The organism is Mesorhizobium sp. M0659, from assembly GCF_040320605.1.
Lineage (GTDB): Bacteria > Pseudomonadota > Alphaproteobacteria > Rhizobiales > Rhizobiaceae > Mesorhizobium.
The window spans coordinates 57423-105373 of record NZ_JAMYPY010000020.1; the positions used below are offsets into that span (position 1 = coordinate 57423).

At 63.3% G+C, this 47951-nt stretch carries 47 protein-coding genes and 1 pseudogene (1 of these 48 only partly in view); 22 read left to right on the top strand and 26 right to left on the bottom strand.

Translation table 11 applies throughout. The annotated features are described in order from the left end of the window. Window positions 1-1433: the 5' portion of a chaperonin GroEL gene (gene groL, locus NKI31_RS25580; protein WP_023684537.1), read on the bottom strand. Its footprint begins 196 nt before the window's first position; only the first 1433 of its 1629 coding nucleotides appear in the window; its start codon is at window positions 1431-1433; its stop codon lies beyond the left edge, outside the window. Between the two features lie 64 nt (window positions 1434-1497). Then, window positions 1498-1860: a co-chaperone GroES gene (locus tag NKI31_RS25585; protein ID WP_023698577.1), complete on the bottom strand. Its 363-nt coding sequence runs from the start codon at window positions 1858-1860 to the stop codon at window positions 1498-1500. 247 nt (window positions 1861-2107) lie between these two features. On the opposite strand from NKI31_RS25585, the gene NKI31_RS25590 reads away from it, so the two are divergent. Further along, a complete protein-coding gene (locus tag NKI31_RS25590; RefSeq protein WP_023670169.1) occupies window positions 2108-2371 on the top strand; it encodes a hypothetical protein in 264 nt (87 codons plus the stop codon). Then, a complete protein-coding gene (locus NKI31_RS25595) occupies window positions 2368-2634 on the top strand; it encodes a DUF1488 family protein (RefSeq protein WP_023670170.1) in 267 nt (88 codons plus the stop codon). The genes NKI31_RS25590 and NKI31_RS25595 overlap by 4 nt, the downstream gene beginning before the upstream one ends. A 43-nt stretch (window positions 2635-2677) precedes the next feature. Here NKI31_RS25595 and NKI31_RS25600 read toward each other — a convergent pair whose 3' ends face one another. Then, window positions 2678-2869: a hypothetical protein gene (locus NKI31_RS25600; protein WP_023670171.1), complete on the bottom strand. Its 192-nt coding sequence runs from the start codon at window positions 2867-2869 to the stop codon at window positions 2678-2680. Window positions 2870-3302: 433 nt separating this feature from the next. Here NKI31_RS25600 and NKI31_RS25605 point away from each other — a divergent pair, with 433 nt between their 5' ends. Then, window positions 3303-3710 carry a DUF3168 domain-containing protein gene (locus NKI31_RS25605; RefSeq protein WP_023670173.1) on the top strand — a complete coding sequence of 136 codons (408 nt, stop codon included), beginning with the start codon at window positions 3303-3305 and terminating at the stop codon, window positions 3708-3710. A 6-nt stretch (window positions 3711-3716) separates the two neighbouring features. On the opposite strand, the gene NKI31_RS25610 is transcribed toward NKI31_RS25605, so the two are convergent. Beyond that, entirely contained in the window at window positions 3717-4103 is a 387-nt protein-coding gene (locus NKI31_RS25610; protein ID WP_352652875.1) for an ester cyclase, read from the bottom strand. 280 nt (window positions 4104-4383) lie between these two features. On the opposite strand from NKI31_RS25610, the gene NKI31_RS25615 reads away from it, so the two are divergent. The 8 genes from NKI31_RS25615 (at window position 4384) to NKI31_RS25650 (ending at window position 11548) form a co-directional block, all read left to right on the top strand. Then, a complete protein-coding gene (locus tag NKI31_RS25615; protein WP_023670174.1) occupies window positions 4384-4644 on the top strand; it encodes a hypothetical protein in 261 nt (86 codons plus the stop codon). Between the two features lie 82 nt (window positions 4645-4726). Next, window positions 4727-5392: a response regulator transcription factor gene (locus NKI31_RS25620; RefSeq protein WP_023670175.1), complete on the top strand. Its 666-nt coding sequence runs from the start codon at window positions 4727-4729 to the stop codon at window positions 5390-5392. Continuing rightward, a complete protein-coding gene (locus NKI31_RS25625) occupies window positions 5376-6794 on the top strand; it encodes an ATP-binding protein (RefSeq protein ID WP_023821067.1) in 1419 nt (472 codons plus the stop codon). Before NKI31_RS25620 ends, NKI31_RS25625 begins: the two co-directional genes overlap by 17 nt. Before the next feature lie 174 nt (window positions 6795-6968). Beyond that, the gene (locus NKI31_RS25630) at window positions 6969-7412 is read left to right on the top strand and encodes an RT0821/Lpp0805 family surface protein (protein WP_023687241.1); all 444 of its coding nucleotides are present in this window, start codon (window positions 6969-6971) and stop codon (window positions 7410-7412) included. A gap of 85 nt (window positions 7413-7497) precedes the next feature. Beyond that, the gene (ccmI, locus tag NKI31_RS25635; protein WP_352652876.1) at window positions 7498-8649 is read left to right on the top strand and encodes a c-type cytochrome biogenesis protein CcmI; all 1152 of its coding nucleotides are present in this window, start codon (window positions 7498-7500) and stop codon (window positions 8647-8649) included. A gap of 3 nt (window positions 8650-8652) precedes the next feature. Then, window positions 8653-9096: a cytochrome c maturation protein CcmE gene (ccmE, locus tag NKI31_RS25640; protein ID WP_023670179.1), complete on the top strand. Its 444-nt coding sequence runs from the start codon at window positions 8653-8655 to the stop codon at window positions 9094-9096. Continuing rightward, window positions 9096-11087 carry a heme lyase CcmF/NrfE family subunit gene (locus tag NKI31_RS25645; RefSeq protein WP_023738550.1) on the top strand — a complete coding sequence of 664 codons (1992 nt, stop codon included), beginning with the start codon at window positions 9096-9098 and terminating at the stop codon, window positions 11085-11087. Before ccmE ends, NKI31_RS25645 begins: the two co-directional genes overlap by 1 nt. Next, entirely contained in the window at window positions 11084-11548 is a 465-nt protein-coding gene (locus tag NKI31_RS25650) for a cytochrome c-type biogenesis protein (RefSeq protein ID WP_352652877.1), read from the top strand. The genes NKI31_RS25645 and NKI31_RS25650 overlap by 4 nt, the downstream gene beginning before the upstream one ends. On the opposite strand, the gene NKI31_RS25655 is transcribed toward NKI31_RS25650, so the two are convergent. Both NKI31_RS25655 and NKI31_RS25660 read right to left on the bottom strand, forming a co-directional pair. Next, the gene (locus NKI31_RS25655) at window positions 11545-11853 is read right to left on the bottom strand and encodes a type II toxin-antitoxin system RelE/ParE family toxin (protein ID WP_023670182.1); all 309 of its coding nucleotides are present in this window, start codon (window positions 11851-11853) and stop codon (window positions 11545-11547) included. The two genes, NKI31_RS25650 and NKI31_RS25655, sit on opposite strands and share 4 nt — an antisense overlap. Continuing rightward, window positions 11850-12119, bottom strand: a complete 270-nt coding sequence (locus NKI31_RS25660; RefSeq protein ID WP_023670183.1) for a CopG family ribbon-helix-helix protein — start codon at window positions 12117-12119, stop codon at window positions 11850-11852. The genes NKI31_RS25655 and NKI31_RS25660 overlap by 4 nt, the downstream gene beginning before the upstream one ends. Before the next feature lie 191 nt (window positions 12120-12310). Here NKI31_RS25660 and NKI31_RS25665 point away from each other — a divergent pair, with 191 nt between their 5' ends. The 5 genes from NKI31_RS25665 (at window position 12311) to NKI31_RS25685 (ending at window position 19880) form a co-directional block, all read left to right on the top strand. Further along, window positions 12311-13864: a Do family serine endopeptidase gene (locus NKI31_RS25665; protein WP_023670184.1), complete on the top strand. Its 1554-nt coding sequence runs from the start codon at window positions 12311-12313 to the stop codon at window positions 13862-13864. A gap of 254 nt (window positions 13865-14118) precedes the next feature. After that, window positions 14119-14793 (top strand): response regulator transcription factor, encoded by a 675-nt coding sequence (locus NKI31_RS25670; protein WP_023670185.1) that lies wholly within the window; start codon window positions 14119-14121, stop codon window positions 14791-14793. 107 nt (window positions 14794-14900) lie between these two features. Beyond that, complete coding sequence (locus NKI31_RS25675) at window positions 14901-16376, top strand: sensor histidine kinase (RefSeq protein ID WP_352652878.1); 1476 nt, start codon at window positions 14901-14903, stop codon at window positions 16374-16376. Further along, window positions 16376-19342 (top strand): bifunctional [glutamine synthetase] adenylyltransferase/[glutamine synthetase]-adenylyl-L-tyrosine phosphorylase, encoded by a 2967-nt coding sequence (locus NKI31_RS25680; protein WP_352652879.1) that lies wholly within the window; start codon window positions 16376-16378, stop codon window positions 19340-19342. The genes NKI31_RS25675 and NKI31_RS25680 overlap by 1 nt, the downstream gene beginning before the upstream one ends. 64 nt (window positions 19343-19406) lie before the next feature. After that, window positions 19407-19880 (top strand): EF-hand domain-containing protein, encoded by a 474-nt coding sequence (locus NKI31_RS25685; protein WP_023702181.1) that lies wholly within the window; start codon window positions 19407-19409, stop codon window positions 19878-19880. 104 nt (window positions 19881-19984) lie between these two features. On the opposite strand, the gene NKI31_RS25690 is transcribed toward NKI31_RS25685, so the two are convergent. Next, window positions 19985-22306: a PAS domain-containing sensor histidine kinase gene (locus NKI31_RS25690; RefSeq protein ID WP_023702180.1), complete on the bottom strand. Its 2322-nt coding sequence runs from the start codon at window positions 22304-22306 to the stop codon at window positions 19985-19987. 310 nt (window positions 22307-22616) lie between these two features. After that, entirely contained in the window at window positions 22617-25256 is a 2640-nt protein-coding gene (gene pepN / locus NKI31_RS25695) for an aminopeptidase N (protein ID WP_023709805.1), read from the bottom strand. A gap of 419 nt (window positions 25257-25675) precedes the next feature. Between pepN and NKI31_RS25700 the strand changes: the two genes are divergently transcribed. Further along, window positions 25676-26578: a DMT family transporter gene (locus NKI31_RS25700; RefSeq protein ID WP_245263951.1), complete on the top strand. Its 903-nt coding sequence runs from the start codon at window positions 25676-25678 to the stop codon at window positions 26576-26578. A gap of 18 nt (window positions 26579-26596) precedes the next feature. On the opposite strand, the gene NKI31_RS25705 is transcribed toward NKI31_RS25700, so the two are convergent. The 3 genes from NKI31_RS25705 to NKI31_RS25715 all read right to left on the bottom strand — a co-directional run bounded on the left by NKI31_RS25705 (window position 26597) and on the right by NKI31_RS25715 (window position 29208). Then, window positions 26597-27409: a helix-turn-helix domain-containing protein gene (locus NKI31_RS25705; protein ID WP_023698592.1), complete on the bottom strand. Its 813-nt coding sequence runs from the start codon at window positions 27407-27409 to the stop codon at window positions 26597-26599. A 224-nt stretch (window positions 27410-27633) separates the two neighbouring features. Beyond that, window positions 27634-28512, bottom strand: a complete 879-nt coding sequence (locus NKI31_RS25710) for a uracil-DNA glycosylase (RefSeq protein ID WP_023684518.1) — start codon at window positions 28510-28512, stop codon at window positions 27634-27636. A gap of 141 nt (window positions 28513-28653) precedes the next feature. Next, a complete protein-coding gene (locus tag NKI31_RS25715) occupies window positions 28654-29208 on the bottom strand; it encodes a hypothetical protein (protein WP_023698594.1) in 555 nt (184 codons plus the stop codon). 302 nt (window positions 29209-29510) lie between these two features. On the opposite strand from NKI31_RS25715, the gene NKI31_RS25720 reads away from it, so the two are divergent. Next, a complete protein-coding gene (locus tag NKI31_RS25720) occupies window positions 29511-31190 on the top strand; it encodes an electron transfer flavoprotein-ubiquinone oxidoreductase (protein WP_352652880.1) in 1680 nt (559 codons plus the stop codon). Between the two features lie 142 nt (window positions 31191-31332). Continuing rightward, window positions 31333-31932, top strand: coding sequence for a DUF922 domain-containing protein (locus NKI31_RS25725; protein ID WP_352652881.1), 600 nt, complete (start codon window positions 31333-31335; stop codon window positions 31930-31932). A 25-nt stretch (window positions 31933-31957) separates the two neighbouring features. On the opposite strand, the gene NKI31_RS25730 is transcribed toward NKI31_RS25725, so the two are convergent. The 5 genes from NKI31_RS25730 to NKI31_RS25750 form a co-directional block, all read right to left on the bottom strand. After that, window positions 31958-32971, bottom strand: a complete 1014-nt coding sequence (locus NKI31_RS25730; protein WP_156929813.1) for an endonuclease/exonuclease/phosphatase family protein — start codon at window positions 32969-32971, stop codon at window positions 31958-31960. Between the two features lie 140 nt (window positions 32972-33111). Beyond that, window positions 33112-34572, bottom strand: a complete 1461-nt coding sequence (locus NKI31_RS25735) for an AMP nucleosidase (RefSeq protein WP_023731828.1) — start codon at window positions 34570-34572, stop codon at window positions 33112-33114. 277 nt (window positions 34573-34849) lie between these two features. Then, on the bottom strand, window positions 34850-35044 hold the full coding sequence (locus NKI31_RS25740) for a hypothetical protein (RefSeq protein WP_023670200.1): 195 nt from the start codon (window positions 35042-35044) through the stop codon (window positions 34850-34852). 39 nt (window positions 35045-35083) lie between these two features. Next, window positions 35084-35236: a hypothetical protein gene (locus NKI31_RS25745; RefSeq protein WP_023738556.1), complete on the bottom strand. Its 153-nt coding sequence runs from the start codon at window positions 35234-35236 to the stop codon at window positions 35084-35086. 225 nt (window positions 35237-35461) lie between these two features. Further along, window positions 35462-35803, bottom strand: a complete 342-nt coding sequence (locus NKI31_RS25750) for a DUF2147 domain-containing protein (protein WP_352652883.1) — start codon at window positions 35801-35803, stop codon at window positions 35462-35464. A gap of 437 nt (window positions 35804-36240) precedes the next feature. On the opposite strand from NKI31_RS25750, the gene NKI31_RS25755 reads away from it, so the two are divergent. Continuing rightward, window positions 36241-36507, top strand: a complete 267-nt coding sequence (locus tag NKI31_RS25755; RefSeq protein WP_006199745.1) for an SEL1-like repeat protein — start codon at window positions 36241-36243, stop codon at window positions 36505-36507. Between the two features lie 386 nt (window positions 36508-36893). After that, on the top strand, window positions 36894-38015 hold the full coding sequence (locus NKI31_RS25760; RefSeq protein WP_023738557.1) for an ABC transporter substrate-binding protein: 1122 nt from the start codon (window positions 36894-36896) through the stop codon (window positions 38013-38015). Between the two features lie 49 nt (window positions 38016-38064). Here NKI31_RS25760 and NKI31_RS25765 read toward each other — a convergent pair whose 3' ends face one another. The 9 genes and pseudogenes from NKI31_RS25765 to NKI31_RS25805 form a co-directional block, all read right to left on the bottom strand. After that, window positions 38065-40041, bottom strand: a complete 1977-nt coding sequence (locus NKI31_RS25765; protein ID WP_023738558.1) for an acetyl/propionyl/methylcrotonyl-CoA carboxylase subunit alpha — start codon at window positions 40039-40041, stop codon at window positions 38065-38067. A 49-nt stretch (window positions 40042-40090) separates the two neighbouring features. Continuing rightward, window positions 40091-40468 carry a hypothetical protein gene (locus NKI31_RS25770; protein ID WP_023684512.1) on the bottom strand — a complete coding sequence of 126 codons (378 nt, stop codon included), beginning with the start codon at window positions 40466-40468 and terminating at the stop codon, window positions 40091-40093. Window positions 40469-40513: 45 nt separating this feature from the next. Further along, the gene (locus NKI31_RS25775; RefSeq protein ID WP_352652884.1) at window positions 40514-40888 is read right to left on the bottom strand and encodes a hypothetical protein; all 375 of its coding nucleotides are present in this window, start codon (window positions 40886-40888) and stop codon (window positions 40514-40516) included. A 120-nt stretch (window positions 40889-41008) separates the two neighbouring features. After that, window positions 41009-41537, bottom strand: a pseudogene (locus NKI31_RS25780) (O-acetyl-ADP-ribose deacetylase). Window position 41538: 1 nt separating this feature from the next. After that, the gene (locus tag NKI31_RS25785; protein ID WP_023684511.1) at window positions 41539-43146 is read right to left on the bottom strand and encodes a carboxyl transferase domain-containing protein; all 1608 of its coding nucleotides are present in this window, start codon (window positions 43144-43146) and stop codon (window positions 41539-41541) included. A 1-nt stretch (window position 43147) separates the two neighbouring features. Continuing rightward, a complete protein-coding gene (locus NKI31_RS25790; protein ID WP_023684510.1) occupies window positions 43148-44311 on the bottom strand; it encodes an isovaleryl-CoA dehydrogenase in 1164 nt (387 codons plus the stop codon). Beyond that, window positions 44280-44930, bottom strand: coding sequence for a TetR/AcrR family transcriptional regulator (locus tag NKI31_RS25795; protein ID WP_023684509.1), 651 nt, complete (start codon window positions 44928-44930; stop codon window positions 44280-44282). The genes NKI31_RS25790 and NKI31_RS25795 overlap by 32 nt, the downstream gene beginning before the upstream one ends. A 44-nt stretch (window positions 44931-44974) precedes the next feature. Beyond that, window positions 44975-45289, bottom strand: coding sequence for an acylphosphatase (locus tag NKI31_RS25800; RefSeq protein ID WP_155924235.1), 315 nt, complete (start codon window positions 45287-45289; stop codon window positions 44975-44977). Between the two features lie 146 nt (window positions 45290-45435). Then, window positions 45436-46548, bottom strand: a complete 1113-nt coding sequence (locus NKI31_RS25805; protein ID WP_352652885.1) for a pyridoxal phosphate-dependent aminotransferase — start codon at window positions 46546-46548, stop codon at window positions 45436-45438. Here NKI31_RS25805 and NKI31_RS25810 point away from each other — a divergent pair. Then, complete coding sequence (locus NKI31_RS25810) at window positions 46547-46708, top strand: hypothetical protein (RefSeq protein ID WP_352652886.1); 162 nt, start codon at window positions 46547-46549, stop codon at window positions 46706-46708. The two genes, NKI31_RS25805 and NKI31_RS25810, sit on opposite strands and share 2 nt — an antisense overlap. Window positions 46709-46799: 91 nt before the next feature. Here the strand turns inward: NKI31_RS25810 and NKI31_RS25815 are convergent. Next, window positions 46800-47951: porin (locus NKI31_RS25815; protein ID WP_352652887.1), on the bottom strand; the 1152-nt coding region annotated here is incomplete at its 5' end.

A 47951-nucleotide genomic window follows, 5' to 3' on the forward strand; every position in this document is an offset into this window, starting at 1 on the left:
CCCTGATTGTGGTCCTTGCTGTCGGACAGCCTGCCGACGACGATCGAGCCTTCGACACCGGAATTCTCGGCGATCTGGCGGATCGGCGCTTCGAGTGCCCTGAGCACGATCGAAATGCCTGCCGTCACATCGTCATTGGCGCCAGTCAGCCCGGCCAGCGCCGATCTGGCGCGCAGAAGCGCCACGCCACCGCCGGGCACGATGCCTTCTTCCACCGCCGCGCGCGTCGCATTCAGCGCGTCGTCGATGCGGTCCTTCTTTTCCTTCACTTCAGACTCGGTGACGCCGCCGACGCGGATCACGGCGACGCCGCCGGCGAGCTTGGCCAGCCGCTCCTGCAGCTTCTCCTTGTCGTAGTCGGACGTGGTCTCCTCGATCTGGCCCTTGATCTGCGCGATGCGCGCCTGGATGGTCGCCTTGGTGCCGGCGCCGTCGATGATCGTGGTGGTGTCCTTCTCGATCAGTACGCGCTTGGCGCGGCCAAGCATCTCGATGGTGACGTTTTCGAGCTTGATGCCGAGATCCTCGGAAATCATCTGGCCCGATGTCAGCACGGCGATGTCTTCCAGCATCGCCTTGCGGCGATCGCCGAAGCCCGGCGCCTTGACGGCCGCGACCTTGAGGCCGCCGCGCAGCTTGTTGACGACCAGCGTCGCCAGTGCTTCGCCTTCGACGTCTTCCGAGATGATCAGCAACGGCCTGCCGCTCTGCACCACTGCTTCGAGGATCGGCAGCATCGCCTGCAGATTGCCGAGCTTCTTCTCGTGGATGAGCACGTAAGGCTCTTCCAGTTCGACGCGCATCTTGTCGGCATTGGTGACGAAATAGGGTGAGAGATAGCCGCGGTCGAACTGCATGCCTTCGACGACGTCGAGTTCGGTGTCGGCGGTCTTGGCCTCCTCGACGGTGATGACGCCGTCATTGCCGACCTTGTCCATCGCCTTGGCGATCATGGCGCCGACGCTGGCATCGCCATTGGCGGCGATGGTGCCGACCTGCGCGATCTCGGCCGACGACTTGACCTTCTTGGCCTTCGCCTTGATGTCCTTGACCACGGCGGCGACAGCCTGGTCGATGCCACGCTTGAGGTCCATCGGGTTCATGCCCGCGGCAACCAGCTTGGCGCCTTCGCGCAGGATCGATGCGGCCAGCACCGTGGCGGTGGTGGTGCCGTCACCGGCGAGGTCGTTGGTCTTCGAAGCCACTTCGCGCACCATCTGCGCGCCCATGTTCTCGAACTTGTCAGCAAGCTCGATTTCCTTGGCCACCGTCACACCGTCCTTGGTGATGCGCGGCGCGCCATAGGCCTTGTCGATGATGACGTTGCGGCCCTTGGGGCCGAGCGTGACCTTCACCGCATTGGTGAGGATCTCGACGCCGCGCAGCATGCGGTCGCGCGCGTCGGTGGCGAATTTGATTTCCTTGGCAGACATTTTTTTCAATCCCGTTGGTGTGGTGAAGCAAGCGGCTCGCCGGAGCCTGGCAAAGCCAGGCCGGTCAGGCAGCCTTCTTGGCTTTGACGCTCTTCTCGGTGACGACCGTCCCGCTCTTGCCGATAGCGGCCGTCTCGCTCTTGTCGATGACGCCCATAATGTCGGCTTCCTTCATGATCAGCAGGTCCTCGCCGTCGATCTTGACCTCGGTGCCCGACCATTTGCCGAACAGGATGAAGTCGCCGGCCTTGACGTCGAGCGGAACAAGCGCGCCGTTTTCGTCGCGTGCGCCCGGCCCAACGGCGATGACTTCGCCTTCCTGCGGCTTTTCCTTGGCATTGTCGGGAATGATGATGCCGCCCTTGGATTTGACATCGCCTTCGGCGCGCCGGATGACGACGCGGTCGTGGAGTGGCCGAAACTTCATGAGAACTTCTTTCTGGGGCCGGCATAGGCGACCGCGCCGTTCTTATAGGCGTGTTGGCACTCGATAGATAGGAGTGCCAAAAATTATTCGTGGCCAAAATTAAATATTAAAAAGTATTATGATGTCTGCAGGGTTCGAAACGTCGCGAGGCGCCTAGATATTTCAAAAAATTGAATTCCGAGGCAAAAGTGACTATTTATATCGTAAGTTCGATTTCACAATTTCAGGCACGAAGGAGATTTAGGCGATGGCCGAAGGCAATCAGAGCATCATGGAAAAAGCTGAAGCCCGCTTCATGGACAAGCAGAAGAAGACGGCCGAGCGCAACAAGGCAACCTCCGACTACATGTCCGAAGCGAGGGCCAGGGAGATCAAGACGGCAAGGCTCAGGGAATTGCGCTTGGCCAAGGAAGAGGCCGACCGCGTCGCGGAAGCCTTGAACCCGACACCGAAGAAGAAGCGGGCGACAGTCAAGAAAGCCGCCGCCGCGCCGAAGGGGGGCACGTCATGAGCCTGACATTCCCCAATCCAAGTCGCTTCTATGACGAGGCCGGCAAGCGCATCCGCTTTGTCGGCCACGACGGCATGTTCCAGATTTCCTTCTCTGTCGCAGCCGATGCCCTCTCGAAGGCGCCATCAGGGACGGCGACCGCGGAAGCCACCTATCTGGCGGCTTTCGACACCGCGTCCAGCTCCATCCATGACATTGCCAGCAAGGCCTACGCCCGCACCCGCAAGAGCATATATGTGCTCACAGCCGCGGATTTCGGTTAGCGCGCGTTCGTCTTGCAATCAGAGCGGCTGAGATCAGCGTGCGTCAGGACTTGCGGTCGGCTTTTGCCCGCCGCTTGACGTCCCGGCTGTTCAGGCGGTCGGCCATCGCTTCCGCATCGCGCAAATTCATGGCCACCATTACCTGTTGCTTAAGCTCGACAGGCTGGCCGGTGAAGATGTCGAAGATAGTCCAGCTCTCGGGCTCGTCCATGCGCAACGCGTAGCGGTTTGCCATATCGGCATCAGGCCCTTGACATGAAAAATGCCGCCGCCAGGATCAGGATTGTCCAGGCCACCACCGACAGCTTCAAGGCCAGGCCGCCATGCATTGAAAGTATCTCGCGCATGCGCAGGGCCACGGTCCTCTTCGACAGGCGGGTGCTGCCGCAATCGCGACCGGGGGCTTGACGCCAAGCTTTCCAAAGGCCGGCAGCAGCGGTGGCGTTCGCATGAAATGACCTCGAATTGCCGGAGAAAACAGGGCTCCTCATAACACCCTTCTTGAAACTCCCCGCATGCCAAATAGAACCCGGTCCGTGGAAGGGCCATGCCGCCCGATTCGCCGCCTTCCATCAGGCGGATCGTCATCTGGCGCAATCCGTGCAACGCGGTTAGGTTGCGCGCGAAACTGAGGTTGTTCAAAGCGTGACAGGCGAACGGAGACGACGATGACGGCGCCCGGCGATTTGCTGCAAGCCTTGTTCATGAGATTGAAGAGCGATGCCTCGCTGACGGCGCTGCTCGGCGGCGCCGGGTTGCGCGAGCAGGCGGCCGACAGTGCCGCCTTCCCTTATGTGACCTATGGCAGGACCAGCGCATTCGATCTGGACACCGGCGCCGACAATGATGACGACCAGCTCATCACGCTGCATGTCTGGTCGAAGGCGCAAGGCGAGGCCGAGACGCGTCTGATCATGGACAGCATCCGGGCGCGCCTTGACGGCGCCGCTTTCGCCACCGGCTCGCGCGACCAGACCCGCCTGTCGCTGGAGTTCGCCGAGGCCCGCTACGACGAGGACCTGGCGCTCTACCACGGGGTGCTGCGGATACGCGCTCTCACCGAACAAAGTGATTGAAGCAACCTAGATCTGCGCCTGGATCTCGGCCTTGTCGATGACTGACCACACCTCGCGGATGCGACCCTCTCCGAATTCGTAGAAAACATTCTCAGCGAACGACACGCGCTTGCCGTTCACCGGCAGGCCGAACAGCACGCCCTTGGGATGACAGTCGAAATGCAGGCGCGCCGCCATGCGCGGCGGCTGGCAGACCAGCAGTTCGATGTTGAAGCGGAGGTCGGGAATCGCCTCGAAATCGCCTTCGAGCATACGGCGATAACCCGACAGGCCGAGCATTTCGCCATTGTGCTGCACCTCGTCGCCGACAAAGTCTCCAAGTTTCGCCCAGTCCTGGTCATTCAGGCAAGCGATATAGCCCCGGTAAAGGTCGGCAAAGTCTTTATCCGTCATGGCGCACTCCGATGATTTGGCGTTTCCCGCGCTATTTAGGGCGGCCCTTCAGAATGGTCTCGCCTTGACCTGTTCCCAATCTGGCTGCGAATTGAGAACCTGCGCGCAAAAACCATAGCCGCGCAGCCGGTTTTCCGGTTATGAATCCATTGCCCGGTCTGAGGGACTGGGCGGTAGGATCGCATTCATTCGTTGCGCGCGCAGGGGGTTTTGCGGGGATGGATTTTCACCCGTTCACCGTTCACTTCACGTTCAGCACAGTTGCGTTACAACGCCGACCATGAAAACGCTTCGCTCTCATGTCAGAACCGCGATACTGGCGCTCACAGCGGCCGGCCTGTTGGCGTCGCAAGCGACGCCGGCAGCCGCGGCGGATTGCTACGCGATCGGCCAGCAGGTTGCCGAGCAGAATGGCGGCACGCTGGCCAAGGCTTCGCAGACGACGCGTGGCGGCCAGGAGGTCTGCGTCATCGTCGTGCTTGTGCCGGGCAAGGACGGCCAGCGTCCGCGCCGCTCCGAGATCGTCGTCCCGGCGAACTGATCCAATCTTCCCTCTTGCAGGGCTCGTTTCCCAGACCACCGGAATCGGCCTATATCTGACCCATCAACAGGCCTGACCGATCATGCGCGTACTCGTCGTAGAAGATGACAAGGATCTCAACCGGCAGCTGGCCGACGCGCTGGTCGATGCCGGCTATGTCGTCGACCGCTCCTATGACGGCGAGGAGGGGCATTTCCTCGGCGACACCGAGCCCTACGATGCCGTCGTGCTCGACATAGGCCTGCCGCAGATGGACGGCATCAGCGTCGTCGAGCGCTGGCGCCGCAACGGCCGCAAGATGCCGGTGCTGATCCTGACAGCGCGCGACCGCTGGAGCGACAAGGTGTCGGGCATCGATGCCGGCGCCGACGACTATGTCACCAAGCCGTTCCACATCGAGGAGGTGCTGGCCAGGGTGAGGGCGCTGATCCGCCGCGCCGCCGGCCATGCCTCGTCCGAGCTCACTTGCGGGCCGCTGCGCCTCGACACCAAGGCCTCCAAGGCCGATGTCAACGGCGTGCCGCTGAAGCTGACCTCGCATGAGTTCCGCCTGCTGGCGTATCTGATGCACCATATGGGCGAGGTGGTGTCGCGCACCGAGCTGGTCGAGCATCTCTACGACCAGGATTTCGACCGCGATTCCAACACCATCGAGGTCTTTGTCGGCCGGCTGCGGAAGAAGATGGGCATCGACATGATCGAAACCGTGCGCGGCATGGGCTATCGCATGCGTGAGCCGGAGGCGTAAGGCGGAACCGCTCCCCATACCAGCAAGGAAGCCTTTTTCGGCGCGGCTCTGGCCGCGCTCGCTGGCCTTCCGCGTCATCGGATTTTCCACGATCTGGGCGATCCTCACCCTGATCGTCATCTTCACTCTGATCACCACGCTCTACCGCCAGGCCAGCGAGCGCGGCTTCGACAGCCTGCTGTCGGCGCATCTGTTCAATCTGATCGGCTCGGTCGGCGTTTCCGAATCCGGCCAGCTCACCGGTGCTCCCGACCTTGGCGACCTGCGCTTCTCGGAGCCGAATTCGGGCTGGTACTGGTCGGTGGAGCCGGCTTCCGAAGGCGTGCACGGCAACCTTCATTCGTCCTCGATGACCACGACGATCCCGTCGCCGACCGTTGCCGAGGTGCCTTTCAATTCCAGTTTCCAGCGCAGCTATTCCACCGACGGCATCGGTGACGAGGAACTGCAAGTGTTCGAAAGCGAATTCGTCCTCGATGCCAAGAACCGCGCCGCGCGCTTCCGCGTAATGGGCAACAAGACCGAGCTCGAGCACGAGATCGCCACCTTCCAGGGCCGCCTGTTGACCTATCTCAGCCTGTTCGGCGTCGGCATGATCGCCATCAATGCGATCGCCATCCTGCTCGGCCTGCAGCCCTTGCGCCGGGTTCGCAACGCGCTTGCCCAGGTGCGCGAAGGCACGGCGCAACGGCTCGACGGCCAGTTTCCCGCCGAGATCGAGCCGCTCGCCAACGAGACCAATGCGCTGATCGAAAACAACAAGCGCATCGTCGAGCGTTCACGCACGCAGGTCGGCAACCTCGCCCATTCGCTGAAGACGCCGCTCGCAGTTTTGATCAACGAGGGCCGGGCGCTCGGCGGCGCCAAGGGCCAGCTCATCGCCGACCAGGCCGCCTCGATGCAGAAGCAGGTCGACCATTATCTGCAGCGGGCTCGGGTCGCCGCGCAGCGCGACAGCGTCGTCTACCGCACGCCGGTGACCCCGCTGGTGCAGCGCATGGTGCGCGTGCTGCAAAAACTCAAGCCTGATGTCAGCCTGTCGCTTACGCTGCCGGCGGCCGACATCGTCTTTGCTGGCGAGCGCGAGGATTTGGAGGAACTGGTCGGCAACCTCCTCGACAATGCGATGAAATGGGCAAGGAGCACTGTTGCCGTATCCGTCACGCCGGCCGCAGCCGGCCTGTTCGAGCTATCGATCGAGGATGACGGTCCCGGCATCCCCGAGGACAAGGCCCGCGATGTCTTGAAACGCGGCCGGCGCCTCGACGAGACAAAGCCGGGAACCGGGCTCGGACTTGCCATCGTTGCCGACCTCGTCAACGAGTATGGCGGGGCGCTGGCGCTGGAACGCTCCACGATGGGCGGGCTGAAGGCGGTTGTGCGCTTGCGGAGCTTGCAATGATGTACTGCCCAGGGCCAATCGACACGGCCGAATGCCTGTGTTATGGCGGCCCCTCGATTGCGCAAAAGCCGTTAAGAACGGCCAAATTTCCGACAAATATCAATAGTATGACGTCCTGACGCCCCCGATGACGCGGCCCCCAGCGCATCCCGTTCAAGAAAACCGGTTGTTGGCATGAAGATTCGCGTTGCGCTCGTTTCCGCACTGCTCGCTCTTTCCGGCTGCGGAACGCTGGGCAAGGGCAGTGGCCCGGATATCTCCATCACCAACCCGCCCGCGTCGCCTCCTTCAGGGGCCAAAGTCGCGACGACGATCATCTCGGCCATGGCCGGCGGGCTCGTCGGCGGATCGATCGGCAGCGGCCTGAACAGCACCGAGAAGCGCAAGGCGCTCGAGGCGGAGTACAAGGCGCTCGAATATACGGCGAGCGGCCAGAAGGTGACCTGGAAGAGCGACAGTTCGGCTCATTCCGGCGAAGTCGTCGCGGCCCAGCCCTACCGCGTCGGCTCGCAGGATTGCCGCCAGTACACCCATACGGTGTTTACCGGCACGGCCGGCCAGACCGCGCGGGGCACCGCATGCCGCAACGCCGACGGCAGCTGGACGCCGCTGACCTGAACATTGGGCCGGGGTCGGAATCCCGTCAAAGCGTCGCAGCACCCTCATGTTGTGAGAGCAGGGCTCTCGCTCTATTGGAAGAACCATGCTGTTCTGGGTCATAGCCGCAATCCTCACGCTAGGCGCAAGCCTGACGGTGCTGCTGCCGCTGACCAGTGGCGGCAAGGACGCTCCGACCAGCAGCGACCACGACCTCGAAGTTTATCGCGACCAACTGGCCGAGCTTGAGCGTGACGCCGCGCGCGGGCTGATCCAGCCGGCGGAAGCCGAGGAGGCGCGCGCCGAAATCGCCCGCCGCATCCTTCGCCTGGGAGATGTTGGTCAAGCCAATGTCGGTCAAGCCGATGCGCCTGGCACGCGGCAGCCGTCAAAGGCGGCAAGGCTGGTGGCAACGGCTGCGGTACTGGCGGTCCCTCTGCTCAGCTGGGGCCTTTACAGCCAGCTCGGCTCGCCGGATCTGCCGTCGCAGCCGCTTGCCGAACGGCTGGCCAAGAATCCGGCCGATAGTTCGGTCGACGAGTTGGTGGCGCGCGCCGAGGCCCATCTTGCCGCCAACCCTGGCGATGGACGCGGCTGGGACGTGCTCGCCCCGATCTATCTGCGCCTGCAGCGCTTTCCCGATGCCGTGACCGCCTATCGCAATGCCATCCGCCTCGATGGCGACACGGCTGCCCGCGAGGCCGGTCTCGGCGAAGCGATCGCCAATGCGGCCGGCGGCATCGTTTCGGCCGATGCGCAATACGCTTTCGAACAGGCGCTAAAACTCGACCCGGGAAACGCGAAAGCCTCGTTCTATTTGGCGATGGCGCTGGCCCAGGAAGGCCGCATACCCGAGGCAACCACGGCTTGGCAGAAAATGCTCGATTCCCTGCCGCAGGATTCGCCATGGCGCGGAGCTGTCCAACAGGCACTGGCCGAGGCCGCCAACCGCAGCGTCGCGTCAGGAGAGCCCGCCAAAGGCCCCGACGCCGCAGCCGTCGATGCCGCCTCGATGGCGCCGCGGGACAGGCAGGCCATGATCGAAACCATGGTCGCCGGCCTCGACGAAAAATTGCGGCAAAATCCGCGCGACACGGAAGGATGGATGCGGCTCATTCGTTCCTATGTTGTGCTGGGCAAGGCCGACCAGGCGCGCGACGCGCTGCATCGCGGTATTGCCGTGTTTGGCGCCGACAGTGAGGAAGCGAAGAAATTCACCGCCTTTGCCGCCTCGCTCGGCCTGACGGCGACGGAGTAGGACATGACGCGCAAGCAGAAGCGATTGTCGGTGATTGTCGGAGGTCTTGCCTTCCTCGGCGCCGCCACCGGGCTGACCTTCTATGCGTTGGGCCAGAAGGCCTCCTATTTCTATATGCCCGCCGATCTGACCACCGCCAGCTTGCAGCCGGGACAGCGCATCAGGCTCGGCGGCCTCGTCGAAAAGGGCACGGTCGTGCGCGGGCAGGGCGCGACGGTTGCGTTCTCGGTCACCGACACGCACAAATCGGTCAAGGTCAGCTATACCGGCATCCTGCCCGATCTGTTCCGCGAGGAGCAGGGCGTCATCACCGAAGGCAGCTTTGGCGCCGACGGCGTTTTCGTCGCCGACAGCGTGCTGGCCAAGCATGACGAGCGCTACATGCCCAAGGAAGTCGCTGACGGGCTGAAGGCCAAGGGCGTGTGGCAAGAGAGCAAGAGCCAGTAATGGTTGAGACCGGACACTTCGCGCTCGTCCTCGCCTTTGTGCTGTCGCTGGTGCAGACGCTGGTGCCGCTGATCGGCGCCCGTACCGGCAACCAGAGGCTGATGGCTGTCGGCGGTCCCGTCACGGTCACAGGCTTCGCGCTCACGGCGCTATCGTTCGCAGCACTCGCCGGCGCCTATGCAAGTTCCGATTTCTCGGTGGCGAGCGTGTGGGAAAACTCGCATTCGCTGCAGCCGCTGATCTACAAGATCACCGGAACCTGGGGCAATCACGAAGGCTCGATGCTGCTCTGGGTGCTGATCCTGACCTTCTTCGGTGCGCTGGTCGCCGTCTTCGGCTCCAACCTTCCGGCGACGCTGCGCGCCAATGTGCTGGCCGTGCAGGGGGCTATCGGCGCCACCTTCTTCCTGTTCATCCTGGCGACATCCAATCCGTTCACCCGGCTCAATCCGGCGCCGATCGAGGGCCGCGATCTCAACCCGGTCCTGCAGGATCTTGGCCTCGCCATCCATCCGCCGCTGCTCTATCTCGGCTATGTCGGGTTCTCTATCTGCTTTTCCTTCTCGGTCGCCGCCCTCATCGAAGGCCGCATCGATGCCTCCTGGGCGCGCTGGGTGCGGCCGTGGACGCTGGTCGCCTGGATGTTCCTCACCGGCGGCATCGCGATGGGCTCCTACTGGGCCTATTACGAGCTCGGCTGGGGCGGCTTCTGGTTCTGGGATCCGGTCGAAAACGCCTCCTTTATGCCGTGGCTGGCCGGCACGGCTCTTCTGCATTCGGCGATCGTCATGGAGAAGCGTTCGGCGCTCAAGATCTGGACGCTGCTGCTTGCCATCCTCACCTTCTCGCTGTCGCTGCTCGGCACCTTCCTGGTGCGCTCCGGCGTGCTGACCTCGGTGCATGCTTTCGCCACCGATCCGACCCGCGGCATCTTCATCCTGTGCATTTTGACGCTGTTCATCGGCGGCTCGCTGGCCCTGTTTGCGCTGCGCGCCTCGCGGCTGACGGCCGGCGGCCTGTTCCACCCGATCTCGCGCGAAGGCGCGCTTGTCCTCAACAATCTGTTCCTGACCACGGCCACCGCCACCGTGCTGGTCGGCACGCTCTATCCGCTCGCGGTCGAGGCGCTTTCGGCCGGCAAGATCTCGGTCGGCGCCCCCTTCTTCAACCTGACATTCGGCCCGCTGATGGTGCCGCTGCTGGTCGTGGTTCCGTTCGGGCCGCTGCTAGCCTGGAAGCGCGGCGACCTCTATGCCGTCGCTCAGCGCCTGATGGCGGCTTTCGGCGCCGCTCTCCTGGCGATGCTGGTCACGGGGCTGTTTATCGACGGCGCGTCGGTGTTCGCCGCCCTTGGTGTCGGCCTCGCCTGCTGGCTGGTCTGCGGCGCGCTCACCGACCTCGCCGTCAAGTCCGGCTTTGGCAATGTGTCGCCCGCCATCATGCTGCGCCGTTTCGCCGGCCTGCCGCGTTCGGTGTTCGGCACTGCACTTGCCCATCTCGGCCTCGGGCTGACGACGCTCGGCATTGTCGGCACGCTGTGCTTCGGCACCGAAAGGATACTGTCGATGCATGCCGGCGAGAGCGTCGAACTCTCCGGCCACACGCTGCGTTTCGACGGCCTCTTCCCGGCGCAGGGTCCGAATTACAGCGAGCAGCGCGGCCGCTTTTCCGTGATCGGCGCCGGTGGCGGCGTTTCAGCCGAGATCACCTCGGCCAAGCGCTTCTTTCCGGTGCGGCAGACGACGACGACCGAATCCGGCATCGAGACGATCGGCTTCAGCCAACTCTATCTGTCGCTGGGCGATGAGGGCACCGATGGGTCGGTCGTGGTGCGCCTGTGGTGGAAGCCGCTGGTGACGCTGATCTGGGGCGGAGCTCTGGTGATGATGGCGGGAGCCGCAATGTCGCTGCTCGACCGGCGCCTGCGGGTTGGCGCACCCTCGCGCCGCCGCAAGCAGGCAGCCTCCATGCCGTCGGCAGGCGCGCCGTGAGCACCAGGTTCTCGTTGGCCTCGCTCACCCTGCTTCTGGCGCTGCTGTTTGCCGGCGCGGCGCAAGCGGTGAAACCGGACGAGGTTCTCACCGATCCGGCGCTCGAGGCGAGGGCGCGGCTACTGTCGGAAGGCCTGCGCTGCATGGTCTGCCAGAACCAGTCCATCGACGAATCCGATGCAGACCTCGCCCGCGACCTGCGCATCCTGGTGCGCCAGCGCCTGGTTGCCGGCGATACCGACCAGCAGGTGATGGACTATATCGTGTCGCGCTACGGCGAGTTCGTGCTGTTGAAGCCGCGCTTCAGCCCGCGCAACGCCTTGCTTTGGGGCACGCCGGTGCTTCTGCTTCTGGCCGGCGGCATTTTCATTGTGCTGACCACACGCTCCCGCCGCTCGTTGGCAACCAAGGCGCTGAGCGCCGAGGAACAGGCGGCGCTGGACAAGATGCTGAGCGACTAGCTCGGCCATTCCTCCAAAGGCCAGTCCCGCGACGTGTGGATGGCGCGCAGGATAACAATGCTCTGACGGCCGGCGATCAGGCGCAATTCATAGGCAATGATGTAGGGCAGGCGGCCGATGGGCTTCTCATAAGTGCCTGTTACCCGGCCAGGTCGGCCCGTCGCCATATCACCAAGGCCCCGGCCCATTTCACGGATACGGTCCGCGAGGCGTCGGGCGGCGGCAGGATTGTCCTGAGCGATAAAGGCAACTTGCTGCGTGAGATCGTCCAGCGCCTCTCGCGACCAGGTGACGAACCGCTTCACGCCTTGCCTGCGCGCCTGGCTTTCGCTGCTTCGATCACCGCGTCGACCTCCGCCATGGCGTCGTCGTGGGGCACGACGCGGCCAGCCTCTGCGTCGGCCATGCCACGTTTTATGCCTTCGATGATATCCAGCTCGCGATCGACATAGGCTGAGACCGCCTCGGCGGCGAGGAATGATTTACTACGCCTGGTATCGGTAGCGATCTGCTCCAGCTTCAGCTTGGTCTCGGACGAGACTCGAATGGTCATGGTGGTGCTTGCTGTCATTGTGAAAGCCTTGTGCTGAGTTGTGTACACCATAGCGCAGCAGGCGAGCGCAACCAAGCGATTTGTGCGTCCGCCCAACATTACAAAACTTTCATGCTTCGGAAATGGCGCGGTAATGTGCGCCTCTCTATTTCTCTTGTCCGAGGATGCTCTGCCTGAGCCGCATCCAGTGAAAAGAGGATATGAGACCCATGACTATCGCCCCCAACCCATATTCCCGGACCCGCAAGCGCCTGTTGGCCGCCGCCGCTTCGCTGGCCATTGCCGGCGGCATCGGTTTCGGCGCCGTTGCCACTGGTACAGCTCCCGTTCTGGCCGATGCCGTGCGGGTCGAAGCGCCGCAGGTACCGGGCTTTGCCGACGTCGTCGAGCGCGTTTCGCCGGCCGTGGTCAGCGTCAAGGTCAAGGCCAAGATCGAGCCTGCCGCCGATGACGGCTCCGACCAGTCCGACGATCCGGACGGCATGAACAACCTGCCCGACAATCCGCAGCTGCGCCAGTTCTTCAAGCAATTCCGGGGCTTTGGCGATCAGAACGGCCAGGGCGGCGGCAATCGTCGCTTCAGCCACCGCGACCATAACAACGACCAGCCGCGTCCGGTAGCCCAGGGTTCGGGCTTCTTCATCTCCGATGACGGTTATCTCGTCACCAACAACCATGTCGTCGAGGAAGGCTCCGCCTTCACAGTGGTAATGAATGACGGCAAGGAGCTTGACGCCAAGCTGATCGGCACCGATCCGCGCACCGATCTGGCGGTGCTCAAGGTCGATGGCGTCGGCAAGTTCACCTATGTCGATTTCGCCGACGATTCCAAGGTTCGCGTCGGCGACTGGGTGGTGGCCGTCGGCAATCCGTTCGGCCTCGGCGGCACCGTCACCGCGGGCATCGTCTCGGCCCGTGGCCGTGATATCGGCGCCGGTCCCTACGACGACTTCATCCAGATCGACGCCTCGGTCAACCGCGGCAATTCGGGCGGCCCGACCTTCAACCTCAACGGCCAGGTCGTCGGCATCAACACCGCGATCTTCTCGCCGTCGGGCGGAAGCGTCGGCATCGCCTTCGACATTCCGGCCTCGACCGCCAAGCAGGTGGTGCAGGATCTGATGAAGAGCGGCTCGGTGCAGCGTGGCTGGCTCGGCGTCGAAATCCAGCCGGTTACATCGGACATCGCCGAATCGCTGGGCCTGAAGTCGCAGAACGGGGCTCTGGTTTCGGGCGCCCAGGACGGTGGCCCCGGCAAGAAGGCCGGCATCACCGCCGGTGACGTGATCACCCAGGTCGAAGGCAAGGACGTCGCATCGCCGAAGGAACTGGCTCGTCTGATCGGCGCCTACCCACCCGGCAAGTCGGTCGACGTCACGGTGTGGCGCGACGGCAAGAGCCAGACCATCAAGGTCGATCTCGGCACGCTGCCATCCACTGACAAGCAGGCCTCGGCCGACCCGCAGCAGCCCGCGGCACCGGCAAAGCCCGCCGCGCTGGCCGATCTCGGCCTCACCGTCACCAAGTCGGAAAACGGCAAGGGCCTGGTGGTGACCGATGTCGATCCCGACAGCGATGCCGCCGACCGCGGCATCCAGCCCGGCGATGTCATCACCTCGGTCAATTCGACGGAGGTGAACGGCACCGAAGACGTCGCCAAGGCGATGGCCGATGCGGTCAAGTCCGGCCGCAAGGCGGTGCTGATGCAGATCACCCGCGACGATTCAAACCGCTTCGTCGCGCTGCCAGTCGCCAAAGGCTGACATCACACAGTTTCCAGTGCGGCGGTTTCAACACCCCCGAGCCGCCGCACGGGAAGCAAGGGGCCGAACGCGTTAGTCAGTCATCGTGTTCTGCCCCCGGCGGCAGCGGGCCCCCATCGCCCGCTGCCGCTCTAACATCGAAGCATGTCGCCCAAAAGTGCACGGCGGTTTTGGCATAACGACATGCTTGAACGAAAGCTTTTGCGCTCATGGCCGCCCCTCAATCTTCCGGCGAAATCGCGTATAACGGCTCAATGAAGATTCTCGTCATAGAAGACGATCGCGAGGCGGCCGACTATATGCAGAAGGCCTTTGCCGAGGCTGGGCACACCGCCCATGTCGCCGGCGACGGCGAAACCGGCTTTGCGCTGGCCGATGCCGGCGACTATGACGTGATGGTCGTCGACCGCATGATGCCACGCCGCGACGGGCTCTCCGTCATTGCCGGCCTGCGCTCGCGCGGCAACACCACGCCGGTGCTGATCCTGTCGGCGCTGGGCGAAGTCGATGACCGCGTTACCGGTCTGCGCGCCGGCGGGGACGACTATCTGACCAAGCCCTATGCCTTTTCCGAATTGCTCGCCCGCGTCGAGGTGCTGAACCGCCGCGCCAGCGCCAGGGAGGCCGAAACCGTCTACCGGGTCGGCGATCTCGAGCTTGACCGGCTGTCCCATTCGGTCAAGCGCGCGGCGCGCGAGATCACGCTGCAGCCGCGCGAATTCCGCCTGCTCGAATATCTGATGCGCCATGCCGGCCAGGTGGTGACGCGCACCATGCTGCTCGAAAATGTCTGGGACTATCATTTCGATCCGCAGACCAACGTCATCGACGTTCACGTCTCGCGCCTGCGTGGCAAGATCGAGAAGGGTTTCGACAAGCCGATCCTCCATACGGTTCGCGGCGCCGGCTATATGCTGAAGAGCGGCTAGAGCATGATCCCAAAAAGTAGGTACCGGTTTTTGGAGAAGATCATGCTCCAACAAAGGGGTAGGTCATGATGAGATTTCAGCCAAATCTCATCATGAGCTAGAACTCGATGGCCCTTTCCCTGCCGGCCATCATGAGGACGACGGCGGCGCGGCTTTCAGCGCTTTATTTCCTGCTTTTCGCGCTATGTGCCGTGTTGCTGGTCTTCTACATGACGTCGTTGTCGGCCCGCATGCTGACCGGCCAGACCCAGCAGACCATCAATGACGAGGTGCTCGGCCTTGCCCGTGCCTATCAGAGCGGCGGCCTGCCGCGGCTGGTGCGCGTCGTCGAGCAGCGCTCGCGCCAGCCCGGCGCCAACCTCTATCTCATTGCCGATGTCAACGGCCAGATCCTCACCGGCAACGTGCAGAGCCTGGCACCGGGGGTGCTCGAGACCGATGGCTGGACGACCGAACCCTTCTCCTATCGCCGTTTCGGCGAAGGTGAGCTCGAACGGCAGCGCAACCAGGCTTCTGACCCGAATGGCGCGCAGCCCGGCGAGACCGAAATTCAGTCCGAGGGCGAGAAGGGCCACAACGCCATCGCGCTGGTGCTGCGGCTGCCCAACCAGATGATCATGCTGGTCGGCCGCGATCTCGGCGAGCCCGAGCGCTTCCGCGCCGTCGTCCGCCGCGCCCTGATGCTGGCGCTGGGCATGATGGGCCTGGGCGGGCTGCTGATCTGGTTCCTTGTCGGCCGCGCCGCGCTGAAGCGCATCGACAGCGTCTCGGAGGCAAGCCGCCGCATCATGGGCGGCGATCTCACGGGACGGCTGCCGGTGACCGGCGCCGGCGATGAGTTCGACCGCCTGTCGGAAAACCTCAACACCATGCTGGCCAGGATAGCGACGCTCAACGAAGGGCTGAAGCAGGTCTCCGACAACATCGCCCATGATTTGAAGACGCCGCTGACCAGACTGCGCAACCGCGCCGAGGCGACACTTTCGGGCAAGCACAAGACCACCGACTACCGGCAGGCGCTGGAAGGCACCATCGCCGAATCCGACCAGCTGATAAAAACCTTCAACGCCATCCTGATGATCTCCAGGCTGGAGGCCGGCTATTCCTCGGAGAGCACCAGCAAGGTCGATCTCGCCGCCGCGGTGCATGACGTTGTCGAGCTTTATGAGCCGGTGGCGGAGGAGGCTGGCGTGGTGCTTGAAACTGCAGCGGACGGGAGTTTTTCCGTCGATGGCAACCGCGAGCTGATCGGCCAGGCACTGTCGAACATCGTCGACAACGCCATCAAATACTCGACCGATGCGACGGAAAAGCCTGCCGTGCGCGTAGCCCTGCAGCGCGTCGGTCACGAAATCCGCCTTTCCGTTTCCGACAATGGCCATGGCATCCCCGACGATGCCGACCGCGCCAGGGCGACCGAGCGCTTCGTGCGGCTGGAAAAGAGCCGCTCGCAGCCGGGATCCGGTCTTGGCCTCAGCCTCGCCAAGGCGATCATGACTTTTCACAATGGCCGGCTTGAACTTCTGCCTGCCAATCCCGGATTGTCCGTTATCATGAGCTTCCCGGCGCGGGAGGACCATTGATGGCGGTGAGGATGGCTGCGAAACGGATCGAGACCGAATGGCGCGTGCAACTGGCGGCGCAGCTCGCGCCGCTGGATGAGGCCCGCGCCCGGCGTGAACTGTCGGAGATCGCTGGCGATGCCAAGGACGAGAACCTGCCGCGGCTGGCGAAATTCCTAGGGGGCAAGGGCGCCGCACAGGAGTTTCTCGCTGCCGTCTTCGACCTCTCGCCCTTCCTCCGCGATGTCGCGCGCCGCCGGCCGCAAATCCTCGACGCGCTGTTCGATGGCAGTGTCGAGGCTCGGCTGCTCGCCATCGCCGAAGCGATCGGCAAGGTCGCCTTTTCCGAGACCGTTTCCGAATCCAGCCTGATGATGGAACTCAGGCAGTGGAAGGGTGAAGCTCACTTCCTGATCGCACTTGCAGACCTCTCCGGCGAGGCCGATGCCGCGCTGACGGTAAGGCGCCTCAGCAATCTCGCCGATGCCTGCACCTGCGCGGCGGTCGACTTCCTGCTGCGCGAGGCGCACAGCCAAGGCAAGCTCAAATTGGCCGATCCCGAAAATCCGTCACAGCAATCCGGCTGGATCGTGCTCGGCATGGGCAAGCTTGGCGCGCATGAACTGAATTTCTCCTCCGACATCGACCTCGTCGTCTTCTTCGATCCGGATGCGCCGGCAATCGTCGATCCGCTCGACGCCACAGAGCTGTTTGCGCGCCTGACCCGCAGGCTGGTCCGCATCCTGCAGGACCGCACCGGGCACGGCTATGTCTTCCGCACCGATTTGAGGCTTCGCCCCGATCCAGGCTCGACGCCGCTGGCGATCCCGGTCGAGGCAGCACTTCGCTACTATGAGGCGCGCGGCCAGAACTGGGAGCGCGCCGCCATGATCAAGGCGCGTCCCGTGGCCGGCGATCTCGATGCCGGGGATGCGTTCCTGCGGGAATTGCAGCCTTATGTCTGGCGCAAATACATGGACTATGCGGCGATCGCCGACGTTCATTCGATCAAGCGCCAGATCCATGCCCACAAGGGTCATGGCGAGATCGCGGTCAAAGGACACAACGTGAAGCTCGGCCGCGGCGGCATTCGCGAAATCGAGTTCTTCGTCCAGACCCAGCAGCTGATCGCCGGCGGCCGTTTTCCGGAGCTGCGCGGCCGCGAGACGGTGCCGATGCTGGGTGCGCTGGCCGCGCGCAACTGGATCACCGCCGATGCACGCGACGCGCTCACGCAGCAATATTGGTTTCTGCGCCGCGTCGAACACGCCATCCAGATGGTCGCCGACGAGCAGACGCATATTCTGCCCGACGATGATGAGGGGCTGGAACGCATCGCCCATCTGCTGGGCTTTGCCGATGCCGCCAGATTTGCCGAAACCTTTCGCGCGGCTTTGCATGAGGTCGAGCGCCATTACGCCGCGCTGTTCGAGACCGCGCCTGAATTATCGGCAGGCGTCGGCAATCTGGTCTTCACCGGCGATGTCGACGATCCCGACACGCTGCAGACCTTGCACGGCCTTGGCTTCCAGCGGCCAAGCGACATCTGCCGGGTGATTCGAGGCTGGCATTTCGGCCGCTACCGCGTCACCCAGTCGGCGGAAGCGCGCGAGCGGCTGACCGAACTGACGCCGGCGCTGCTCAAAGCCTTCGGCCAGACGCGCCGGGCCGACGAGGCGCTGGTTCGCTTCGACGAATTCCTCGCCGGCCTGCCCGCCGGCATCCAGCTGTTTTCGCTGCTGCAGTCGAATCCCGCCCTGCTGAAACTAATGGCGACGATCATGGGCGCCGCGCCTCGGCTGGCGGCAATCATCACAAGGCGCCCGCATGTCTTCGACGGTCTGCTCGACCCGGCGCTGCTCGCCGAACTGCCCAACCGAGCCTATCTCTCAGCGCGGTTGGCCGCTTTCATCGAAGGCGACCGGGCTTATGAGGACGTGCTCGACCGTTTGCGCATCTTTGCCTCCGAGCAGAAATTCCTGATCGGTGTCAGGCTGCTCGCCGGCTCGATCGACCCGGCGCGCGCCGGCCGCGCCTTTTCCGATCTCGCCGACCTCACCATCGACGCCGCATTGCAGGCGGTGACCACCGAATTCGCGCTGCGTCATGGCCGCATCGCCGGCGGCACCGTGTCGCTGCTCGGCATGGGCAAACTCGGCAGCCGCGAGCTCACCGCCGGCTCCGATGTCGACCTCATCCTGCTCTACGACCACGACGCGAATGCCGACGAGTCCGACGGCGACAAGCCGCTCGCACCATCGCACTACTATACCAGGATGACGCAGCGGCTGATCGCGGCTGTCTCGGCGCCGACCGCCGAAGGCGTTCTCTACGAGCTCGACCTGCGCTTGCGGCCATCCGGCAACAAGGGGCCGGTGGCCACCCACATCGATGCCTTCAAGAAATACCAGCGCCAGGAGGCCTGGACCTGGGAGCACATGGCGCTGGCCCGGGGGCGCGCCATCGGCGGCGACGCGGCCCTTTGCGCCGAGGTCGAGGCCGAGGTGGCGGCACTTCTGGCCTTGCCGCGCGACGCCGCCAAGGTGAGGGCGGAGGCATCCGAGATGCGCGCGCTGATCGAGAAGGAAAAATCGCCGCGCGATCTCTGGGACATCAAGCTCATCTCCGGCGGCCTCATCGACCTCGAATTCATCGCGCAGGTGGCGGTTATAACCGGGCAGGTCGAAGCCGGCCGCAGGGTGACCGCGACCGGCGAAATCCTGGCGCATCTGTCGCCGGATTTTGCCGATGCTGACGTCAGGCAGCAGCTTTGCGAAGCCTACCAACTCTATCTGGCGCTGACCCAGATGACGCGGCTTTGCCTCACCGGTGCATTCGAACGGGATGACGTTCCGCCGGGATTGTCGGATCTGCTTCTGGCGGTGACTGACCTGCCGGATTTCGGTGTGCTGGAAGCACATCTCAAGGAAACGTCGCAAAAGGTCAGAAAGGATTTCAACCTTTTGCTTCGTACGAAACGGTCGTGAGGGCGTGAAGCGTTGGCGGCTGTTTCGGATCGCATCGGGGGTGACGATGCAACAGGAGATACCCATGAGAAAGACAACCGGACTTGCCCTTGCCTTTGTCGCGCTTGCCGGCGCCGTTGGCACCACCGCCTATGCCGAGAACAATGCCAGCGCCAGAATGCGCGAGGGCGCGATGATGCGCCTCGACAAGGCGATGAAGGATTCCAACGGCACCATCAGCTTCGACCAGTTTTCCGACGCCATGAACGCGCGGCTGAAGAAGCTGGTCGCCGATAATGGCGGCAAGCTGACAGTCGCCCAGCTCGCTGACGCGCTGGAGAAGGCGCGGTTCGAGGAAATGGCCAAGCGCATAGTTGCCCGCTACGACAGCAAGGGCGACGGCACGCTGACCACGGACGACATCACCGGGCGCGAGAAGAAGGTGTTCGCCATGCTCGACCGCAACAATGACGGCAAGATCGAGCGCAACGAACTGCCAAAGAAAGGCCGCATGGGCCGCCACCACCAATGGGACGGCGGCGACGACAGCATGGAGTGAAATGGCGATATGTCTCCGGCGGCGAAAGCCGCCGGAGCCCTTACATGACCGGGGCTACTCAGTCCTTGAACGCGGCGGAGAGCACCGCTCGCATTGGCGGGCCGTCAGGCCGCCGCCTTCACCGCCAGCGCCGGCTTCTTCACCGGAATGCGCACCGACACGATCGTGCCGACGCCTTCGGTCGAGCGGATTTTCAGCGCGCCGCCCTGCAGCTCGGCCAGCGAGCGCGAGATGGCAAGGCCGAGGCCGGAGCCGGCGTGGTTCTTCGAAAACTGGTTCTGCACCTGTTCGAAGGGGCGGCCAAGCTTGCTCAGTGCCTCCTTCGGAATGCCGCAGCCATTGTCCTCGATGGTCAGCACCAGCGCGCCTGACGTGTTGCGGGCGCGCACCGAGATATGGCCGCCCTGACCGGTGAACTTCACCGCATTCGACAGCAGATTGATGGCGATCTGCTTGATCGCCCGGCGGTCGGCGAACAGCGTCATCGTATCGGCGATGCGGGTTTCGACCGTGATCGATTTCTCCGCCGCCTGCAGCGAGATCACCCGCACCGTCTCGCGGATCAGCGGGCAGAGATCGATTTCCTCGCGGTCCACCGAGAATTGGCCGGCTTCGATCTTCGACATATCGAGTATGTCGTTGATGACGCCGAGCAGATATTTGCCGCTGCCGTTGATGTCGTTGGCATATTCCTCGTAGCGCGGCGAACCGAGCGGCCCGAACAGGCCTTGTTCCATCAGTTCGGAGAACCCGATGATGGCGTTGAGCGGCGTGCGCAGCTCGTGCGACATGTTGGCTAGGAATTCGGATTTGGCCCGATTGGCGGCCTCGGCGCGCTCGGTTTCCTTCATATATTCGCGGTTGAGCTCGACCAGTTCCTTGGCGCGCTCTTCCTCGGCCCGGCGGGCGAGGCTGAGGTCGTGGATGGTCGCCATCAGCCGGCGCTCGCTGTCGACCAGCTTTTCCTGGTGCAGCTTGATCTGGGTGATGTCGGAGCCGACGGAGACCGTGCCGCCGTCCCGGGTCCTCAGTTCGTTGACCTGCAGCCAGCGGCCGTCGGAGAGCTGCCGCTCGAAGGTTGCGCCCCCTTGCGGCCCGTTGGTGTTGGCCAGCCGCCGTTCAGAGGCGAAGGCCAGCATGCGCTCTTCAAGCACGGCGCGCGCAGCGCCCGGCATGACGTCGCGGTCCGACAGGCCGTTGTCCTTCTGGTATTTGGAATTGCACATGATCAGGCGCTGGGCGGCATCCCACAGCACGAAGGATTCGTTGATGTTTTCGATCGCGGTCCGCAGGCGCAGGTCGGCCGCCTCCGAGCGCAGCGCCAGATGCCGCTGCTCGGTGACGTCGACGGCAATGCCGATCAGCTGGATCTCAGGCGCTTCCGGGTCGATCACCTGGGCCCTGGCGCGCATCCACACCCACTGGCCGTCGGCGTGACGCATCCGGAACACCTGGTCGATATGGTCGATCTCGCGCTCGACGATTTTGTTGGCCAGCTCGAACAGGTCGCCGTCCTCGGGGTGGATGATGTCGTCGACCTCGCCGAACGACAGCATCGAGTTGCAGGGCTCGTAGCCCAGCATGTCGTACATCGAGCGCGACCAGTACATCTTGCCGCGCACCATGTCCCAGTCCCACAGGCCGCAGCGACCGCGAACCAGCGCCATGTCGATGCGCTGATGGGCTTCGAGATAGATGCGGTCGGCTGTCTGGGCGCGCGATGCCTGGCCGAAATAGGCGTAGAGGATGATGATCAGCACGCCGGCTGTCAGCACAAACAGCGTGACGTTGAGCGAGACGGTCTTGCGCCAGTTGTCGAACGCCGCTTCCTGCGGCACCAGCACGGCGGCGGCGTACTTGCGGTCCCGGGTCAGGCTCACCGCCGCGTACCAGTCCTGGCCGCCGATGCTGACATCCATGACCCCGGCGCGGTCGCCGAACATGAACAGCGGCTGGCCGTCCAGCACCAGGCTGTCCAGCGATCGCCCTTGCCAGCCGGTCGACAGCGGCGACACGGCAATGATCTTGAAGGCGCTGTCGGTGATCACAAGCACATGGCTTCTGCCCATGGCGCCCTGGCGGCTCGTGCTTTCCAGAAGATCAATTGCACCGCTGGATGCCGCGGTCGGGTCGGCCGAGATTGCGTTCGCCATCTGGCCGGCGGCGAGACCTAGCACCGCCTTGCCGTCGCGCTCGGCCTCGTCGCGCTCGTTCATCAGCGACAGCACGCGCAGTGCGGCGATGACGATCAGGAAGATGATGATGAGAGCCGGTATCGAACGGCGCAGAAGGGGTTCGGCAGCCAGGAGCCGCCGGTAGGCTGGTTCAGCGATGAGCCGCGTATTGCCGGCGAGGCCGTCGCCTCGCGCCTTGCGCCGCTCAAAAGCCGTCCCTTCGGGCGCGCCCCACGCGTCCGCCTTGGCCATAAATGGCACTCCCCGAATTTCCGTACGCTTGACGATTCGGCAACACCGCACATCCGAATCGTCTGTAAAGAATCAAAGGTGATTCGCCTTGTCCAGAGGCGCGGCCGAAAAACATTAAAAATTCATTGAAATAACGCTGAAATCCCTCCCCTTGAGGGGAGGGTGGCCCGAAGGGCCGGGTGGGGTCCTCGGCGAAGCGCTCGACTCTCTCAATCACGGTCGAAGTTGGTCGAGGTCGCGCACTGCCGCAACGACCCCACCCGTCCATCCGCCTTCGGCGGCTGTCCACCGTCCCCTCAAGGGGGAGGGATCAGGCCAGCGTTCGCTCCACAATGTCCCGCAAATCCGCCGACAGGTTCTCGGCACCGGCGATGGCCAGCAGCGCTTCCCTGGCCTTGGCTTGCCTGCCCGGCTCCAGCGAGCGCCACGAGCGCAGCGCTGTCGCCAGCCTGGCCGCCACTTGCGGATTGCGTTTTTCAACCTCGAGTACGGTCTGGGTAAAAAACCGGTAGCCTTCGCCATCGGCGCGGTGGAAGCCGGTCTGGTTGGCGCTGGCGAATGTGCCGACCAGCGAGCGCACCCGGTTCGGATTGGCCATCGAGAAAGCTGCGTGACCAGTCAGCTCGCGTACCGTGTCGACTGTCCGGGGTCCCGGCACGCTGGCCTGGATCTGGAACCATTTGTCCATGACCAGCGGATCGGCGCCATAACGGGCCTCGAAATCGGCCAGCGCCTTGATCGCCTCCGGCGAACCGTCATGGCGGTGCGCAAGGACGGTCAGCGCTGCGGCGCGGTCGGTCATGTTCGTCGCGACCTCGAAATGCCGGGCGGCGAGCGCAGCCCCTTTCGGCAGCAGCGAGAGGTAGTCGAGCAGGATGTTGCGCAGCGCGCGGCGTCCCGCACTTGCCGCGTCGGGGCTGAACGGCCCGTCGTCGGCGAGGCGGCCGTATAGGTCGGTGAACGTTTGCTGATTGGCGCGCGCGATTGCCAGCGCCAGCGCCTCGCGGGCGGCGAAGATGGCGTCGGGGTCGATATTCCTGCCGATGTCGCGAGCAATGTCGGCCTCGCCCGGAAGCGAAAGCGCCAGTGCCCGGTAAGCGGGTTCCAGCGTCTCGTCGCCGGCGATCTTGCCGGCAAGTCCGGTCAGCCTGGCGGTGAAGGCCGGCTTTGCGCCGCCGAGGATCTGGCGGAAGGCCGCTATCAGCGCATCGGTCAAAAGCGTGTTGAACGCCTGCCAGCGCGCAAAGGCATCGCTGTCATGGCCGGCGAGGAAGAACTGGTCGTCGGCCTTCTGCTCGACCGAAAGCGTGATCGGCGCCGAAAAGCCGCGATTGAGCGACACCGCCGGCCGCTCGGCAACGCCTGAGAAGCGCACCATGTGACGGCGCTTGCGAATATGGATGACACCGTCCTCGACGGCGGCGCCCTCGACGCCGCCATAGGCAACCGGTTCGCCGCCGGCGCCGACCAGCCCGAAGGCGAGCGGGATGTGCATCAGCCGCTTGCGGCTTTCCGACGGCGTCGGCGGCACCGACTGCTCGATCTCGAGCGTGAACTCGCGCGTGGCCGGATTGTGCGTCGAACTGACGGTCAGGTTCGGCGTGCCCGCCTGGTGGTACCAGAGCGCGAATTGCGACAGATCGCGCCCGGAGGCGTCCTCGAACACTTTGAGGAAATCCTCGATCGTCGCTGCTTCGCCGTCATGGCGCTCGAAATAGAGATCCATTCCGGCGCGGAACGTGTCAGGTCCGAGAATGGTGCGGATCATGCGCACGACTTCCGAGCCTTTTTCGTAGACGGTCGCCGTGTAGAAATTGTTGATCTCGCGGTAGCGGCGCGGCCGCACCGGATGCGCCAGCGGTCCCTGGTCCTCGGGGAACTGGTGTGCCCTGAGCGTGCGCACTTCGGCGATGCGCTTGACCGCGCGCGAGCGCTGGTCGGCGGAGAATTCGTGGTCGCGAAAAACCGTCAGCCCTTCTTTCAGGCAGAGCTGGAACCAATCGCGGCAGGTGATCCTGTTGCCGGTCCAGTTGTGGAAATACTCATGCGCGATGATCGCCTCGATATTGGCGAAATCGGCATCGGTGGCGGTTTCCCGGTCGGCCAGCACATATTTGTCGTTGAAGATATTGAGGCCCTTGTTCTCCATGGCCCCCATGTTGAAGTCGGAAACGGCGACGATGTTGAAGACGTCGAGGTCGTATTCGCGGCCGAAGGCCTGCTCGTCCCATTGCATCGAGCGCTTCAGCGCATCCATGGCGTAGCCGGCAAGCCCCTCCTTGCCTGGCTCGACATAGATGCCGAGTTCGACCTCGCGCCCGGACATGGTGACGAAACTGTCCGCAACCTTGCCGAGATTGCCGGCCACGAGCGCAAACAGATAGGACGGCTTGGGGAAGGGGTCGTCCCAGACTGCAAAGTGCCAGCCGTCGGCAAGCGCGCCGCTTTCGACCGGATTGCCGTTGGAAAGCAACAGCGGCGCTTCGTCCAGCCTCGCCTCGATACGCACGGTATAGACCGACAGGATGTCGGGGCGGTCGAGGAAATAGCTGATGCGGCGAAAGCCCTCGGCCTCGCATTGCGTGCAATAGACATTGCTGGAGCGGTAGAGGCCCATCAGCGCCTCATTGCTGGCCGGCGCGATCTCGGTCTCGAGCAGCAGCTGGAAACGGGGCGGCGGCCTCAAAATGGTCAGCTGGTCCGGCGTGGCGAGATACTCGGCCGGGGCAAGCTCGCGACCGTCGATGGCAATGCGCTTGAGCACCAGGCCGTCGCCGTCCAGCACCAGCGACGTCCAGGCGGCGGCGCCATCGCGGCGTTCGATCGTCAGCACTGCGGTGACACGCGTTGCGTCTGGCGAAAGGCGGAAGGTGAGGCCGGTTTGCGGGATGGAAAAGTCGTTGGGGCGGTAGTCTTCGAGCTTGAAGACCTGGCCGGTATCGGTTCGCATTCCCTTGGGTTTCCCTGTCGCTATCGGAGCCGCTGACGTGTCATGGCCCATTAAATCTAAAGTTGCGCGCTCTTTACACGAAACGGTCACTCGACAAAACTGCGCCAATGCCTATTCGGGGCGTTCCCCTTCCGCCATTATCGTGAGGCCTTGATGACCGTCGTCACATCGAAGTTCGGAATGGGCGCCTGTGTACCGCGTCGTTCGACGCGCATCTCAGCGGAGATCCGGGAAGCAACAAAACAGTGAAAGCCGGGCCTGGAGACGAAGCGGGCGGGAAACTGTCCGATCATCCCGGCGCGCATCGGCCCAATAATCGATGTCGATTTTTGGAAAGCACGATGCGCAGATTTAAAGTGTCAGAGCGTCCTTTGCGCGTCGAAGACGACGCGCGGCGCTCTAATGTTCTCACCGGGATCATGCTCAAGGTCATGTCGGTGGCGGTCTTTGTCGGCATGCAAACCTGCATCAAGGCCGCCGGCACTTTGCCGGCCGGCCAGATCGTCTTCTTCCGCTCCTTCTTCGCCATCTTCCCGATCATCGCCTTCCTGGCCTTCAAGAGAAAACTCGGTACGGCGTTCGCCACCAAACGCCCGCTGAACCACATTGCGCGCGGTGTCGTCGGCGTTTGCGCCATGGGGCTCGGCTTCTTTGCGCTGACCCGGCTGCCGCTGCCTGAGGCGATCACGCTGAACTATGCCCAGCCTTTGCTGGTGGTGGTGTTCTCCTCGCTATTCCTCGGCGAAGCCATTCGCGTCTATCGCTGGAGCGCGGTTGCGGTCGGTCTGGTCGGCGTGCTGATCATCTCCTGGCCGGAGCTGACGCTGCTCACGTCGGGCGTCGCGCTCGGCGACCAGGAGGTGCTGGGCGTCATCGCTGCTCTTGTTTCTGCAGCAATCTCCGCCAATGCCATCCTGCTCGTGCGCAATCTTGTCCAGACTGAACGAACAGCGACCATCGTGTTGTGGTTCTCGGCGACGGCGAGTGTCATGGCGCTGCTTACGCTGCCCTTCGGCTGGCAGGCGCTGACGCCGCTGCAGGCCGGTCTGCTGGTCGCAGCAGGGTTCTGTGGCGGGCTGGCGCAGATTTTGATGACGGCGGCGTACCGCCATGCCGAAGCTTCGGTGGTGGCGCCGTTCGAATACACCTCGATGATCCTCGGCGTCGTCGTCGGCTATTTCGCCTTTGGCGATATTGCCACCATCAACACGCTCGTCGGCGGTGTGATCGTCGTTGCCGCCGGCATCTTCATCATCTGGCGCGAGCGCCAACTCGGCCTGGAACGCACCCGAACGCGCAAGGCAGCGCCACCACAGGGGTGAGGAGGTCCGCGGGGTTGCTCAGCTAGCTTCCGCACGTTCCTTCGCCAGCCGCACCAGCACCGCTCGCGTCTGCTCGTCGGCCGGGAAGAAAGACTCGATCGCCAGTTCCGACAGCGTCACGTCAAGCGGCGTGCCGAAGACGGTGATGGTGCTGATGAAGGACAGCACCTGGTCGCCATGCGCCAGCCGCAGCGGATGGACGATGCCGTTGGGCTCGACCGGCACCGGCCGCGCACCCTTGAGCCCGGACGGATAGGTTCGCAATTCGCGCTCCAGCTCGACCAGGACGGGATCGCCGGCGGCATCGTTCTGGTGTTTCAGCCGCTCCAGCAGATGCGCCCGCCATTCCGCGAGATTGACGATGCGCGGTGCGATGCCGTTCGGGTGCAGGCTGAGGCGCAGCACATTGACCGGCGGCTGGAGCAGCGACGGCTCGGCAACATCGGCCAGAAACGGGCCGATGGCGGCATTGGCGGATATCAGGTTCCAGTGCCGGTCGACGGCGAGGGCGGGGAACGGCTCATGCCCTTTGAGCACGCTCTCGACCGCGGCAAGCGCCGGCGCCAGCGTCGTATCTGTGAGTGGCCGCTCGCTGAAGCTCGGGGCAAAGCCGGCAGCCAGCAACAGCTGATTACGCTGCCGCAGCGGAATCTCAAGCTGCTCGGCCAGATGCAGCACCATCTCGCGCGAGGGCGCGGTGCGGCCGCTTTCGACGAAGGAGAGATGACGCTGGGAAATCTCAGCCTCCATTGCGAGATCAAGCTGGCTCATGCGCCGGCGCGTGCGCCATTCGCGGATCAGGCTGCCGGCGGAGGTTTGGGCTGTTGTCATGGGGGATGAGTAGGCCGGGGAGAGGCGTATTTCAATTACCTGGGAGGTCATTGGCGCGGTTCTCCCTTCTCCCCCTGTGGGAGAAGGTGGCCGAGCGAAGCTCGGTCGGATGAGGGGTGTTCCAGGGAACGCCAACGTCTCACTCCGCTGGAACACCCCTCATCCGTCTCGGCGCTGCGCGCCGATCCACCTTCCCCCACAAGGGTGGAAGGAAGAGGCGCGCTTCACCCCACCTCCCGCAACTTCGCCTTCACCTCGAGAAAATCCCGCCAGGCCAGCTTCTTGTGCGCAGGGGTCCGCAAGAGATAGGCCGGATGCAGCGTCGGCATCGCCGGAATGGCGACACCGGAAGCCGTGGTGTGGACGCGCCAATTGCCGCGCAGGCGCAGGATGCCCTCGGTCGTGTTGAGCAAGGTTTTGGCTGATGGGCCACCGAGATTGACCAGCACCTTCGGATTGACCAGCTCTATCTGCCGCTCGATGAAGGGACGGCAGATTTCGGTCTCGTGCGGCGTCGGCGTGCGGTTGCCGGGTGGCCGCCAGGGAATGACGTTGGCGATATAGACCGAAGTCCGGTCAAGCCCGATCGCAGCCAGCATGCGGTCGAGCAGCCGGCCCGAGCGGCCGACGAAGGGCAGGCCCTCAATATCCTCGTCGCGGCCGGGCGCCTCGCCGACCAACATCACCAAACCTTCCGGATTGCCGTCGGCAAAGACCAGGTTCTTGGCGGTGAATTTGAGGTTGCAGCCATCGAACGACGCCATGTGCTGGCGCAGTTCGTCGAGCGTCGAGGCACTTGCCGCCATTTGCCGGGCCAGGGCCGCCTGTGCCTCGTCGGGCACCGTCGCCATGGCCGGAACGGAACGCGCCGGCGCGTCCGGCACCCGGCTTGCGTCCAGCCCGGGGCTGGCGGCGGCTTGTTCCGGAAACTTGTTTTCGCGAGGCGGCGCGGCAGGCGCCGTTGTGCGCTCGGGGCGCTTCGGTGCTGCCCCGGCAAACCGGTTCACCGGCGCGTCCTCCAACGCTTCGTCGACACCGGCAGAGGCGTAGAAGGCGAGCAACTCGGCCAGGTCGGATCGGTTGTTGGGGGAGGCGGCAGTCATGCCGGGCACATTCGTCCGCCGAGAGACGATTTGCAAGGTTGGGCGGTTAGTAATCTCCCCCTTAAGGAGGGAGATTACGCGCTCGTCGGCTTTCGCCAATCACGAAGGGCATTTCGTGGCGATTTTCACGGCGTCTGCCGCTTACCCCGTCGGTATCCGCGGATCCTGCACCAGATAGAACGTCCAGCGCGGCGTGTAGTCGGTGATCAGAAACTCGAAGCGTCCCCTCTTCAGCGGGTCGATCTGTCCACTCTTGAACAAGAGCCGGTCATAGGGTTCGAAATCGCGGTCGAAATCGGCGTACGCGCTCGACAGGATGTTGTCGGGCGTCTTGTTGCGCTGGTCGAAGGACAGGCCGTCGCCGAACACGCTCGGCTGGTTGAGTATCTCCTGCAGCTCGAACTGGAATTCGACCCAGGCCTGGCCGCTGTTGTTGAGCACCTCGATACGCATGTACAGGATGCCGTTGGCGAATTCGCCGTTGGTGCTGAACGGCTGGATCGGTTTGGTGGTGCGGATGGTGAGCGTCACCGGCGTCGACGAATTCAGCTCCTCGGAGATGACCAACGGATCTTCCTTGGTGCCGGTGCCCGAGGCGCCGGTGATGTGGAAACCGCCAAGCTCGTCGGAAAAGGAATAGGCGCCGGTCGCCCACACCTTCACCGGCTCGGCCTGAGCGCGAACCGGCGTAAGCATTGAAAGGGCGAGAAGGATCGCTCGGCACGTCCGGCCGGGCGGAAGGGGGAAGCGCGTCAATGAATAGCCGGACGGCGTGCGCATGGAAATAAGTATGGCCGATAAGAGAGCCGTCGAACAATTAAAATATGGGACGCTGAGCGCGGCCGCGCGCAAAACGCTTGCGGCAGAGTTGTCATCCGCGACTTTTTGTCGAAATCGGCATTGTCACGTCAGCGCCGGTTTCCTGTCGCGGATTGATGCGCTATGCAGCGCAGGAGCCAGCAAAATGCCGGAAACGGTTGGCCAGTGCGGAGGGGTTGATGAGCGAGATCGAACGCGAGAGCATGGAATTCGACGTGGTCATCGTCGGGGCCGGCCCGGCGGGCCTTGCCGCAGCGATCCGTCTCAAGCAGGTCAATCCCGAGCTTTCCGTCGTGGTGTTGGAAAAGGGCGGCGAGGTTGGTGCACACATTCTGTCAGGCGCCGTCGTCGATCCAATAGGCATCGACCGCCTGTTGCCGGGCTGGCGCGAGGAAGATGGCCATCCCTTCAAGACGCCGGTTACGGCCGACGATTTCCTGGTGCTCAGCCCCGCCGGCTCGTTCCGTCTGCCCAATATACTGATGCCGCCGCTGATGAACAATCACGGCAACTACATCGTCTCGCTCGGCAATGTCTGCCGCTGGCTGGCAACCAAGGCTGAAGCGCTAGGCGTCGAAATCTATCCGGGCTTTGCTGCCGTCAGCCTCGTCTACAACGATGCCGGCGCCGTCACGGGCGTCGTCACCGGCGACATGGGCGTCGAAAAAGACGGCACACATGGCCCGGGCTTTGCGCCGGGCATGGCGCTGATGGGCAAATACGTGCTGATCGGCGAGGGCGCGCGCGGTTCGCTGTCCAAGCAGCTGATCGCAAAATACAAACTGTCCGACGGGCGTGAGCCCGGCAAATACGGCATCGGCCTCAAGGAGCTGTGGCAGGTCAAGCCCGAGAACCACCGGCCGGGCCTGGTGCAGCACTCCTTCGGCTGGCCGCTCGACCTGAAGACAGGCGGCGGCTCCTTCCTCTACCACCTCGAGGATAACCAGGTCGCGGTCGGCTTCGTCCTGCATCTCAACTACAAGAACCCCTGGCTGTCGCCCTTCGAGGAATTCCAACGGTTCAAGACGCATCCGGCGATATCGCGCACCTTCGAGGGCGCCAAGCGCATCGGCTATGGCGCGCGCGCCATTACCGAAGGCGGCTGGCAGTCGGTGCCGAAACTCTCCTTCCCCGGCGGCGCGCTGATGGGGTGTGCGGCGGGCTTCGTCAACGTGCCGCGCATCAAGGGTTCGCACAATGCGGTGCTGTCCGGCATGCTGGCGGCCGAGCATGTCGCGCAAGCGATCGGCTCCGGCCGCGCCAATGACGAACTGTCGTCTTATGAGGACGCCTGGCGCGCGACCGATATCGGCAAGGATTTGAAGAAGGTCCGCAACGTCAAGCCGCTCTGGTCGCGCTTCGGCACCATTATCGGCGTCGGCCTCGGTGGTCTCGACATGTGGCTGAACACGCTGTTCGGCTTCTCGCCCTTCGGCACGCTGAAACATGGCAAGGCCGATTATGCCACGCTTGAGCCCGCGGCCAAGCACAAGAAGATCGCCTATCCCAAAGCGGACGGCGTGCTGACCTTCGACCGCCTGTCCTCGGTGTTCCTGTCCAACACCAATCACGAGGAAAACGAGCCGGTGCATCTCATCGTCGGCGACATGGAGTTGCAGAAGCGTTCCGAGCATGATGTCTTTGCCGGGCCCTCGACCCGCTATTGCCCGGCCGGTGTTTACGAATGGGTCGACAAGGACGGCAACGCCGCCGCCGATCCGTCTGCCAAGGATGTGCGCTTCGTCATCAATGCGCAGAACTGCGTGCACTGCAAGACCTGCGACATCAAGGATCCCAACCAGAACATCAACTGGGTGCCGCCACAAGGCGGCGAAGGCCCGGTCTATCAGGGCATGTGAGCCTCACCGACCGGGGCCGCCTCAACAGCAAAAATGGCGGCGATGGCCGGGTTTACCAAGGCATGTAAGGCGCTCGGCGCCAAAGATTGTTGAAACCGTCGTCTGCTTGTGGTCTCATTGCCGCGTCCATGGGGAAAATGGCATGCGCGTGTTGGTCTTGTTTTGCGTCGCCGTCGTAAGCGCGGCCTGCGGCGTCGTCGGGACGGCGTCGGCGGGGGTGAAAACCGTCGTCAAGACGCGAACCTATGACATCACCGGCGCGACAGGTGCCGGTCTGGTTATCGCCATGAACCGCAGGGGCCCCAAGCACGGTTTCATGACCCACGCCATCGCGCAGACAAGCTACACCGCCGACTGGAGCCTGGACGTGGGTCAGGTCAACGGCGTCTGCCGCCTGCGCCAGGCCAATGGAACGCTCAACATCGCCTACACCTACCCGCGCGTCGCCTCGGCCGTCACGCCGGCGCTGCGCAAACGCTGGAACCGGTTTTTCACAGGCGTTCTCGCTCATGAAGGAACCCATGGCCGTATCGCCGGGCAGATGATGCAGGCTGCCGAGCGGTCGGTTCGCGGCCTGAAATTTGCCAACGATCCGCAATGCAACAAAACGCGCGTCGAAGCCACGCGGCGCTTGCAAGCCACTTCCAAGCTCTATGAGGCAAAACAGATCGCGTTCGACGCGCGCGAGCACAGTGAAGGCGGCCATGTCGAGCGCATCATCGAGGCCTTGGTAGGCTTGTGAAACCGTAAGCCCCGTGGCGTACGATCTAGCCGCCCATGCTGGGCTGGATCAGCGACACAGTCGCGGTAGAATCCTCGTCGACCGGCTTGGTCTCGTCGCGCATCAATGAAAATTCCACCATCACCGGCAGATGGTCGGAGCCGGTCTCTTCCATCTGCGTCGACGACAGGATGGTCACCCCGCCCTTCGAAAACACCTGGTCGATCGGCAGGCCCGCATAGCGCCGCAGGAAATCGGGCAGGGTCCGGTGGATCCAGGTCGGTCCGGCCGACGGCATCACGGTCAGTCCGCCGAGCGAGGCAACGCGCCGTACCGCGGCGCTCCACGGCACGGCATTGCAGTCGCCGGCCATGATCGCCGTCTCGCCGAGCGAGGTGAGCGTCTCGGTCAACTCGCCGATCTGCCAGTATTGTTCCTTCGGCCACGGCCAGCTCAAATGGATCGCCGCGACATCGACCGGAGTGCCGCCGAAATCGACGGTGGCGGCCGCCATCGCGCCGCGCGGTTCGCAATGCGGCTCGGTGCCGGCCGCAAAGGGTCGCCGGGACAAAAGCGCCACGCCCCACACGCCGTCGGGATGGGCGCACAGGATGCGATAGGGATAGGCGTTCTGGATATAGCTGAGTTCGGTCGCCCACATGGCCGATACTTCGTCGAGCGTGATCACGTCTGGGTTGGTCCTGCCGATCAGCGAAAGAACCTTCTTGGGTGTCGGATTGTTGAAACGCAGGTTCATCTGCAGCAGCCGGTAGACCGGTTCGTTGCCGGGCGCGGCGTCATTGGCGGCCCGCACCGGCCACAGGCGCGGCAAGGTGCTCAACGTGCTGGCGAAGGCGGCCACGGCCAGCAGCAGGCCCACGCCCGCCTGCAGGCGAAACGAGGTGGCGAGCAGCGGCAGCGCAATCAGCCCCATCAGCACGGCAAAATGGATGCGGAAATGGGCGAAGGAATCGAAGGCCGGATGCAGTGCGCCAAAGAACCCGGCTACAAGCGCGGCCGAGAGGCCGAGCATTGCCAGGAACGCCATTGAAGCCATCATCTTTCGCACGCGTGCCATCAGACCGGGTTTTGCCCATAGACCGGGTAATACATTGCCGAGGTATCAGGCCTTTATCGGCTGAAATGCGGCCCAATCAAGATGACGAAACGCCTCGCGGCAAACATTTACGGCAAGCCGGTCTACTGAAAGGCCGTCTCCGAAAAGCTTCTCAGCTTGCGCGAATGCAACCGTTCCATCGGCATTTCCGCCAGCTTCTCCATCGCCTTGATGCCGATGGTCAGATGCTGCGCCACTTGCCGCTTGTAGAATTCGGTCGCCATGCCGGGCAGCTTCAACTCGCCATGCAGCGGCTTGTCGGAGACGCAAAGCAGCGTGCCGTAGGGCACGCGGAAGCGGAAGCCATTGGCGGCGATCGTGGCCGATTCCATATCGAGCGCGATGGCGCGCGACTGCGACAGCCGCTGCACCGGTCCGCGCTGGTCGCGCAGTTCCCAGTTGCGGTTGTCGATGGTGGCGACGGTGCCGGTGCGCATGATGCGCTTGAGATCGTAGCCGGAAAGTCCGGTGACTTCGGCGACCGCCTCCTGCAGCGCCACCTGGATCTCGGCCAGCGGCGGTATCGGCACCCACACCGGCAGGTCATCGTCCAGCACATGGTCTTCCCGGACATAGGCATGCGCCAGCACATAGTCGCCCAGCGCCTGAGTGTTGCGCAGGCCGGCGCAATGGCCGAGCATCAGCCATGCATGTGGCCGCAGCACCGCGACATGGTCGGTGATCGTCTTGGCGTTGGACGGGCCGACGCCGATGTTGACCATGGTGATGCCGCCATGGTTCGGCTTCTTCAGATGATAGGCTGGCATCTGAGGCAGGCGCGGCGCCGCCACGCCTTCGCTGGGCGCGTTTTGCCCTGCCTTGGTGATGACATTGCCCGGTTCGACGAATTCGGTATAGCCGTGGCCGCCTTCAGCCATCTGGGCCCGCGCGCGGGCGACGAACTCGTCGATGTAGAACTGGTAGTTGGTGAACAGCACGAAGTTCTGGAAATGCTGCGGGCTGGTCGCGGTGTAGTGCGTCATGCGGTGCAGCGAATAGTCGATGCGCTGCGCCGTGAACGGCGCCAGCGGCCTTGGTTCGCCGAACGCGACCTCGAAGGTGCCGTTGGCGATCTGGTCGTCGGTGCCGTCGAGATCCGGCACGTCGAACAGGTCGCGGATCGGCCGTTTGATGCGGTCGGCGGCGGCGCCATCGACATGGGTTCCTTCAAGGAACGCGAAATGCAGCGGGATCGGCGTGGTCGATTCCGAAACCGTTACCGGCACGCCGTGATTGCGCATGATCAGGCGAAGCTGCTCTACGAGATAGCGTTCGAACAGCACCGGCTGGGTGATGGTGGTCGAGAAATGCCCGGGGGTCGGCATGTGGCCGTAGGCCTGGCGCGAGTCGATCTGGGTGAACGAATTGGTGGTGACGCCGATCTCCGGGTAGAAGGCGCGGTAGCGCTTGCTTTCGTCGCCGCCGGCGGCAAGCGTGGCAAAGGAGTCGCGCAGAAACTTGGTGTTGCGGTCGTAGAGCACCTGCAAGGCGGCCACGGCCTTTTTGGCGTCGTCGAAGCTCTGCTTGCCGAAAGGCTCCGGCATGACGACCGATTCGATAGCTTGTGGGTAGATTCGCTTTTCCATGGCTCAATATAGAGACTTGAGGCCGCACTTGGGAGGGGAGGGTGGCCGCCAAGTGGTCGATTTATTCGTCCACGCCCAAGGTGTGCTGAGATTCAGGTAAGGCTGAGCCGGAGTCGAGGACGGGCGCGAAGCGACCAAACTGGTTGGCTTCGAGAACCGGAGCGGAGCGTACTCGAAGCATGTGAGCACCAAGGCCGCCACTTGCAGGCCAGCATCACCTTAATACCGGCACACCTTACCCGCGCTGCAGACTGACCAGCAAGACAAAGCCGACGCCATGCTTCTTCGTCGCCGGCGCGTCGATCGTCGTGTCGGCATTGGCCCGCATCATCGGCATGGCCAGGACCGGCGCCGACAACACGACCAGAACGAGCGCCGCCCGCGGCAGGAGCCGAAGGGTCTGGAGGGCGTTGATGGCGATGCGGTTCATGGCTTTTGCTTTTCTGTTTGGATCTATGTCTTTGTCGTCTCAGGGGCGAAAATGGTTCATGCAATCGAATTGGCAGGAACTGGCTGCATTCCAGGAACGGGCCGGACGGCCGGATTCGGCCACGAGGATGGCGAAGAGCATCCCGAACAGGCTCATCAACAGGCAGACGATGGTGAAGCGGCGAGCGAGCATTTGCGTAGTGTCTCCTTGAACACGCCATCAAATGCCCTGATGCGACTGAACCGGCGCTGATGCCGACGTTCATCTGCGGTTCAAAGTGATTGACGAGGTCTTAGAGAGAGCGTCGGTTCGGGTTTGCGCCGCCGCAAACGGCACGGTCGTCGCTATGGCGCGGACCGTCCTGCAAAAGAAAACGGGGCCTGTGAAGGCCCCGTTGGTCAACTCAAAGCAGCAAGATCAGAGCTTGTGCCAGGTCTGGCTCTTGCAGATCAGCCCGCCGAGCACGCAGCCGCTCATTTTGAGCGAGGTGCCCGACAGTGTTGCCTTGCCCGAATAGGTCTTGTCGTTTGCCGGATCGGTGATGTTGCCGGCATATTTGTTGGCCCCGGCCGCCTTGAGCGAACCGATGGTCTTCCCGGCATATTTGCCGGTCTTCAGGGTGATGGAGAATGAACCGCTGCCGCCGGTAACTGCTGTGTCGCCGGCTTGTGTCTTCCAATTGCCTTCGATCGGATCGGCCCAAGCCGCACCAGCCATCATCACGGCGGCCGCCAGGGCCAAGCTCACTTTGCGAAACATATCTGTCCTCCCTGGTTTAGATGGGGCAGCCGCCTCTCTGCCCCTTACGCAAACGTAAGCTAATCCAGCTCCCGGCAAAACAAAAGCGTGCCGCGACGGAAGGTTTCGCAATTTTCATGCGGGGTCGGGAGAGTGCAGCCCGTGGAAATGAAACGATCGAGGCGTTGGCTTTGGTTCGCGTGGTTAGCAGAGTGTTGATCGGCGCCTTGCAAATTTTCGTCAAATCGGTCGAGAAACGGCGGGATTGCTGACTTTGTATCCTTAACGAATTTCCGCGTTTACCTCTTGTTTTAGCTTTGTTTTCTCCAAATTAAGCACGCCATTTAACGACGGATTCAAGGCTCGGCCTCATTCTCGGAAGCATCGAAAGAGCGGCTCCCCAGGGAACACCGGGGGACAGAAGAGGCCCGCTCTCGGGAGCCAGACAGGGGACTAAAATGGCACGTTTTGAAATGCTTGAAGCCGGCTTCGGCGCCATGGGGGCAACTGCCCAGGCCGACATTCTTTTCGAACTGGGCATGATGTATGCGACCGGCCGCGATTGCGAGACCGATGTCGTTGCCGCCCACAAATGGTTCAACATCGCCGCCATCAAGGGCTCGGTCCGCGCCGCGGAACTGCGCTCGGAACTGTCGGCCGCAATGTCCAAGGTCGAGATCGCCAAGGCGCTGCGCGAAGCCCGCGAATGGATGACGATGCACTGAGATCGCGAGCAGATTATCGCAGGCAGATTATCGAAAACAGGGAAGCCCCGGGATCAAGACCGCAAAGACGGTCGGAACCGGTGAAACGACGAGGCCGCGACAAGACGGCCGACCATGAAAGAACAAGAACGCGGCAGGCCGGCACGGTCCAGTCGTGCACAATGGGGACGGCGGGCAGGTTTTCGTGGCGCGGGGGCGCATGGGGACTGCTACGAGCAAAAAGCCACGACCGGCCGGAACAGGCTGGCGTGGCTTTTTGCGTTGATGAGGCCCAATCGAGCGGCGCCGATGCGCCTAGACAGGCCCAATGAAGGATGAAATTGTCCCGCCTTCGGAAAGAAGCGCGGCCAGAGCGGCTGCGCGAGTGTGGGAGGAGTTCTATCACCATGAAAAAAACGGGTATTTTGAGCGCGGCCGTATTTGGCCTGATGATGAGCGCGCCGGTTGCCTTTGCCGATGACATCACCATTTCGGTGGTCGGCCCGATGACCGGACAGCTCGCCACGATCGGCGATCAGTTCAAGCAGGGCGCAACGGCAGCCGCCGATGCGATCAACGCCGCCGGCGGTGTCAACGGCTCGATAATCAAGCTCGACATCGAGGACGACCAGTGCGATCCCAAGCAGGCGGTTTCTGTGGCCAACCGGATCGTTGCCAACAGCGTCAAGTTTATTGACGGCCATGCCTGTTCAGGTTCGAGCATCCCGGCTTCCGCCGTCTACGCCGAGGCCGGCGCGCTGATGATGAGCCCGGCCTCTTCAAATCCCGAGCTGACCGATGCCGCCGCCAAGGCCGGCTGGCCGACGATCATGCGTCTCTATACGCGTGACGACGCGCAGGGCGCCTTCATTGGCCCGTGGATCGCCAAGAAATATGCCGGCAAGAATGTCGTTATCCTGCATGACAAGAGCGCCTACGGTCAGGGCGTTGCCGATGCCGTGAAGGCGACGATGAATGCCGGTGGCCTCAAGGAGATCGACTATGAAGGCATCAATGCCGGCGAGAAGGATTATTCGGCTCTCGTCACCAAGCTGAAGGACCTCAAGGCCGACGTTGTCTATTTCGGCGGCTATCACCCGGAAGCCGGGCTTATCCTGCGTCAGTCGGCCGAGCAGAGCGTCAAGTTCCAGCTGATCATGCCGGACTCGATCGCCTCGCCGGAATTCTGGCAGGTCGCCGGCCCCGCCGGTGAAGGCACCCTGTTCGTCTTCCCGTCGGACCCGCAGGCCAAGCCGGAAGCCAAGGAGGCCATCGCCAAGATCAAGGCGGGCGGCTTCGTGCCGGAAGGCTTTACGCTGTTCTCCTACGCCGTCGTTCAGGCGTTTGCAGAGGGCGTCAAGCGCGCCGGAACGGACGATCCGGTCAAGGTAGCCGAAGCGCTGAAGAACGGCACGCCCTTCAGCACCGTGGTCGGCGACGTGACCTTCGACGAGAAGGGCGATCTGAAGAACGCCAGCTACGACATCAACCAGTGGCACGACGGCAAATACGCACCGATCGCGCAGTAAGCGGCCGCGTACTCATGGAAATGGCCGGGCTTGTCCCGGCCATTTTTGTTCAAGCCTCCAGCCGGCTTGCAGCCTCTTCAACGAAGCGCACCAGCACCGTTCCGTCGGTGACCTGCGCGCCCTCTGTGGCGATTTCCGCGATCACGCCGTCATGGCTGGCCGCGATCGTGTGCTCCATCTTCATCGCTTCCAGGATCAACAGCGGCTGGCCCTTGATCACCCTTTCGCCCTTTGCCGCGCGCACCAGCTTGACCACGCCTGGCATCGGCGCGCGCAGGCTGCCGGAAGCGGCGGCCGCCTCGTCGGTGCGCGCCAGCGGATCCGGGACGAGGAAACTGTAGCCGACCGCGCCTTCGAACACGGTGACGTGGCCTGGCCAGCGGGCAAGGCGAGGGGCGGCGCGAAGATCATGCGAATTGACGCTGTCATAGGGCGCGTCCAGCGCCACCTCGAAGCGCCCGTCCGGCCGCACTGAAACACGCGCCAGTATATCGTCCTCGCCATGGCGCAGGCGCGTGCGGCGCGCAACGCTGTGGAAATGCGCATAGCCGGCAAGCGACGACCACGGATCGTTCGACGGCGGCAAAGCACCGGCGCCCGCCGCGGCAAGGGCCGCCGCGGCAACGATCTCGCTGCTCGGCGGGGCGACCGCGGTCAGCGCTTCCTGATGCCTGCCGATCAGGCCGGTATCGACATCACCAGCCGAAAAATCGGCGTTCGCGGCAAGTGCCGCGAGAAAGGCGGTGTTGACGGTCGAGCCGGCAATCTCGGTCTGCGACAACGCAGTCCCGAGCGCATCGAGTGCCGCCTGCCTGTCCTTGGCGTGGATGACCAGCTTGGCGATCATCGGATCGTAGAAGGGCGAGATCGCATCGCCGGCCCGCACGCCGGTCTCGATGCGCATGCTGGCGCCTTCGGGCGCGTTGTCGGGAAACGCCAGGTGATGCAGCGTGCCGGTCGCCGGCAGAAACCCTTTCGCCGCGTCCTCGGCATAGATGCGCGCCTCGAAGGCGTGGCCGGAAAGCGTGATTTCGCTCTGCGTCTTCGGCAGCTTTTCGCCGGCGGCTACCCGCAACTGCCACTCGACCAGGTCGGTGCCGGTGACCATTTCGGTGACGGGATGCTCGACCTGCAGGCGGGTGTTCATTTCCATGAACCAGAAGCGGTCGGCCTTCAGCCCTTGCGAGGCATCGACGATGAATTCGATGGTGCCGGCGCCGGAATAGCTGATCGCCTTGGCGGCCTTGACCGCCGCTTCCGTCATCGCCTCGCGCAGCGCCAGCGTCATGCCGGGCGCCGGCGCTTCCTCGATCACCTTCTGGTGGCGGCGCTGCGCCGAGCAGTCGCGCTCGTAGAGATGCACGGCATTGCCAAAATTGTCGCCGAACACCTGGACCTCGATGTGGCGCGGCTTGTCGACGTATTTTTCGACCAGCACGCGATCGTCGCCGAACGCGGCCTTGGCCTCGCGCCGTGCGCCTGACAGCGCTTCCGAAAAATCTTCGGGATGTTCGACGCGGCGCATGCCCTTGCCGCCGCCGCCGGCGCGCGCCTTGATCAGCACGGGATAGCCGATCTCACGCGCCTTGGACGCCAGCAGCACGATCTCCTGCGCCTCGCCATGATAGCCCGGCACCACCGGCACGCCGGCCTTTTCCATCAGCCGCTTGGCCGCATCCTTCAGCCCCATGGCGCGGATCGAGGCGGCCGACGGGCCGATGAAGGTGAGCCCTGCCGCCACCACCAGGTCGACGAAATCGGGGTTTTCCGAGAGGAAGCCGTACCCGGGGTGAATTGCTTCGGCGCCGGTCGCCAGCGCCGCCGCAACAATCTTGTCGCCGCGCAGATAGCTTTCGCCGACCGGCGAGGAACCGATACTCACTGCCTCGTCGGCCATTTTGACATGCAGGGCCTTGGCGTCCGCGTCGGAATAGACGGCAACGGTGCGCACTCCCATCTTCCTGGCCGTGCATATCACCCGGCAGGCGATCTCGCCGCGATTGGCGATCAGGATCTTGGCGAACATGGAGCCTCCAGAGTTTGTCTCGGGCGGCGCCGGTCTGGCAGGAATGAGCCTATTTCGAAGCCGCGATTTTGCAGCCGCCGCTCGCGGTCTGAACCTTCCACTTTTTCAGGCCAACCTGACAGCTTCGCAACGCCAACTCTTCCGCGGCCTTCTGAGATGGCGCGTTCAGCCGCGCACCGCAGATGATGTAAAGATCGTCGACGCGCGAGTAGAATGTGGTCGCGTAGGCCGAGTGGCCACTCGCCGCGACATAGGCGTTGTACGACTTCGTGCAGGGCTCCTTTGGATTCAGTGACAACGGAGGCCAGAATCGGGTGTCTCCCTTGCTGCCCGCCAGCGATCCAGCCGCCCCGATACCGGGTGCCGTAAATACGAGCAGGCCGGCAAGCATCGATACAGTAATTCGTTTGATGCGTGTCGATTTCATCTTGCGCCGCCCATTTGAAAAATGCCCAAGCCGATGCTTGTCGGCCTACTTCGATGCCGCAACTTCGCAGCCCGCACCTGTAATGACCTTGTAATGGCTGCGGGCGGACTCGCAGGATTTCATCGCCCGTTCTTCGGCAGCCTTCTGTGACAGTGCATTCAAGCCCGAGCCGCAGATGATGTACAACGAACGGATCCGGGCATAGGGCGTGGTCGCATAGGCCGAATGGCCGCCGGCGGCCACATAGGCGTTGTAAGCCATGGTGCACTGGTCTTTCGGGCTTTTCGGCAAATACGGATAGAAATGGATGTCGCCTTTGCTTCCCGCCAGCGATGCCGCGGCGCCAACGCCGGGTACCGCAAATATAAGCAAGACTGCAAGTACCGACGCAGTCGTCTTTCCCGAATATTTCGGCCTCATCTTTACCCCATCCCCGTTGCCCAATGCGGGATGAACAATAGCGTCTATTCTCCAGTGCCGCCAGCCTGCTCACCGAAAATTGCTTTTGCGTAGGTGGATGAACCATCTTATCCATGCAGACTAGCATCCTCCAATGGCAGCAACGGCTTGTCGGTATAGTTGAGCTGTTGGCTCGTCGAAGCAGCAGAAAATAACTGTTTCGGGCGTTGAGTTCTGTCCGACGAAGGTACCTGCGATGCCAACGGCAATCTGCGTCGCCTCATTTTTCGGATAACGGTAGATGCCGGTCGAGATCGCCGGAAATGCCACGGTCCGGCAATCCCTGGCGGCGGCGATTTGGAGTGACCTGATATAGCAGGATACGACCAGTCCGGCTTCGCCTTTGCCGCCGCCTCGCCAGACAGGTCCGACCGTGTGGATGATGTAACGTGCCGGCAGGTGATAGCCCTTGGTAAGCTTTGCCTCGCCGACTTGCAGCCGTTCAGCATCCGGCATTCGAATTCGAGCTCCGGGCCGGCGGCGCGGTGAATGGCGCCGTCGACGCCGCCGCCGCCCAGCAGCGAGGAATTGGCGGCATTGACGATGGCATCGACCGCAAGCCTGGTGATGTCGCGGTGCGGACATGTATCCGTTCGCCGAACTTGCTCATCTCACATCCTGAACACGCCGAACTTCGTTTCCTCGATTTCGGCGTTGAGCGCGGCCGACAGGCTGAGCGCCAGCACCTCGCGCGTTTTCGCCGGGTCGATGATGCCGTCGTCCCACAGCCGCGCCGAGGAGTAGAGCGGGTGGCCCTCATGCTCGTATTTCATCAGGATCGGCTTCTTGAATTTCGCTTCCTCGTCCGCGCTCCACTCACCGCCCTTGCGCTCGATGCCCTCGCGCTTGACCACCGCCAGCACGGTCGCCGCCTGTTCGCCGCCCATCACCGAAATGCGCGCATTCGGCCACATCCACAGGAACCGCGGCGAGTAGGCGCGTCCGCACATGCCGTAATTGCCGGCGCCGAACGAGCCGCCGATGATCATCGTCACCTTCGGCACGCGAGCGGTGGCGACCGCCATCACCAGCTTGGCGCCGTCCTTGGCGATGCCGCCGGCCTCGTATTTCCGCCCGACCATGAAGCCGGTGATGTTCTGCAGGAAGATCAGCGGGATCTTGCGCTGGCAGCACAGTTCGATGAAATGCGCGCCCTTGACAGCACTTTCGGAAAACAGCACGCCATTATTGGCGATGATGCCGACCGGCATGCCCTGAAGATGGGCAAAGCCGGTGACCAGCGTGGTGCCGTAATTCTGCTTGAACTCGTCGAACTCGGAGCCGTCGACGACGCGCGCGATCACCTCGCGCACATCATAGGGCTGGCGCAAATCCGTCGGCACGATGCCATAGAGTTCACGCGGATCGTGAAGCGGCGGCGCGGGTTCCTGTAAGCTCAGGCTTACGGTCTTGCGCCGGTTGAGGTTCTTGACGATGCGCCGGCAAATCGCGAGCGCATGTTCGTCGTCCAGCGCATAGTGGTCGGCGACACCGGACAGCCTGGTGTGCACGTCGGCGCCGCCAAGCTCCTCGGCGCTGACATCTTCGCCCGTAGCCGCCTTCACCAGAGGCGGGCCGCCGAGAAAAATGGTCGCCTGGTTGCGCACCATGATCGTCTCGTCCGACATTGCCGGCACATAGGCGCCGCCCGCAGTACATGAGCCCATGACGCAGGCGATCTGCGGAATGCCGGCCGCCGACATGTTGGCCTGGTTGTAGAAGATGCGGCCGAAATGCTCGCGATCGGGAAACACCTCGTCCTGATTAGGCAGGTTGGCGCCGCCGCTGTCGACCAGATAGACGCAAGGTAGATTGTTTTGCAGCGCGATCTCCTGTGCGCGCAAATGCTTCTTCACCGTGAGCGGATAATAGGTGCCGCCCTTCACCGTGGCGTCGTTGACCACGACCATCACCTCGGTGCCTTCGACACGGCCGACGCCGGCGACGAGGCCGGCCGAGGAAATCTCCTCGCCATACATGGACCATGCCGCGAACTGGCCGATCTCGAGGAAAGGCGAGCCGGTGTCGAGCAACTGCGCCAGCCGCTCGCGCGGCAACAGCTTGCCGCGCGAAACATGACGCTCGCGCGCCTCCTCCGAGCCACCGCGCTCGACGCTTGCCGCCTTGTCCGCAATGTCGGCAACCAGCGCCCGCATGCGCTCAGCATTGGCGCGGAAGGTTTCGGAGGAGGGCGAGATCTGGGTTTGGAGTACGGCCATGCTAAACCCCTTCCGCCATGATCTCGCGCCCGATCAGCCAGCGGCGGATTTCGCTGGTGCCGGCGCCGATCTCGTAGAGCTTGGCGTCGCGCAACAGCCGGCCGGTCGGATACTCGTTGGTATAGCCGTTGCCGCCAAGCAGCTGGATGGCGTCGAGCGCCATCAGCGTCGCCTTTTCGGCGGCAAACAGCACGCAGCCGGCAGCATCCTTGCGTGTCGTCTGGCCGCGATCGCAGGCAGCCGCGACAGCATAGACATAGGCACGCGCGGCATTCATCGTCGAATACATGTCGGCGAGCTTGCCCTGTACCAGCTGGAACTCGCCGATCGGCTGGCCGAACTGCTTGCGCTCATGCACATAGGGGATGGCGACATCGAGGCTCGCCGCCATCAGCCCGAGCGGGCCGCCGGCGAGCACGGTGCGCTCGTAGTCGAGGCCCGACATCAGCACCTCGACGCCGCGGCCTTCCTCATGCAGCACATTGTCGTAGGGAACCTCGACATTGTCGAACACCAGTTCGCCGGTGTTGGAGCCGCGCATGCCGAGCTTGTCGAGCTTTGGTGATGCCGAGAAGCCGGCCATCGTCTTTTCGACGATGAAGGCGGTGATGCCGCGCGATTTCCGCTCCGGATCGGTCTTGGCATAGACGACCAGCGTTTCGGCGTCGGGGCCGTTGGTGATCCACATCTTTGAGCCGTTGAGCACATAGCGGTCGTTGCGCTTTTCAGCCCGCAGCTTGAGCGAGACGACGTCCGAGCCGGCGCCCGATTCCGACATGGCCAGCGCCCCGGCCTTTTCGCCCGAGCACAGTGCCGGCAGGAACTTCTCCTTCTGCGCAGGTGTCGCCCAGCGGTTGATCTGGTTGACGCAGAGGTTCGAATGGGCGCCGTAGGAAAGGCCGACCGAGCCCGAGGCGCGCGAAATCTCTTCCACCGCAATGACATGGGCGAGGTAGCCCATGCCGCTACCGCCGAAATCGGGATCGGCGGTGATCCCAAGCAGGCCGAGCGCGCCGAGTTCTTTCCACAGATGCGCGGGGAACTGGTTGCTGCGGTCGATCTCGGCGGCGATCGGCGCTATTTTCTCCTGGGCAAAGCGGCGCACCAGATCGCGCAGCGCCTCGATGTCCTCGTCATGCCCGAAGCTGAGTGTGTTCGTGTACATGCCGCTCCCTCCCGGAACTGTCGTCTATGTTCGCGCCAACTAGGCGCATTGTCATTGAAAGATATGTCGCCGTGACTTCAGCCATCGACAGCCGCTCGCCCGGCCGGAACCAGACGATGACGCCGGTCATCATCTGGATCAGGGCCATGGCAGTGAGCCCGGTGTCATCGACACTGAAGGCGCCGGCCTCCGCGCCGTCGCGCAGGATGGCGCGCAACTCCTTCTCATAGGCGGTGCGCATGCGAAGGATCTGCGTCAGCCGGTCATGCGACAGGCTGCGCAATTCCATATTCGAGACATGGGTTGAGTGGCGGCGCTCGATGTGGAAAGCGATGTGGTTTTCGACATAGGCGGCAAGCCGCGTTGCCGGATCGGCTGCGTCGGGGCGTGCGGCGTCCCACGCTTCGATCAGCCCTTCCATATGTTTGCGCATCAGCGTGAACAGCAGGTCTTCCTTGGTCGGAAAATAGCGGTAGAGCGCGGCCGCCTGGACGCCGACCTCGGCGGCAAGCTGCCGCATCGACGTCGCCTCATAGCCGAAGCGGGCGATCAGGCTGACCGCTGCCTCGCGGACGGCCGCTTCAGTTTTTTCGCCATCGGATCCCGTTGTGCGTGCCATGATCGCCTCCCGGTATTTAGTAATAAAACGAACGTTCAATTAATTCAAGCGGCAATAAAGTGGTTCCGTCTAGACAATGATCCGAAAGTCGATGGGCGAGTCGAGGAGTTCGAATTCTTCGACTCGACCCTCGAAACCGAAGCTCCCCTTGGCCCTTGCCGGAGCCGTTCGATCATTGTGGAAACCGCAGCATCGGCACCGGCAATCGAGGCCGTCACCGTGCCGTCTCGTTCATTGCGTACCCAACCTACGAGGCCAAGCCTTATCGCTTCGCGTCGCGCCCACATCCGGTAGCCGACGCCTTGCACCTTACCATGCATGCGCGCCTGCACCGCCTTTTGCCGGTCGTTATCTCCCATGCTCAAGAACTGGCGCGGGATCGGACGAAAGCAACAGCCTTGAACGGTTGGATTGTTGTTGGATCGACGGAAGCCGGGGGCCCGGCTGATTCTGTCTTGGCCTTTGGCGGCATTGGCAGGCCGTGTCGCGACGGCAATCGGCCGGGCTAGTTTCCCCGTGCCGCGGCGAGCGCGCCGGGCAGTTCCTCGGCAAAGATGTCGAGCTCATGATCGAGGCCGACGCTGACCCGGATGCAACGTTCGAGCCTTGGCGCCATCGGTTTGCGAATGAACACGTCGCGCGACAAAAGATTTTGCAGCACTTTCAGCGCGAAGGCGCCGTCCTTGCCGCAATCGATGGTGACGAAATTGGTCGCCGATGGCAGCGGCTTCAGCCCGTTCGTCTCGGCAATCCCGGCTATACGTGTGCGGCCGGCAGCAACTCGCGCCACCACGCTGTGCAGCCAGTCCTGGTCGGCCAGCGCCTCGACGCCGGCGATCTGCGCCATGCGGCTGACGCCGTAATGGTTGCGGATCTTCTCGAAATCGCGGATCACCTCAGCCTCGGCCACCGCATAGCCGCAGCGAATGCCGGCCAGCCCGTATGCCTTGGAGAAGGTGCGCATGCGGATGACGTTGGGCCGCGCGACATCGATCGGCGGCAGCGCCGAGGCCGGCCCCAATTCGCCATAGGCCTCGTCGAGCACCAGCATGGTGGTTTCCGGCAACGCTTCGACGAAGCGGGTGATATCTCCTGCTTCCCACCAGCTGCCCATCGGATTGTCCGGATTGGAGAGATAGACCAGCGGCGCCTTCTCCTTGATGACTGCCTTGAGCAGGCCGTCCAGGCTTTCCTTGTCGTTCTCGTAAGGCACCGTGACCAGCCGGCCGCCGACGCCGGCAATGTGGAAGTTGAAGGTCGGATAGGCGCCGAGCGAGGTGACCACTGCGTCGCCCGGCGCGACATACATGCGCGCCACCAGGCTGAGCAGCCCGTCTATGCCTTCGCCGACGACGACGTTTTCGGCGCCGACGCCGAGATGGCGGGCCGCAGCCTGCTTCAGATCATAATTGTCGGGATCGCAATACATCCACTGGTCACGCGCGACGCGCTCCATACGGGCGATAACGCGCGGCGAAGGCCCGAAGCTGCTTTCATTGGCGCCGATGCGGGCGCGAAAAGCACGTCCGCGCTCGCGCTCGTGCGCCTCCGGGCCGACAAACGGCACCGTCGAGGGGAGTGCGCCGACAAGCGGCGTGAGGGCAGGGCGCTGGCGCATGGCAAAGGCTCACAAGAAGATGGGCCTTCTTGCTAGCGTGCCCAATAGGACGGCGCAAGTTCTGGCGCGGCTGGAAATAGTGGCCATCACGCCCGTGATGAAATCGGCGCGGGTGGCCACGCTCTACGACCTGACCGCCGGTAGGCGGCAACCCTTTTGAAGGCCAGCACTGCAGCCAATGGCGACGGGCGCTTCAAAAAGAAAACCCGGCGGTTGCCCGCCGGGTTCGATTTTCAGCCAGGCTGAGCGTCTTAGAACGAGCGCTGGAAGCGGAGGAGACCGCCGATGCTGCTCTTCTTGTCGGCGTTGGTGAAGTTGGAGAAATTGGCGTCGTCGAACTTGCCTGCATTGAGGTAGTCGACTTCGGCCGTGACCGTGAAGCCGGGAACAACGTCGTAGGCGATGTTGGCGGCAACACCGAGATTCTTCCATTCGTCATACGAGACCTGGGCATTGAACGAGGTCTTCTCGTTGATGGTGTAGGTGCCGCCACCCCAGAATGCCCAGTTGCCGCCCCACTGCTTGTAGAAGCCGCGGCCGCCAGCGTCGATCGCATAGCTCGAGTCCGTCAAATTGTCGTCGGTGCCGTAGCCGCCCATGATGAACAGCGACAGGTTCTGCATCGGGGTGATGTCCAACCGAACCTTGCCGGCGACTTCTTCATAGTTGCTGTCATAAGCGACGACGCCGGTGATGGCGCCCCAGCCCTGCGTGTACTTCACGCCGCCGACGACATGCGGAACGTAGCTGTCGATGGTGTCGAAGCCCGAGCCTTCTTCGAGAGAGACGACGGCCGAGAAGCCGTTGCCCGCATCGAAATAGTACTGGACGACGTTGGTGTCGAAGTCGCCGTAGGGAACGAGCGTATCCTGAAGGACGTTGCCGGCGTAGCCGATGAACGTGTCGAAGGCCGATTCGTCTTTACCGACGCGCAGACCACCGAGCTGGATCCAGGCGAAGTTCAGCGAAACGTTCTTGTTGCCGGCAGGGTTGGAGTTGAACTCGTCTGCTTCCGTTGCCGGATCGTCTGCCGACGGATAGCCGTTACGATTGCCGAAGTTGAAGCGGGTCTCGGTGTAGGTCTTCAAGGTGCCGAGTTCGGTTTCCTGGCCGGTCCAGGTCTTCAGCGTGAAGCGGGCGTTCTTGTAGAAGGTGTCCTGCTCGTCGCCATCCTTATGGTCGAAGGACCTCGCACCGTCGAACGAGCCGACGTCGCCGGCGCCGATGTCGTAGCGGACATAGCCGCCGATGCGCAGGCAGGTTTCGGTGCCGGGGATGTAGAAGTAGCCGGCGCCGTAGACGTCGCAGATCTTGACGTATTCAGCCGGTTCCGGCTCGGCGACGACGACGGCGTCGGCGGCGCGCGCACCGGAAACTGCGATCAAGGCCGCAGCGGAGCCGAG

Coding starts and splice junctions, on each gene's coding strand:
- NKI31_RS25585 (WP_023698577.1), bottom strand. CDS start 1,860: ATGAAGTTTCGGCCACTCCACGACCGCGTCGTCATCCGGCGCGCCGAA.
- NKI31_RS25590 (WP_023670169.1), top strand. CDS start 2,108: ATGGCCGAAGGCAATCAGAGCATCATGGAAAAAGCTGAAGCCCGCTTC.
- NKI31_RS25595 (WP_023670170.1), top strand. CDS start 2,368: ATGAGCCTGACATTCCCCAATCCAAGTCGCTTCTATGACGAGGCCGGC.
- NKI31_RS25600 (WP_023670171.1), bottom strand. CDS start 2,869: ATGGCAAACCGCTACGCGTTGCGCATGGACGAGCCCGAGAGCTGGACT.
- NKI31_RS25605 (WP_023670173.1), top strand. CDS start 3,303: ATGACGGCGCCCGGCGATTTGCTGCAAGCCTTGTTCATGAGATTGAAG.
- NKI31_RS25610 (WP_352652875.1), bottom strand. CDS start 4,103: ATGACGGATAAAGACTTTGCCGACCTTTACCGGGGCTATATCGCTTGC.
- NKI31_RS25615 (WP_023670174.1), top strand. CDS start 4,384: ATGAAAACGCTTCGCTCTCATGTCAGAACCGCGATACTGGCGCTCACA.
- NKI31_RS25620 (WP_023670175.1), top strand. CDS start 4,727: ATGCGCGTACTCGTCGTAGAAGATGACAAGGATCTCAACCGGCAGCTG.
- NKI31_RS25630 (WP_023687241.1), top strand. CDS start 6,969: ATGAAGATTCGCGTTGCGCTCGTTTCCGCACTGCTCGCTCTTTCCGGC.
- ccmI (WP_352652876.1), top strand. CDS start 7,498: ATGCTGTTCTGGGTCATAGCCGCAATCCTCACGCTAGGCGCAAGCCTG.
- ccmE (WP_023670179.1), top strand. CDS start 8,653: ATGACGCGCAAGCAGAAGCGATTGTCGGTGATTGTCGGAGGTCTTGCC.
- NKI31_RS25645 (WP_023738550.1), top strand. CDS start 9,096: ATGGTTGAGACCGGACACTTCGCGCTCGTCCTCGCCTTTGTGCTGTCG.
- NKI31_RS25660 (WP_023670183.1), bottom strand. CDS start 12,119: ATGACAGCAAGCACCACCATGACCATTCGAGTCTCGTCCGAGACCAAG.
- NKI31_RS25665 (WP_023670184.1), top strand. CDS start 12,311: ATGACTATCGCCCCCAACCCATATTCCCGGACCCGCAAGCGCCTGTTG.
- NKI31_RS25670 (WP_023670185.1), top strand. CDS start 14,119: ATGAAGATTCTCGTCATAGAAGACGATCGCGAGGCGGCCGACTATATG.
- NKI31_RS25675 (WP_352652878.1), top strand. CDS start 14,901: ATGGCCCTTTCCCTGCCGGCCATCATGAGGACGACGGCGGCGCGGCTT.
- NKI31_RS25680 (WP_352652879.1), top strand. CDS start 16,376: ATGGCGGTGAGGATGGCTGCGAAACGGATCGAGACCGAATGGCGCGTG.
- NKI31_RS25685 (WP_023702181.1), top strand. CDS start 19,407: ATGAGAAAGACAACCGGACTTGCCCTTGCCTTTGTCGCGCTTGCCGGC.
- NKI31_RS25690 (WP_023702180.1), bottom strand. CDS start 22,306: ATGGCCAAGGCGGACGCGTGGGGCGCGCCCGAAGGGACGGCTTTTGAG.
- pepN (WP_023709805.1), bottom strand. CDS start 25,256: ATGCGAACCGATACCGGCCAGGTCTTCAAGCTCGAAGACTACCGCCCC.
- NKI31_RS25700 (WP_245263951.1), top strand. CDS start 25,676: ATGCTCAAGGTCATGTCGGTGGCGGTCTTTGTCGGCATGCAAACCTGC.
- NKI31_RS25705 (WP_023698592.1), bottom strand. CDS start 27,409: ATGACAACAGCCCAAACCTCCGCCGGCAGCCTGATCCGCGAATGGCGC.
- NKI31_RS25710 (WP_023684518.1), bottom strand. CDS start 28,512: ATGACTGCCGCCTCCCCCAACAACCGATCCGACCTGGCCGAGTTGCTC.
- NKI31_RS25715 (WP_023698594.1), bottom strand. CDS start 29,208: ATGCTTACGCCGGTTCGCGCTCAGGCCGAGCCGGTGAAGGTGTGGGCG.
- NKI31_RS25720 (WP_352652880.1), top strand. CDS start 29,511: ATGAGCGAGATCGAACGCGAGAGCATGGAATTCGACGTGGTCATCGTC.
- NKI31_RS25725 (WP_352652881.1), top strand. CDS start 31,333: ATGCGCGTGTTGGTCTTGTTTTGCGTCGCCGTCGTAAGCGCGGCCTGC.
- NKI31_RS25730 (WP_156929813.1), bottom strand. CDS start 32,971: ATGATGGCTTCAATGGCGTTCCTGGCAATGCTCGGCCTCTCGGCCGCG.
- NKI31_RS25735 (WP_023731828.1), bottom strand. CDS start 34,572: ATGCCGGAGCCTTTCGGCAAGCAGAGCTTCGACGACGCCAAAAAGGCC.
- NKI31_RS25740 (WP_023670200.1), bottom strand. CDS start 35,044: ATGAACCGCATCGCCATCAACGCCCTCCAGACCCTTCGGCTCCTGCCG.
- NKI31_RS25745 (WP_023738556.1), bottom strand. CDS start 35,236: ATGCTCGCTCGCCGCTTCACCATCGTCTGCCTGTTGATGAGCCTGTTC.
- NKI31_RS25750 (WP_352652883.1), bottom strand. CDS start 35,803: ATGTTTCGCAAAGTGAGCTTGGCCCTGGCGGCCGCCGTGATGATGGCT.
- NKI31_RS25755 (WP_006199745.1), top strand. CDS start 36,241: ATGGCACGTTTTGAAATGCTTGAAGCCGGCTTCGGCGCCATGGGGGCA.
- NKI31_RS25760 (WP_023738557.1), top strand. CDS start 36,894: ATGAAAAAAACGGGTATTTTGAGCGCGGCCGTATTTGGCCTGATGATG.
- NKI31_RS25765 (WP_023738558.1), bottom strand. CDS start 40,041: ATGTTCGCCAAGATCCTGATCGCCAATCGCGGCGAGATCGCCTGCCGG.
- NKI31_RS25770 (WP_023684512.1), bottom strand. CDS start 40,468: ATGAAATCGACACGCATCAAACGAATTACTGTATCGATGCTTGCCGGC.
- NKI31_RS25775 (WP_352652884.1), bottom strand. CDS start 40,888: ATGAGGCCGAAATATTCGGGAAAGACGACTGCGTCGGTACTTGCAGTC.
- NKI31_RS25785 (WP_023684511.1), bottom strand. CDS start 43,146: ATGGCCGTACTCCAAACCCAGATCTCGCCCTCCTCCGAAACCTTCCGC.
- NKI31_RS25790 (WP_023684510.1), bottom strand. CDS start 44,311: ATGTACACGAACACACTCAGCTTCGGGCATGACGAGGACATCGAGGCG.
- NKI31_RS25795 (WP_023684509.1), bottom strand. CDS start 44,930: ATGGCACGCACAACGGGATCCGATGGCGAAAAAACTGAAGCGGCCGTC.
- NKI31_RS25800 (WP_155924235.1), bottom strand. CDS start 45,289: ATGGGAGATAACGACCGGCAAAAGGCGGTGCAGGCGCGCATGCATGGT.
- NKI31_RS25810 (WP_352652886.1), top strand. CDS start 46,547: ATGGCAAAGGCTCACAAGAAGATGGGCCTTCTTGCTAGCGTGCCCAAT.
- NKI31_RS25805 (WP_352652885.1), bottom strand. CDS start 46,548: ATGCGCCAGCGCCCTGCCCTCACGCCGCTTGTCGGCGCACTCCCCTCG.